This window comes from Ruminococcus sp. SR1/5, from assembly GCF_000209835.1.
GTDB classification, from domain to species: domain Bacteria; phylum Bacillota; class Clostridia; order Lachnospirales; family Lachnospiraceae; genus Blautia_A; species Blautia_A fusiformis.
The window spans coordinates 361,910-405,158 of record NC_021014.1 but is presented as its reverse complement, the minus strand read 5'-3'; the positions used below and the strand labels follow the sequence as shown (position 1 = coordinate 405,158).

Annotated in this window: 46 protein-coding genes and 3 pseudogenes; 8 read left to right on the top strand and 41 right to left on the bottom strand. The window is 42.7% G+C overall.

Translation table 11 applies throughout. The annotated features are described in order from the left end of the window. Nucleotides 1–112 precede the first annotated feature (112 nt). From ptsP to CK1_RS02000, 12 genes are all read right to left on the bottom strand, one after another. Entirely contained in the window at nucleotides 113–1,729 is a 1,617-nt protein-coding gene (gene ptsP / locus CK1_RS02045) for a phosphoenolpyruvate--protein phosphotransferase (protein ID WP_015524657.1), read from the bottom strand. A gap of 269 nt (nucleotides 1,730–1,998) precedes the next feature. Continuing rightward, nucleotides 1,999–2,244 carry an ABC transporter permease gene (locus CK1_RS17850; RefSeq protein WP_353611101.1) on the bottom strand — a complete coding sequence of 82 codons (246 nt, stop codon included), beginning with the start codon at nucleotides 2,242–2,244 and terminating at the stop codon, nucleotides 1,999–2,001. After that, on the bottom strand, nucleotides 2,241–2,420 hold the full coding sequence (locus CK1_RS17845) for an ABC transporter permease (RefSeq protein ID WP_015524656.1): 180 nt from the start codon (nucleotides 2,418–2,420) through the stop codon (nucleotides 2,241–2,243). The genes CK1_RS17850 and CK1_RS17845 overlap by 4 nt, the downstream gene beginning before the upstream one ends. After that, on the bottom strand, nucleotides 2,366–3,259 hold the full coding sequence (locus CK1_RS02040; protein WP_015524655.1) for an ABC transporter permease: 894 nt from the start codon (nucleotides 3,257–3,259) through the stop codon (nucleotides 2,366–2,368). Before CK1_RS02040 ends, CK1_RS17845 begins: the two co-directional genes overlap by 55 nt. Nucleotides 3,260–3,280: 21 nt before the next feature. Then, on the bottom strand, nucleotides 3,281–5,362 hold the full coding sequence (locus CK1_RS02035) for a hypothetical protein (RefSeq protein WP_015524654.1): 2,082 nt from the start codon (nucleotides 5,360–5,362) through the stop codon (nucleotides 3,281–3,283). Between the two features lie 4 nt (nucleotides 5,363–5,366). Next, nucleotides 5,367–6,035 carry an ABC transporter ATP-binding protein gene (locus CK1_RS02030; RefSeq protein WP_502685118.1) on the bottom strand — a complete coding sequence of 223 codons (669 nt, stop codon included), beginning with the start codon at nucleotides 6,033–6,035 and terminating at the stop codon, nucleotides 5,367–5,369. Then, nucleotides 6,035–7,477 (bottom strand): efflux RND transporter periplasmic adaptor subunit, encoded by a 1,443-nt coding sequence (locus tag CK1_RS02025; RefSeq protein ID WP_015524652.1) that lies wholly within the window; start codon nucleotides 7,475–7,477, stop codon nucleotides 6,035–6,037. Before CK1_RS02025 ends, CK1_RS02030 begins: the two co-directional genes overlap by 1 nt. 165 nt (nucleotides 7,478–7,642) lie before the next feature. Next, nucleotides 7,643–8,236 carry a hypothetical protein gene (locus CK1_RS02020; RefSeq protein ID WP_015524651.1) on the bottom strand — a complete coding sequence of 198 codons (594 nt, stop codon included), beginning with the start codon at nucleotides 8,234–8,236 and terminating at the stop codon, nucleotides 7,643–7,645. A gap of 111 nt (nucleotides 8,237–8,347) precedes the next feature. Beyond that, nucleotides 8,348–9,076, bottom strand: a complete 729-nt coding sequence (locus tag CK1_RS02015) for a CpsD/CapB family tyrosine-protein kinase (protein WP_015524650.1) — start codon at nucleotides 9,074–9,076, stop codon at nucleotides 8,348–8,350. Further along, entirely contained in the window at nucleotides 9,069–9,818 is a 750-nt protein-coding gene (locus CK1_RS02010; RefSeq protein ID WP_015524649.1) for a YveK family protein, read from the bottom strand. The genes CK1_RS02015 and CK1_RS02010 overlap by 8 nt, the downstream gene beginning before the upstream one ends. A gap of 156 nt (nucleotides 9,819–9,974) precedes the next feature. Then, a complete protein-coding gene (locus CK1_RS02005; protein ID WP_015524648.1) occupies nucleotides 9,975–10,235 on the bottom strand; it encodes an LCP family protein in 261 nt (86 codons plus the stop codon). Continuing rightward, complete coding sequence (locus tag CK1_RS02000; protein ID WP_306288690.1) at nucleotides 10,235–10,837, bottom strand: LCP family glycopolymer transferase; 603 nt, start codon at nucleotides 10,835–10,837, stop codon at nucleotides 10,235–10,237. Before CK1_RS02000 ends, CK1_RS02005 begins: the two co-directional genes overlap by 1 nt. Nucleotides 10,838–11,278: 441 nt before the next feature. Between CK1_RS02000 and CK1_RS01995 the strand changes: the two genes are divergently transcribed. Beyond that, nucleotides 11,279–12,412, top strand: a complete 1,134-nt coding sequence (locus tag CK1_RS01995; RefSeq protein WP_015524646.1) for a hypothetical protein — start codon at nucleotides 11,279–11,281, stop codon at nucleotides 12,410–12,412. An 84-nt stretch (nucleotides 12,413–12,496) separates the two neighbouring features. On the opposite strand, the pseudogene CK1_RS01990 reads toward CK1_RS01995, so the two are convergent. The 18 genes and pseudogenes from CK1_RS01990 to CK1_RS17835 form a co-directional block, all read right to left on the bottom strand. Then, nucleotides 12,497–13,251, bottom strand: a pseudogene (locus CK1_RS01990) (sulfite exporter TauE/SafE family protein). 6 nt (nucleotides 13,252–13,257) lie between these two features. After that, the gene (gene aspS, locus CK1_RS01985; RefSeq protein WP_015524642.1) at nucleotides 13,258–15,057 is read right to left on the bottom strand and encodes an aspartate--tRNA ligase; all 1,800 of its coding nucleotides are present in this window, start codon (nucleotides 15,055–15,057) and stop codon (nucleotides 13,258–13,260) included. Between the two features lie 76 nt (nucleotides 15,058–15,133). Then, entirely contained in the window at nucleotides 15,134–16,387 is a 1,254-nt protein-coding gene (gene hisS, locus CK1_RS01980) for a histidine--tRNA ligase (protein ID WP_015524641.1), read from the bottom strand. Beyond that, on the bottom strand, nucleotides 16,320–16,955 hold the full coding sequence (locus tag CK1_RS01975) for an HD-GYP domain-containing protein (protein ID WP_021650382.1): 636 nt from the start codon (nucleotides 16,953–16,955) through the stop codon (nucleotides 16,320–16,322). The genes hisS and CK1_RS01975 overlap by 68 nt, the downstream gene beginning before the upstream one ends. Nucleotides 16,956–16,976: 21 nt before the next feature. Beyond that, nucleotides 16,977–18,485: a coproporphyrinogen dehydrogenase HemZ gene (hemZ, locus tag CK1_RS01970; protein WP_353611100.1), complete on the bottom strand. Its 1,509-nt coding sequence runs from the start codon at nucleotides 18,483–18,485 to the stop codon at nucleotides 16,977–16,979. Continuing rightward, nucleotides 18,478–19,107 carry an MBL fold metallo-hydrolase gene (locus tag CK1_RS01965; protein ID WP_015524640.1) on the bottom strand — a complete coding sequence of 210 codons (630 nt, stop codon included), beginning with the start codon at nucleotides 19,105–19,107 and terminating at the stop codon, nucleotides 18,478–18,480. Before CK1_RS01965 ends, hemZ begins: the two co-directional genes overlap by 8 nt. A gap of 22 nt (nucleotides 19,108–19,129) precedes the next feature. After that, nucleotides 19,130–21,355: a RelA/SpoT family protein gene (locus CK1_RS01960; RefSeq protein WP_353611209.1), complete on the bottom strand. Its 2,226-nt coding sequence runs from the start codon at nucleotides 21,353–21,355 to the stop codon at nucleotides 19,130–19,132. Between the two features lie 177 nt (nucleotides 21,356–21,532). After that, nucleotides 21,533–22,069, bottom strand: a complete 537-nt coding sequence (locus CK1_RS01955) for an adenine phosphoribosyltransferase (protein WP_306289055.1) — start codon at nucleotides 22,067–22,069, stop codon at nucleotides 21,533–21,535. Between the two features lie 189 nt (nucleotides 22,070–22,258). Then, entirely contained in the window at nucleotides 22,259–23,695 is a 1,437-nt protein-coding gene (gene recJ, locus CK1_RS01950; RefSeq protein WP_502685117.1) for a single-stranded-DNA-specific exonuclease RecJ, read from the bottom strand. Between the two features lie 38 nt (nucleotides 23,696–23,733). Beyond that, nucleotides 23,734–23,976 carry a hypothetical protein gene (locus tag CK1_RS18740; protein ID WP_015524637.1) on the bottom strand — a complete coding sequence of 81 codons (243 nt, stop codon included), beginning with the start codon at nucleotides 23,974–23,976 and terminating at the stop codon, nucleotides 23,734–23,736. 166 nt (nucleotides 23,977–24,142) lie between these two features. Further along, entirely contained in the window at nucleotides 24,143–26,569 is a 2,427-nt protein-coding gene (locus CK1_RS01945; RefSeq protein ID WP_015524636.1) for a protein translocase subunit SecDF, read from the bottom strand. A 15-nt stretch (nucleotides 26,570–26,584) separates the two neighbouring features. Further along, a pseudogene (scfB, locus tag CK1_RS01940) lies at nucleotides 26,585–27,941 on the bottom strand (thioether cross-link-forming SCIFF peptide maturase). Nucleotides 27,942–28,090: 149 nt separating this feature from the next. Beyond that, a complete protein-coding gene (gene scfA, locus CK1_RS01935; protein WP_015524633.1) occupies nucleotides 28,091–28,231 on the bottom strand; it encodes a six-cysteine ranthipeptide SCIFF in 141 nt (46 codons plus the stop codon). A gap of 82 nt (nucleotides 28,232–28,313) precedes the next feature. Continuing rightward, complete coding sequence (locus CK1_RS01930; protein ID WP_015524632.1) at nucleotides 28,314–28,664, bottom strand: TIGR04086 family membrane protein; 351 nt, start codon at nucleotides 28,662–28,664, stop codon at nucleotides 28,314–28,316. 50 nt (nucleotides 28,665–28,714) lie between these two features. Next, entirely contained in the window at nucleotides 28,715–30,439 is a 1,725-nt protein-coding gene (locus CK1_RS01925; protein ID WP_015524631.1) for a hypothetical protein, read from the bottom strand. Nucleotides 30,440–30,640: 201 nt separating this feature from the next. Then, entirely contained in the window at nucleotides 30,641–31,237 is a 597-nt protein-coding gene (locus CK1_RS01920) for a YdcF family protein (protein WP_015524630.1), read from the bottom strand. Nucleotides 31,238–31,381: 144 nt separating this feature from the next. Next, complete coding sequence (locus tag CK1_RS17840; protein WP_353611208.1) at nucleotides 31,382–31,543, bottom strand: SPOR domain-containing protein; 162 nt, start codon at nucleotides 31,541–31,543, stop codon at nucleotides 31,382–31,384. Between the two features lie 150 nt (nucleotides 31,544–31,693). Next, nucleotides 31,694–32,145: pseudogene (locus CK1_RS17835) on the bottom strand (N-acetylmuramoyl-L-alanine amidase family protein); the annotation flags it as partial. Nucleotides 32,146–32,371: 226 nt separating this feature from the next. On the opposite strand from CK1_RS17835, the gene CK1_RS01910 reads away from it, so the two are divergent. The 3 genes from CK1_RS01910 to CK1_RS01900 all read left to right on the top strand — a co-directional run bounded on the left by CK1_RS01910 (nucleotide 32,372) and on the right by CK1_RS01900 (nucleotide 35,150). Further along, a complete protein-coding gene (locus CK1_RS01910; RefSeq protein WP_015524627.1) occupies nucleotides 32,372–33,349 on the top strand; it encodes an ABC transporter substrate-binding protein in 978 nt (325 codons plus the stop codon). A gap of 89 nt (nucleotides 33,350–33,438) precedes the next feature. Further along, a complete protein-coding gene (locus tag CK1_RS01905; RefSeq protein WP_015524626.1) occupies nucleotides 33,439–34,353 on the top strand; it encodes an ABC transporter permease in 915 nt (304 codons plus the stop codon). A gap of 2 nt (nucleotides 34,354–34,355) precedes the next feature. After that, on the top strand, nucleotides 34,356–35,150 hold the full coding sequence (locus CK1_RS01900) for an ABC transporter ATP-binding protein (protein ID WP_021977269.1): 795 nt from the start codon (nucleotides 34,356–34,358) through the stop codon (nucleotides 35,148–35,150). Between the two features lie 161 nt (nucleotides 35,151–35,311). Here the strand turns inward: CK1_RS01900 and CK1_RS01895 are convergent, their stop codons facing one another. The 9 genes from CK1_RS01895 to CK1_RS01870 form a co-directional block, all read right to left on the bottom strand. Beyond that, nucleotides 35,312–36,244, bottom strand: coding sequence for a DUF5688 family protein (locus CK1_RS01895; protein WP_015524624.1), 933 nt, complete (start codon nucleotides 36,242–36,244; stop codon nucleotides 35,312–35,314). Nucleotides 36,245–36,550: 306 nt separating this feature from the next. After that, on the bottom strand, nucleotides 36,551–37,021 hold the full coding sequence (locus tag CK1_RS01890; RefSeq protein ID WP_015524623.1) for a low molecular weight protein-tyrosine-phosphatase: 471 nt from the start codon (nucleotides 37,019–37,021) through the stop codon (nucleotides 36,551–36,553). Nucleotides 37,022–37,236: 215 nt separating this feature from the next. Further along, nucleotides 37,237–37,425, bottom strand: a complete 189-nt coding sequence (locus CK1_RS17830) for a tyrosine-type recombinase/integrase (RefSeq protein WP_015524622.1) — start codon at nucleotides 37,423–37,425, stop codon at nucleotides 37,237–37,239. Between the two features lie 65 nt (nucleotides 37,426–37,490). After that, the gene (locus CK1_RS17825) at nucleotides 37,491–38,054 is read right to left on the bottom strand and encodes a tyrosine-type recombinase/integrase (RefSeq protein ID WP_353611099.1); all 564 of its coding nucleotides are present in this window, start codon (nucleotides 38,052–38,054) and stop codon (nucleotides 37,491–37,493) included. Between the two features lie 11 nt (nucleotides 38,055–38,065). Next, entirely contained in the window at nucleotides 38,066–38,311 is a 246-nt protein-coding gene (locus tag CK1_RS17820; protein WP_353611271.1) for a hypothetical protein, read from the bottom strand. Further along, entirely contained in the window at nucleotides 38,209–38,484 is a 276-nt protein-coding gene (locus CK1_RS17815; RefSeq protein WP_353611098.1) for an integrase DNA-binding domain-containing protein, read from the bottom strand. Before CK1_RS17815 ends, CK1_RS17820 begins: the two co-directional genes overlap by 103 nt. 68 nt (nucleotides 38,485–38,552) lie before the next feature. Further along, nucleotides 38,553–38,774, bottom strand: a complete 222-nt coding sequence (locus tag CK1_RS01880) for an excisionase (protein ID WP_021650362.1) — start codon at nucleotides 38,772–38,774, stop codon at nucleotides 38,553–38,555. Between the two features lie 424 nt (nucleotides 38,775–39,198). Next, nucleotides 39,199–39,375, bottom strand: coding sequence for a helix-turn-helix domain-containing protein (locus CK1_RS01875; protein WP_502685089.1), 177 nt, complete (start codon nucleotides 39,373–39,375; stop codon nucleotides 39,199–39,201). Next, on the bottom strand, nucleotides 39,369–39,893 hold the full coding sequence (locus CK1_RS01870; RefSeq protein ID WP_015524621.1) for an RNA polymerase sigma factor: 525 nt from the start codon (nucleotides 39,891–39,893) through the stop codon (nucleotides 39,369–39,371). The genes CK1_RS01875 and CK1_RS01870 overlap by 7 nt, the downstream gene beginning before the upstream one ends. 504 nt (nucleotides 39,894–40,397) lie before the next feature. Between CK1_RS01870 and CK1_RS01865 the strand changes: the two genes are divergently transcribed. Beyond that, the gene (locus tag CK1_RS01865) at nucleotides 40,398–40,757 is read left to right on the top strand and encodes a helix-turn-helix domain-containing protein (protein WP_015524620.1); all 360 of its coding nucleotides are present in this window, start codon (nucleotides 40,398–40,400) and stop codon (nucleotides 40,755–40,757) included. Between the two features lie 63 nt (nucleotides 40,758–40,820). Here CK1_RS01865 and CK1_RS01860 read toward each other — a convergent pair whose 3' ends face one another. Further along, nucleotides 40,821–41,156: a hypothetical protein gene (locus CK1_RS01860; protein ID WP_005426510.1), complete on the bottom strand. Its 336-nt coding sequence runs from the start codon at nucleotides 41,154–41,156 to the stop codon at nucleotides 40,821–40,823. Nucleotides 41,157–41,366: 210 nt separating this feature from the next. Here CK1_RS01860 and CK1_RS01855 point away from each other — a divergent pair, with 210 nt between their 5' ends. Then, nucleotides 41,367–41,588 (top strand): helix-turn-helix domain-containing protein, encoded by a 222-nt coding sequence (locus tag CK1_RS01855; RefSeq protein WP_161276825.1) that lies wholly within the window; start codon nucleotides 41,367–41,369, stop codon nucleotides 41,586–41,588. A 253-nt stretch (nucleotides 41,589–41,841) separates the two neighbouring features. Then, nucleotides 41,842–42,180, top strand: coding sequence for a type II toxin-antitoxin system RelE/ParE family toxin (locus CK1_RS01850; protein WP_015524619.1), 339 nt, complete (start codon nucleotides 41,842–41,844; stop codon nucleotides 42,178–42,180). A gap of 53 nt (nucleotides 42,181–42,233) precedes the next feature. Here the strand turns inward: CK1_RS01850 and CK1_RS01845 are convergent, their stop codons facing one another. Next, nucleotides 42,234–42,593: an MmcQ/YjbR family DNA-binding protein gene (locus tag CK1_RS01845; protein ID WP_306288688.1), complete on the bottom strand. Its 360-nt coding sequence runs from the start codon at nucleotides 42,591–42,593 to the stop codon at nucleotides 42,234–42,236. Nucleotides 42,594–42,990: 397 nt separating this feature from the next. On the opposite strand from CK1_RS01845, the gene CK1_RS01840 reads away from it, so the two are divergent. Then, nucleotides 42,991–43,249, top strand: a 259-nt coding sequence (locus CK1_RS01840; RefSeq protein ID WP_306288687.1) for a plasmid mobilization protein, incomplete at its 3' end; no start/stop codon positions are given.

Here is a 43,249-nt window from a genome sequence, read left to right as displayed (position 1 = left end):
TGGAATATTACCAGTGAACAGTAACTAAAAAACAGCTGCCATACAAATATTTATGCACAGCAGCTGTCACACTATTTATCAAAAATATCCTTATCTATTTATGATCTGTGTTTTATTTCATTTCTCTTACGATCTTTCGAACCGGAAGAACAAATGTCGGAGATACGGACAACTCATCCAGTCCCATCTCTACAAATCTCTCAGTAAGTGTAGTGTCCGCACCAAGCTCACCACAGATTCCGGCCCAGATACCTTCTTTGTGTGCATTATCCACAACCATCTGGATCATACGGAGAACTGCCTCATGATGGGAATCATAAATGTTGTCAAGCTTTGCATTCTGACGGTCAATAGCCAGTGTATACTGGGTCAGATCATTGGTTCCGATACTGAAGAAATCAACCTCTTTTGCAAGAAGATCACTGATCATAACAGCTGCCGGAGTCTCGATCATGATACCCTGCTCCACGTCATCACGGAACGGGATCCCCTGTTCCTTAAGCTCTGCTTTTACTTCTGCTACAATAGCCTTGATCTGCTTCACCTCTGTTACAGAGATGATCATCGGATACATGATGGAAATATTTCCGAACATGCTTGCACGGAAAAGCGCTCTCAGCTGTGTCTTAAATACTTCCGGACGGTCCAGACAGATACGGATCGCACGATATCCCATTGCAGGGTTCTCCTCATGCGCCATATTAAAATAATCGATCTGCTTGTCCGCTCCGATATCCAGAGTACGAATGATAACTTTTTTGCCGGCCATATTCTGAGCTACGGTCTTGTAAACCTGGAACTGCTCTTCCTCTGTAGGATAGTCTTCTTTTTCCAGGTATACGAACTCACTTCGGAAAAGTCCGATGCCTTCCGCATCATTGGCAAGTACATTCGCAACATCACCTGTACTTCCGATGTTGGCATAAAGGTGGAGCTTACGACCGCTCTTGGTAACAGTTTCTTTACCTTTCAGCTCTTTGAGCATTGCACGCTGTGCAAGTTCATCGGCACGCATATCCTCATATTTTTTAAGGGTCTCTGCATCCGGCTCAACGATCAGATTTCCGCTCTTTCCGTCTACGACTGCCATCTTACCGTCCATGGACTCATCGTATTCAATATTGATCAGCGCCGGAATATTCATGGTTCTCGCAAGAATCGCAGTATGTGAGTTAGAAGAACCTTTTCTTGTGACAAAAGCAAGAACCTTACTCTTATCCATCTGTACAGTCTCACTTGGTGCAAGATCCTCTGCAACTACGATCACCGGCTCGGATGCTTCAAGCTCTCCATCTCCATGGCCGGAAAGCACACGTACCAGACGGTCTGAGATATCCTTTACATCAGCTGCTCTTGCTTTCATATAATCATCGTCCATCTGTGCGAACATTGATGAGAAGTTATCACCAGTTGTTGCAACCGCATATTCTGCATTTACAGACTCTGTACGGATAATGTTGTGGATGGAATCCAGATAGTCATCATCATCCAGCATCATCTGATGAACCTCAAAGATTGCCGCTCCGGACTCTCCAACTTCCTGAAGAGCCTTGTCATAAAGCTTCTGAAGCTGTGCCACAGCCTGCTCTCTGGCTGCCTCCACACGCTTTACCTCTTCTTCCGGATCCTCCACGTGAACACGTTTAACACTGGCGTCAACTTTCTGGAGGATTGAGATCTTACCGATCGCAATACCGGAAAATACAGATTTACCTTCCAAAACCTTCATGAAATTATCTCCTTCTGTTTTTATATTTGCCCACTTATGATGTATTATATCACACTATCCAAAGATTCTGCCACGATTTTTTTATGATCTCTAAAAAACCTGTAAAAACTCTATTTATACTTTCTTTTTTTGTCATATATACAGCAAAAGTGACAAAATAAAGACCGCAGAGCTTCATAAAACCTGAACAATACTTTCAGATATAAAAATAAGCATCTGCCGCCGGAATCCTTCCGGCAATTGCAGATGCTATATGTATGTATATCTTTTTATTCACTGCGAAGGGCATCAATCGGATTAAGATTAGCTGCCTTTACAGATGGGAGAAGTCCGAAGATCAGACCGATCAGCATGGAAAATACCACCGAACCGATAATTGCCGGAACGCTGATGGCTGTTGGTGCTCCTGACACCTGAGACACCATTTTTGACAGGATGATCCCAAGGACCACACCAATGATTCCTCCGATACTGGTCAGCACCGAAGCTTCCGTCAGAAACTGTCCCAGGATCACTTTTTTTCTTGCTCCGATAGCTTTTTCAGTCCGATCTCGCTGGTACGTTCTGTGACAGATACAAGCATGATATTCATAACACCGATACCACCAACAAGCAGGGAGATACTTGCGATCCAAATCAGCTGCTGATTGGTACTTTCGCTGAGCTTCTGGAGATTCTTGACCTTCTCCATAATGTCTTCCGCTTTATATTTAAAGTTCGATTTGTTTTTTCATTCTGGATTCCTGTATTCAGAATATCCTCTGCTGCTTTTCCTACAGAACTCATATTATCTGTGCTGTCTGCACGGACTGTCACATTTTGCGGCTGATCAAATTTAAATGCAACAGGCCAGGTAGTATCTGGGATCATCACGCTTCCCATGATCGTCTGCGAATATTCCTCGTACTCAGAAATCGTATTGATCTTCGGCATGCTGTCCTCACTCTGAGTGATCACACCTACAATAATATACGGTTCTGATCCCACCTCAATGGTTTTCCCTACAGGGCTCTCACTTCCGAAAATATTCTGTGCAGCATTGGAATCCACAAGAGCAACCTTTCGGTAGCTGTCATAATCTTTTTGTACAAATCCCCGCCCGGACTGGACCAGGTATCCCATCGTTTTCAGATAATTGCTGTCGATCCCGTACACGGTTCCGCCCTGAAAGCTTGTGTTTTTATAATAAACACTGGCAGACTGGCTGCTGTAATAAAATGTAGAACTGATCACATGATCCAAGTCTCCGATCGCCGTTTTCTGGGAATCAGAAATAACCGGCGGTGTGGCCGAGCTTCCGTAAGAACCATAATCCATATCGTATGTACTGTCTCCGTCATAGAGCATAACCTGTACGGTATTGTTTCCGGACCCGATCAGATCTTCCTTGATCTGCTCACTGGTACCTTTGATCGTAGATACAATTGCAATAATAGATGCAATACCAATAATAATACCCAGCATGGTCAGAAAGGATCTCATCTTATGTGACCATATTCCCTGAAAAGCCAGGCGTATATTTTCAAACATGAAATTTCTCCTTCCTGTTATTTATTCATTGTACATATCATCCAAAGTCACTTCTTTTGTCTTGGCTCCCTCCTTCACGGCATCACCATATGGGAAAGCAAGAAGATCATCGGATTTCAGACCTGAAGTTACAACTGCATAATATCCGCTGTTCACAATGCTGCCCACTGTGATCTGCTGCTTTTTCAGTGTTCCCTTCACGTCTTTGTATACATAGCTGGTTCCATTTTCCGTACGGATAAATGCCTTCATCACAACCATACTGCCTTCGGCAAGTTTATTTGACTTCAGAGATACCGTCACATAATCCTGGTCGGTAAACTGCAATGAACGATCTGTGATCTCTGCATTAAAGGTGTAATACGATACATTGGGATTAGAATCTCCACCATAATAAGCATTTGAAGAATCCACCGGGTAATCGGATACATTCAGTACCTTCGCCTCAAAGCTGCCGGAATTATAACTGGTACACTGAAGAAGTGTTCCCTCCTTCATCTGATCCAGCATCAGTTCGCTGACCGTTCCGGTAACATAAAAACCATCTTTGCTTTTTACTTTCAGAAAAGCATCTCCATTATAAGAACCTGTGACTTCATCTCCGATGTAAGCAACCGTTCCATCCAGTTTGCTTGTTATCAGCTTGTTTTTTATTTTGTTCTCCAGCTTAGTGATTTTCAGATTATTTTCCTCAATATCCAGTTTCAAACTTGCGATCTTGTTTTTCTGGATCTTGATCGCATCCTCTCTTGACATGGTTGTGCCATCAGTACCGTCATCTCCATCACCGCTGTCATCCGGTATCTCATCATCATTTTTGTCATATTTGGAAGCCTCGTCCAGTGTAAATTCTGTTTCCGCATACATATATACCGGATTTTCAAGAAGACTTCCATCGATCAGATAATATCCTGTACAGGAAAGTGTTCTGTCCTGAAAATCAGCAATGGTATCATTCTCATGAAACTCCAGCTGGAACCAGCTGCCGCCTTTCTGGACCACTTTGGTTCCATCCTCACTGTATCCCGCCATTCTGTTAAAGAAGGATCCCATCACCGTAACTTTGCCTTTGGCACTGCTTACAAGAAAAACATAGGGATCTTCTTCCGTACCGGTTCCTGTAAACGGCTGAGAAGTATAATCCAGCTTCTGATAAAATTCCGGTTCACCATCTGTGATCCCCGGAATTTCCGGTTCTGTTATATTGGGATCAGGAAGCTCATTGGGTCCCAGTGTGGGAGTTGGTGTCGGAGATACCGTTGGGGTGTCATCTTCTCCGGAACCCCAGTCCGTAGTCTCTCCGTCTGTAATATCATTGGCAGTAGGATCCTGGTAGGTCGGATCCATGATCAGATCCTCATCGGATGCAGTTGTATCCTCTTCCATATCCGCTGTGTCATCTCCGGTCATCTGCTCTGTTTCACTGTCCGTCGTTTCTCCGGACGGCATTTCTTCGGTAACTTTCTCTGCAGAATCTTCAAGATCTCCTTCTGTATCTGTAAAGGCACTGAGAAGTAATGGCCTGGAGGAAGCCGCTGCAAGATAGCTGCCATCTGCAGTAGCCGCGGAACCGGTAGTTGACTGCATATCCTCGTCTCCGTCACTTCCGGAAGGTGTATCCGTATTTGTCATTTCTCCGTCATTTCCTGTATCACCACCTGTAAGATTCAGGTCCGTACCATCAGTACTGTCTGTACTGTCTTCGATGGGACCTCCATTCTGAAGACTTGTCAGACGGTTCTGTGCTTTGGTCAGATCCTGCTCCTGCTTCTGCTGTTTCAGCTTTGCAATATTCAGCTCCATCTCTACAAGTGTCATATCAAAGGAGATCAGATTATCGCCTTTTTTTACATCATCACCCTGGGATACATATATTTTCTCGATGATCATATCTTTATCCATATTTACATTCTGAGAAACATTCGTGGTGATGGTTCCATCCAGTGTTGTCTCCGAATACCAGTCCGTCTGAAGATTGCTGACGCTGGTTACCGGCACCTCTGTTACCTTGGATTCTTTCACATGCATAAGCCCTGTGTAGATTCCTCCGGCTGCCAATGCCGCAACCAGTACACCAACGATCACTCTCTTCACCACTTTCATTCTATCACCTCTTTTCCTGCAGCTCACCGTCACGGATCATAACAACCCGTTTGGCATGTGCCGCGATCTCCGGGTCATGTGTGATCATCAGCACAGAAACTCCCTCATCGTTCAGCTTCTGAAACAGTTCCATAACCTGTGCTCCCGATTTCGTATCCAGTGCCCCGGTAGGCTCATCTGCCAGCAAAAGCTTGGGATTGTTTACGATCGCTCTTGCAATAGCCACTCTCTGCATCTGTCCTCCGGAAAGCTGGTTGGGCTTAAAATCCACCCTGTCGGCAAGGCCTACACGCTCCAGAGCTTTTCGTGCACGTTCCCGGCGCTCCTTTTTGGGAACCCTTGCATAATTCAGCGGCAGTTCCACATTTGTCAGCGCGCTCTGCCTTGGAAGGAGATGAAAGCTCTGAAATACAAATCCGATCGTTTTCAGACGGATATCTGACATCTCATTTTCTGTACATTTGGCAATATCTTCTCCATTCAGGAGAAAAGTTCCCTTGGTAGGTTTATCCAGACATCCGATAATATTCATCAGTGTAGTCTTTCCGGAACCGGAAGGTCCCATGATCGCCACATATTCTCCCTCCTCCATGGAAAAATCTACATCTTTCAATACAGGTACCGTCATTTTCCCCTGTTGATAATCCTTATATATTCCTTTTAAATCCAAAATCATTCTGTCGGCGCTCCTTCCATCGGAACAAGGTCATCTCCCGAAGAAATATCGTCTGTCGCATCCATCATATCACTGTCTACAGCTCCATCTTCGATCATTTCAGGCTCTGAGCCATCACTTTCCGTGTACGCAGAATCATCAATACTTTCATCATCCTCGGAATCATCCCACATCGCCGCTGTAGTCTGATCTGCAGTACCTTCTGTGACAGACATACCTTCTTTCAGCTCATCTGTCGGAAATGCGATCTTATCTTTTTCAGAAAGTCCGTCTGCGATCTCATATTCCCCAAGATCTTCATCATACTGTCCTAATATGACATCTCTCTTCTCCAGCTTGTTCTGACCGTTTGCGATCCAGACATATGGGCTGTCTGTATCCGCATCCACGATAAAATAATCGTTCAGCCAGATACCGGACTTCTTCTCATCCTGTCCTTCGTCCGGTTCAATATACACATGCTGCCCCAGCATCAGACCCTCAGATGAATCCAGATTCACATAAAACGGATAGGTACTGGATGATGTCTGATCATCACTGGCACTGGACATTCCGAACATTGCCATATCCGAACTGCTGTTGCTGGTAGAATTATCCATGTCAACAGAGCCCATGGTGCCCTTCCAGGTTTTTGAAGAATCCACCCTGGAACGAATGATCACAGGAGTTCCCTCTATGATCGAATCACGGTTTATTTCATTTACCGTTCCCTTTACACGATAAGCACCTGTACTCAGGATCGTGATAAATGCATTGCCGGAGCTGTTTCCGGAACTGGAATCTGTGGAATCCGTCGTGCCTTCTGTCAGCGTATCCTCCACGCCCTCAGAATCATCACCGCCCATCTTGGAGGTATCGATCTTCTGGATCACTCCATCGATCTCACTGCGCACCTCGGTATTCTGCGTTGCCTGGGAAAGCTTATCGATCTCTGCCTGTTTGCTTTTCTGATCATATTCATTCTTCTTGAGATTCATTTTCTGTGTTTCGATCTCTATTGTATAGGAAAGCTGATTATCTGCTGTAGCTTTCTTTTTCTCAGCTTCCAGTGTAGTGATCTGATCAGATATACTTAACTGTTCGTTTTTCAGGCGGTCCAAGGCCAGCTGTGCTTCCTGAAGACTTTGCTGGATACTTCCAAGATCATACTGAAAAAGAAGCTGCCCTTTCTTGACTTCCTGACCGGTCTTTACCTGAACTTCTTTTACCTTTCGGCCGCTTTCGATCTTTACCTGAACCGTTTCCTGCGGTTCCACAACACCTGCATATCGGTTTTCCACTCCGGAATCCATTTCCGAAAGCTTGCTTATCTTTGTTACATATACAATATCGCTGCCTCCTGCGGACCCTGCATGATGTGTATAATAATACCATCCACCGGCTCCGATACCGGCTGCAAGTACAAGGACCCCAAGTGCGATCAAAATACGTTTTTTCATATCTGTCCCCTTTTCTCAGCATCGTACTGAAACTATCTGTTGCTTCAAACATCATAGCAGATTCACTCTAAAAAGAAAAGTCCCTGAAGAAAACGATGCAGATTTCACAGATTTTTCATAAAAAAAATCCCCTTCGTGGCCAGGAGATTTTTTATGTAATAATGATTATTTAACTGTTACTTTAACTGTCCTTGTTACAGTCTTGTGATTAGCCAGCTTAACAGTAACTTTTACAGTATATTTGCCTTTTTTAGCATTTTTTGCTACTATGATCTTACCTGTTTTACTTACTTTTACAGCTTTGGAGTTGCTGGAAGTCCATGTTGCTTTTGCAGCTTTTGCCTTTGTAAGCTTGATGGTTGTAGCTTTTCCTCTTTTAACTGCAACACTGCTCCTGGAAACTTTTACATTTTTCTGAACAGCAGGGTTGATCGTATATGCTACAGTTTTATAGAAACCTGCATAACGGCCGATACCGTTGATATAAACTATTTTTTTACCGGCGGTTTTCATACTCTGTCCATACTTGTATGTTATAACATAATCTTTACCATTTTTCAGAGTTTTTTTACCAGCTTTTACAGTTAATACCGGATGCTGGGTTTTTCCATTGTAAGTTGTAGTTTTCTTTTTCAGTGACACAGTGTTGAAAGTCTGCTTTGTTGGTGATTTTGCAGCTGCCATTGTCGGAACGGTCATTGTTCCGAACAGAACCATAGCTGAAAGCATAATAACTGCAAGTTTTTTGATAGACTTCATTTTGATTCACCTCTCCCTTAAATTATCACAGGTATACGCCTGTTATTTTTGATTTATTTATAAACGATCCCGCCACGTCTGATCCTTTATAACGATATAAAAAGATAACAATCATTTCTCTGAGTGCTTCTTATGTTTCGTATCCGGCTCATAACCGTATCCATATCCATAGTTTCCGTATTTTCCATATTTACCATAGCCTCTGGTAGAAACTTCCGCGCGGTTCAGCACTGTGCCAAGAAGCTTACATCCGGACTGTTCGATCTCATATAAAGACTGTTTTATCATTGCCTTCGGTGTTTGACCGGCTCTGACCACCAATATCGCGCCATCACACAGGGAAGCGATCAGTGCTCCGTCTGACACACTTCCAAGGGGAGGTGTATCTACGATCACAAAACGATATTCTCCGGCAAGTCTGTCAAGCAGTTCTCTGAATCTGGCATCCTCAAGAAGAGGGGACGGATTCTCAAGAAGCTGTGTACACGGAACTATGTATGCATTTTCAATATTTGTTTTATAGACTACATCTTCATATTCTGCCATGCCGGAGAGATAATGGTTCAAGCCCTTTGTTTCTGACGCATTTTCCACCTGCATTCTCTGCATCTGAACAGATTTACGCAGATCCACATCCACCATAACAGTAGAAAAACCTGCTTCTGCAAGCATCTTCCAGAGATATGAGGAAACAGTACTTTTACCTTCATTTGGCATGCAGCTTGTAAGAAGGATCTTTTTTGTGTTTTTGCCACAGAATTTAACATTGATCCTGAGACGGTTCATTGCCTCTTCTACTGCATAGGGAAGATCCGGAAACACTACTTTCAGTTTATTCATTTCTCTTTCTCCTTTTTCTGCTGCTATACTCTTCCTCTCCGTCATAGCTTTTCACCTTACTGCTTTCAGGAATCGTAGTCAGCGGCACAAGGCCAAAATATTTTTCCATTTCTTCTGCCGTATGGATCGTATCATCCATCAAATATCTGACGATCAGGATACCTGCGCAGATGAGAAGCCCCAGAAGTCCTCCTATCACCGTAAACTTGAAATAGCTTGGTGCGGCCTTGTGTTCAGGTAGTTTTGCATGCTGTGCAATATTCGGAGCCTTGGTACTCATTGTATCCGGCAGATAGGAAACAGCTTCCTCTGCCATTGTCTCTGCAAGGTCCATAGACAGCTGAGGATCTGTTGTTGTTGCTGTGATCTGGAGCACACGCGTATCGGACGGATTGTTCAGTGTATACAGCTTCGCAAGATCTTCGTAATCCATATCGAGTTTCAGTTTTTCAATTACGCGGTTCAGCACCGGGTAACTGAACATCAGCTCTTCGTAATCGGATGTCAGCGAAGTTCCCAGATTCAGATCATTCAGATTGACAACTGAATCATCAGATGTTGAAACCACATAAAGTTTTGCCGTTGATTCATAGGTTGGCTCAATGAAAAAGAATGCAAATGCATTCAAAGCCAGTGCCCCGGCAAGAAGACAGAGAAGCAAATGGTGCCAGTGATCCATAAGCATATACGCAAGATCCAAAAGATCTATTTCCATCTCGTCATTCATATCTTTCTGATTCATAGCTTTTCTCCTTGTTTTATATTTCCCGCAGGTGGCCTGCACCTGGATTTTCTTTTAATCCTTTTTTATAAAACAGCTCCAGGACAACCTGCTGCAGACTGTCCTCATCAGGCGTAAACGTCTGCCAGCCTTCCTCGTCCGAACCGTAAGTTCCACTTATGGAAACTCTGTCATCTTTTTGTTATCTGACAGAAGAAGTGCCAGACGGCAGAACTTCTTTGCGCCGATATTGGTAGTCATATAGTCCTCAAGTGCATGATATACCTGCAATGGAAATTTACTGTCTGAATCACATTTGGATCTGAAAGCAGGTTTAAATGCCTCTTCATAATCATTCTGACGCTGCATGCGGTTCTGGTTAGTACCATCCGCAACATCCATTCTGCCTCTGACATAATTTTCAGCATGCGCTCCCATCAGCTTAACTGTTTCACCTTTTTTAGAGAAGGATCTCTCTCCGAAAAATCATCCTCGATGGTAACAGTCACACCTCCGACCATATCATTCACTACCTGGATCGCACTCATGTTGATCATTGCATAGCCATCGATCTTCTGTCCCTTCAGAAGAGTGGACACTGCATCCACCGTGTTTTCAGCCCTTATATTCTGATCAAGCCCCATGGAATGCGCAAGGGACAGCTGGATATCTGTTGTTGCCAAATAGGTTCCGTCATCAGCAAGGCTTCTGACAGGTGTGACAGTATTCCGGTCAACAGAAAGAAGCTTGCACGTGTCTGTACTTCTGTCTCTCACAATAACAACCAGAACATCACACTGGCCGGTACCGTCATATTCGGTTACTTCCTGTACTTTGCCAGGATCATCAACTCCGGCTATCAGATATGTTTCCAGATTTCCCTTCGGAACATATATCTGATCTTTATATGTAACTGTTTCCTCTGCTTCAATACTGCTGTTCTGATCTACAGTATGATGATCTGCCATTCCCAGTATAATATTGACAAAAACAGTTCCTGCTGCGAGAACCACCGCTGCGATCGCTATACCTTTGTACAATCTTTTTTGTCCTGTTTTTTCTGTATTGGGACATAAATCTCACTCCAGTTTTTTAATACTTTATGTTCAGCAGGATGTATCTTCTTATCAGAAAATCTTCCTTAAAAGTGCTGGTCCGCCTGCAGGATTCATTACTTCACAGATCATCAACACTATCAGAAGCACAAATATCACACAACTAAGCACTACTGCTGTTTTCTTTGACATCCTGTCCCCTCCTATATTTCATTCGTTATAAGCTCTGCTTTGAATCAAGCGGATAAAAAAGTTCCGCAAAAACGGGTTTTATTATAGCACCATAATAATCCGATTTCAACCTGTGTAACATATTTGTAATTATATTGCATTTTTCTTAATTTCTCCTTTTTTGCGATATTTTGACTTTCAGTGCTTTATCTGCTAGAATGTTATAATATAACTTTTTTGAAAGGAAAGAACAATATGAAGACAGTGAAACATCTGCTGGCTTTCTTGATGATCATTCTTCTCTCAGTTTTTTTATGTAGCTGCTCCCAGTCGGCCAAAGCTCATGCGGAGAAGGCGATCAAAAAAGATCTGGATCTTCTTAAAAATCTGGACTCTGAAACAACCATGCAGTACATATCCTATCAGGAACTGTTTCCGGATTCTGATGACAGCACAAAGCTTTCTGCTGACATAAAAGAAGTATTTTCTCTCTTCTTTCAGAATTTCGATTACAAAATCCTAGGTATATCCGTTGATAGCGACGAAAAAAATGCTTCTGCACAGCTTAAGCTCACTACTCTGGATGCTGAGGCTCTTGCCAGTGATTTTGTTTCTGCAAGCCTTCAGGAAGAAATACTGGAAACCGCCTCCGGTAAAGAAAATGATAACGGAAATTCCCTGGAGCAGCGTTATCTGCTCCTGTACAAGCTCCTCAAGAATAACACGTACAGTTCTGCAGAACGCACTACTTCCATCCAACTAAACAATGTTGGATCTTCTTCAGAACCTGACTGGGAGATTACGCACAGTTCCTCTCTCGAAAATGATCTGGTCGGTGGCCTTATCACCTATCTGTCCGATCCTGATCTTGTGCCGCCTGCCGAAACGCTTACCGTCTATCTGAAAACGCTTCAGGAAATGGATGTAAAGCAGATGGCTAATTATTTGGGGCTGGATTCCATTCTGAACACTTCAGATTCGGCAAAAAACGCCATTGCCTCTGCCCTTATGGAACAGTTTCACTCCTGTTTTAACTACAAAATATCAAGCACCTCTGTTTCCGGATATCTTGCTGAAGTGGACGCAGAGCTTACCATATTTGACAGTAATTCCATTCTTACACAGTACGAAAAAGAATTGAATACTTATCTGGCTTCTGCTGATGCAGTGATCGACGGTTCCCAGAAGCGTTACAACAAATCACATGAACTGCTTCTGGACAGTATCAGGAATAATCAGGCAACCATAACTGCCACTGCTACCTTCCATCTCACAAACGATGGTGCATCCTGGAAGCTTGAGAATGCAGGTACCGAACTGGGCAATGCCATCTTCGGAACTCTTACCGCTTCACCGGTTCCTGAAGATTCTACCGAAGATAACGAATAAAGAATAAAAGCTAGAAAACCCGTGAATATCTGCTTTCTCTGACAGGAAAGCGTGATCTTCACGGGTTTTTTATATTCTTCTTTTTTATATTCCGGATATGATCTTTATAAAAAGCAATGCAAGGACTATAAGAATAATAGGCCGTATGATCCGGCTTCCGTTTTTCATAACCATACCTGCACCGGTATAATGTCCTGCGATCGAGAACACTGACGCTGCAATTCCAAGCATGATCACAATCTTTCCGCTGAGCAGAAATACAACAAGAGCCGCTACATTAGAAGAGAGGTTGGTAACCTTCATGGTACCGGATGCTTTTGCCACACTCATTTTTCCCAATCCTGTAAACAAAAGCAGGAGAAAAGTTCCTGTTCCTGGTCCATAAAATCCATCGTAGCATCCTACAGCAAGAGAGCATACGGCACAGAGCAGGATCTGTTTTTTCTGGCGATCTCGCCACCCTTCTCATCCATATTTTTCTTGCGCAGCACATAAAAAGCAACCACCGGAAGAACCGGGATCAGCATATAACGCAGGAGCTTATCACTGGCTATAAGAGCAAGGTGAGCTCCTATGGAAGATCCCAGAAGCGCCATTGGAATACATGGAAGCACCAGGATCCAGTCCACAAATTTATTTTTACACAGACGGACAGTTGAGATCAATGTTCCTGTTGCTGATGACAGCTTGTTGGTGGCAACAGCATTATGTACAGGAACTCCGGCCAAAAGATAAGCAGGCAGGGAGATCAGTCCTCCCCCGCCTGCTACAGCATCTACAAATCCGGCAAGAAATACAAGTGGACAAACGATCAGAAATGTATAGATTGTCGGCTGCATGATCTTTTATTCTTCCTCTTCTTTCTGCGGCTCAAGGTCAAGTCCCAGCTCATGAAGCTGTGCCTCACTTACCTGGCTAGGAGACTGAGTCATCAGACAGGAGGCATCCTTAACCTTCGGGAATGCAATAACATCACGGATCGTATCTGCCTTTGCCATAAGCATAACAAGTCTATCAAGGCCATATGCAAGTCCTGCGTGTGGCGGAACTCCATATTTGAAGGCATCCAGAAGGAATCCGAACTGCTCATGTGCAGCTTCTTTTGTGAAGCCAAGTGCCTCAAACATTCTTTCCTGAATATCATCCTGATGGATACGCACGCTGCCGCCGCCGATCTCATTTCCGTTAAGAACGATGTCGTATGCTTTTGCACGAACCTTTCCCGGATCTGTATCAAGAAGCGGAAGATCCTCCTCCATAAGCATGGTGAACGGATGGTGCATTGCTGTAAAACGGTTCTCCTCCTCGCTCCACTCAAGAAGCGGGAACTCTGTTACCCATACGAAACGATACTCATTTTTATCTAAAAGATCCATCTGTTTTGCAAGCTCAAGACGGAGTGCTCCCAGTACATCGTATACCAATTTTGTCTTATCTGCTGCAAAAAGAAGAAGATCTCCCGGCTTGCCGTCCATAGCTTTTACAAGAGCATCCATCTCTTCATCTGTCATAAACTTGGCGAAAGAAGACTTTCTGGTTCCGTCCTCTGCAATGGCAATGTATGCAAGACCTTTTGCACCATAACCTTTTACGAACTCAACAAGCTTATCGATTTTCTTTCTCGGCATTGCGCCCTGACCTTCTGCATTGATACCACGAACACTTCCGCCGTTCTCAAGCGCACCTGTGAACACACCAAATCCGCAGTCTTTTACGATATCACTGACATCATGAAGTTCCATACCGAAACGCATATCCGGCTTGTCGGAACCAAAACGATCCATAGCTTCCTGCCAGGTAATTCTCTGGATTGGGAGTTTTACATCGATATCCAGAACTTCTTTGAACAGGAATGCAAGATATCTCTCGTTAACATCGATAACATCGTCTACATCAACAAAGGAAAGCTCCATATCGATCTGTGTGAACTCCGGCTGACGGTCAGCACGAAGATCCTCATCACGGAAGCATCTTGCTATCTGGATATAACGATCAAATCCGGAGCACATCAGAAGCTGCTTGTACAGCTGCGGAGACTGTGGAAGGCCATAGAAGCTTCCCGGATGAACACGTGATGGTACCAGATAGTCTCTGGCTCCCTCAGGAGTACTCTTTCCAAGCATCGGTGTCTCAATCTCAAGAAATCCCTCTTCTGTAAAGAACTGTCTTGTAAGCTGGGCAACCTTGCTCTTCATCATGATATTTCTCTGAAGATCCGGTCTTCTTAAATCAAGATAACGATATTTAAGTCGGATCTCATCTTTTGTCTTGCTATTCTCCTCGATCGGGAATGGAGGAACATCTGCCTCAGCAAGAACACGGAGGGATTTTACACGAAGCTCGATCTCGCCAGTTGCAAGATTCTCGTTTACTGCTCCTCCACGTTTCTCTACGGTACCGGTTACGGCAATAACAAACTCACTACGCAGTTTACCTGCTTTTGTAAAGCCTTCCTCGTCAATGCTACCATTCTCAAAAATCAGCTGCATGATCCCGGAACGGTCACGAAGATCCACAAATACAAGACCTCCTTTATTTCTGGCTTTTGCCACCCATCCCATTAATGTTACTTCTTTTCCGACCATCTCTGTGGTCACTTCTGCACATCGGCAAGTTCTGTGCAGTCCCTGCATGCTTTCAGCCATCTCTTTATCCTCCTCTGACTATTTTTTCATAGTCATTTTAATTTACTCTGCTATCTCCGTTTTCAGACGGGCAGTTTCAGTCTCTGTTGAAAAATTCTACATACTCTGTATAACCATCTGCTGCCAGCTGGTCTTTCTGGAATTTTTTGTTCTTTTTCATGATAGAGATATTGATCTGTGTACCTGCACTTCTTTCCTCAGTTGCCTGTTTCAGGATGTTCAGAAGCTTGTCTGCCGGCATGTTCTTCTCGATCAGATATGCTTTCTTGCCATTCTTGGTTGGAATCTCATAGCCTCTCTCAAGAAGCAGCATAACGATTCTCTCAAATCCAATGGAGAAACCACAAGCACAGGTATTATTTCCTGTAAATTTACCGATCATCTCATCGTAACGTCCGCCTCCACCGACGCTTCCGCCGAACTCATCCATAGAAATCTCAAAGATCGGACCTGTGTAATAGGACATTCCACGTACCAGTGTAGGGTCAAAGGACATTTTGAAGTCTGCTGTTTTTACAGATTCTACAGTGTTGATGATCGTTTCAAGATCCTCTGCAATACCTGCTTCCAGAACATCAGAAAGTTTTTCTTTAATATAACGGACACCCTCAACATCGTTGGTGATCTCACGGAAAAGTCCAAGATAAGTGTCAATGCTCTCTTTCTCAAAGCCCTCTTTCTCAAGTTCCTCTGCAACTCCCTCGATGCCGATCTTATCCATCTTATCAAGAATAATAAAGACAGTATCAAAGCTCTCTGCCGGGAATCCACTGTACTGAGCCATTGCCTTCAGGATCCTTCTGTCATTGATACGGATCGTAAAGTTATGGAAATCCAGTTTTCCAAGAAGTGTTGTAGTTGCAAGTACAAGCTCGATCTCAGCAAGATAGGTCGGCTCACCCAGGATATCGATATCACACTGCATAAACTGACGGAAACGACCTCTCTGCGGACGGTCAGCTCTCCATACATTTCCCATCTGAAGTGCCTTAAACGGAGCCGGAAGCTCGTTTGCATTATTGGAATAATATCTGGAAAGCGGTACGGTCAGGTCATAGCGAAGTCCGGAATCTGTCAGATCATTCTCTGTTTTTGCAGTATCCAGTTTCAGTTTCTCGCCTCTCTTCATGATCTTGAAGATCAGCTTTTCATTTTCACCGCCCTGCTTGCTACAGAGATTCTCAATATGTTCTACACAGGGAGTCTCAATTGCGGAAAAACCAAAGGTTCCGTACGTCTCTCTGATCATATTCATCACATAGTTACGGATTTCCATTTCCTTCGGTAAAATGTCCTTCATTCCTGTAACCGGTTTCTTTTTTAATGCCATAGTTTCCTCCTTTATGAATCACCCTCTGAAATGCAAGAAACACCTGCATGTCAAAGTTTTTAATCTCATCGATCATCAGTCTTAAAACTTCATCATTTTCCAGAGCTTTCCGATATGGTCTGTCCATACTCAAAGCCGCATATACATCACATACTCTCAGGATCCTTGCACCCATAGGGATATCCTTTCCGCTTCTGTTGCTGGGATAACCGCTGCCGTCAAAATTCTCATGATGATAAAGAATACTTTCCAGAACATAATCGGAATATCCCTGGTCTTTCAGGATCTCATAACCTAATGTGGAGTGCATGCGAACATATTTCAGTTCTTCAATGACCATCGGATTCTGCTCTTGGCCATTAATGTATCCTTCCAGTTTCAGCTTGCCTATATCATGGAGCATTCCGGCAATAGCCAGCTGATAACATTCTTTCTCACCAAGACCAAGCTCCTTTGCCACATCATAGGCAAGGTTACTGACAACAACCCCATGTTTCAGCTCTGCGGAAAGATCCATTTCCAGGATCCGGTCCTGCGTAGTTTCACTTATCTTCTGTACGCTTTTCAAGGATCCGTCTCTCCTTTCCGTCTACAGCCATTTTGCAATGCCCTCGCGTTTTCTCTCGATCATTTCATCGATACGTGTGATATAATTGACAACATCCTTCACATTCTCCACACGCTCAATGCGCTGTCCGTGATCAAACACAAGCTTGGAGGAACCACCTGCACCCAGTGCGATGATCGGCTGCTTTTCCTCCATAATCAGTATATTGTAAATCCCTGCTTTGTCAACCTCAGAATACCCAACGTTCTCAAAATTCCCCTTCATATTCTTCTGTCTGTACAGATAATAAGGACCCATTCCCATCTCGTAGGCAGTTTTCATAGTCAGATCCATGATCTCCTGATTGTTTTCAAAGGTCATCTCCTGGTATTTATCACGGAAAATATTCAGTCTTGCCGCACGCTTCACAGCAAGAGAATGTACGGTCAGGCTGTCCGGCCCGAGAGCTTTTACCTCGTCCAGTGTATGCTGCACTTTTGTGATATCTTCGCCGGGAAGACCCACGATCAGATCCATATTGATATTGTCGAATCCGGCTTTTCTTGCCAGATGAAACGCATTCTTTGTCTGTTCTACTGTATGACGTCTGCCAATGATATCCAGGGTTTCCTGATTCATGGTCTGTGGATTTACAGAAATCCTGGTAACCGGAAACTCCCGGATCGCCTGAAGCTTTTCCAAGGTTATACTGTCCGGTCTTCCTGCCTCAACCGTAAATTCTTCCAGCTCCTCACAGGGAAAATATTCCGTGATCGCGCCAAGAAGTCTCCGAAGCTGATCCGGCTCCAGTGTGGTAGGTGTTCCCCCACCGATATAGACCGTATCCAGCTTCCGGTTTTTCATCATCCCGGAAACAGCCCGGATTTCCTTTACCAGCGCATCCAGATACGCCTCCACATATTTACGCCATCTCTCCAGCGGATAGGAACTGAATGAACAGTACAGACAGATACTCGGACAGAAAGGAATGCCAACATAAAGGCTGTAGCCGTTTTCATAATCAATGTTTTTCAGGATATCCCGCTCACGATTTGCGATGGTAACTGCAAGAGCTGTTTTCTCCGGACTTACCAGATACTGATCTCTCATATATCTGGCGATCTCCGTATTTTTCATTCCGGACTCCAGCATTCCCATAGCCATTTTCACAGGACGGATGCCTGTAAGATTTCCCCAGGGAAGTGTCTTTCCTGTAGCTTTGGAAAGCATCTGATACAGGGCGTATTTGATCGCGTCTTTATTTTTTCTGCGGATATCATGGGCATCATTGCAAGAAATAAGGGCATCCGAAGCTTCTCCACTGGATTGCCCTTCTATCACAGCCGCATGAGCTGTTTTTTTCTCTATTCCGTTGTTGTAACTGATGGTATAACCTTCTTCATCACGTAAGATCCGGAAGCGGATATCATAATCCGCATCATCCTCTTCATAAAGAGAAACGATCTCATTTCCGGGATAAAACGCTTTGATCAGTTCATACACATCATGCTCAAAATCTCTGTTCTGAAACAAAATGCCAATCTTATACAAATGGATTATACCTCTTTTCATAACCAATGGTTGTGGATGCGTCATGCCCCGGAAATACTTCTGTATCCTCCGGCAAAGTATCCACAAGCTTATGAAGGCTTCTTACGATCTCAGCAGAACTTCCGCCAGGAAAATCGGTTCTTCCCACAGAGCCGCAAAACAATGTATCTCCGCTGAAAAGCACACCTTCGTCTTTGATATAATAGCAGCAGCTTCCTTTGGTATGTCCCGGTGTGTGGAACATCTGGATGGAAAATCCTGCCGCTTCGAAAATCTGCCCGTCATCCAGAAGAACATCCGGCTTAATTGAACAGGCACTTCCATAAACAGCAGTCATATTTATCGTGGGCTCTGCCAGCATTGCTTCTTCCTGCCTGCATGCATAAACCGGGATCTGATATTTTTCCTTCACTTCCTTTACAGCCATGATGTGATCAAAATGACCATGTGTCAGAAGAATCCCCACCGGTTTTCCCTGCATAAGAGATACTTTCTGAAAAACTTTTTCTGCATAGTCTCCCGGGTCTACGATCAGCAGTTCTCCGGTCTCTTTATTTTTCAGAAAATAGCAGTTGGTAAACACCTGGCCCAGCACACACTGCTGCATTTCAAGTTTACTCATAAAAATTCCTCCGTTTATCGGGTCAGCCCGTTGTTCGCTCTACATCAAGAACACTTTCAACCTGACGGATCTTTTCGATCAGAGAATTCAGTTCCTGTTTGCTGCATACATTAAAGGACATGGAAATCGTGGCGCGTTCCTGCTTGTTGGTACGGCTGTTAATGGAACGAAGATCGATCTTCCTCTCTGTAAAGATCTTGGAAATATCCACCAGAAGTCCGGTACGGTTATTTGCATAAACCTGGATCTCCGCTTCGTATTTCTCGGAATCCGCTCTGTCCGGCATCTGCCACTCTGCTTCAATGAGACGTTTCCGGTCAATCTCAGGCATGTTGAGCACATTCACACAGTCTGTACGATGAATGGTGATCCCTCTTCCTCTTGTTACAAAGCCTACGATCTCATCTCCCGGGATCGGACTACAGCATTTGGAAAAACGAACTGCCACATCATGAATGCCTTTTACTACAATGCCACTCTTACTCTTGGCAATGTGAAGCTTCTCCTGTGATTCAGAAGCTGCCTCCAGGACCTGTTCATCTGTAAGATTCTTCTTATGCTCCCTCTCATAGGCTTCTACCAGCTTGTTAAACACCTGACCTTCTTTCAGGCCGCCATGTCCGATCGCTGCCAATACAGAATCCCAGTCTCGGAAACCATATTTATGCATTACCGATTCCATATACTGTGGCTTGGTATATATGCCTGGTTTAAAGCCCTTGGTCTTGGCATACTGATTCAGCATGTCCTTACCCTTCAGGATATTATCTTCCTTCAGTTCTTTCTTAAACCACTGGTTGATCTTATTCTTAGCCTGTGTGCTCTTTACGATCTTCAGCCAGTCACGGCTGGGGCCCTGAGAATTCTGGGATGTTATGATCTCAATACGATCACCGTTTTTGATCTTATATTCAATAGGAACAAGTTTGCCATTGACCCTGGCACCTACCATCTTGTTTCCTACTGCACTGTGCACGCTGTATGCAAAATCAATAGGCGTAGAACCATTTGGGAGTGTTTTTACATCTCCCTGGGGAGTGAAACAGTAAACACTGTCTGCAAAAAGATCCAGATCATTTTTCAGAAGGCTCATGAACTCCCGGTTATCGGACATGTCACGCTGCCACTCCAGGATCTGGCGCAGCCAGTTCAGCTTCTCTTCCTCACTCTTTCCAGGTTTCTTACCGTCGGAAGTTTCCTTATATTTCCAATGAGCCGCAATACCGTATTCTGCGGTTTTATGCATTTCAAATGTACGGATCTGGATTTCGAAAGGCTGTCCGTTAGGACCGATCAGTGTTGTATGCAGAGACTGATACATATTGGCTTTCGGCATTGCGATATAATCTTTGAATCTGCCGGGGATCGGCTTGTACATCTCATGGATAACACCAAGAGCTGCATAACAGTCCTTCACAGTATCTACAATGATACGTACAGCAAACAGGTCATAAATCTGATCAATGGTTTTATCCTGATTGACCATCTTCTTATAGATGCTGAAGAAATGCTTCACACGGCCATCCACCTGTGCCCTGATATTGGCATCCTCCATATGCTGCTTTACCTGTTTCACGATAGAATTAACAAATTCCTCACGGGCACTTTTGCGAAGAGCAACCTTTTCTACCAGATCATAGTAAACATCCGGCTTCAGATACTTAAGAGAAAGATCATCCAGTTCCACCTTGATCTTGGAAATACCAAGCCGCATCGCGATGGGAGCATAGATATCCATGGTTTCTCTTGCTTTCTCCTGCTGTTTCTCTGGTCTCATATATTGCAGGGTACGCATATTATGAAGACGGTCCGCAAGCTTGATCAGGATGACGCGGATATCCTTAGCCATTGCAAGGAACATCTTTCTTAAATTCTCAGCCTGAACCTCTACCTTGTCCTTGGAATAGGACAGCTGTCCCAGCTTGGTAACACCATCTACCAGAAGCGCTACTTCAGAACCAAATTCCTTTTCTACTTCTTCATACGTCATCCAAGTATCTTCTACCGCATCATGAAGAAGACCTGCCACTATGGTCTCCTTATCCAGCTCAAGATCCGCAAGGATGATTGCAACACAGAGAGGATGAATGATATAAGGTTCACCGGATTTACGTTTCTGATCCTTATGTGCCTCACTGGCCACTTTATAGGCCTTTTCAATCATGGAAATATCTGTAGACGGATGATATTTCTTCACACTTTTTATCAGCTCCTGATAAAGAACCTCAGGGCTTGTAAAATCATGCATGGATTTCACCGCCGCATCTGCCTTCCGGACAGACTCTCTTTTTTCTTCTTCCTTCTGTATCTCAATGTTTTGTTTTTCCGTATTTTTTGTCTCTGCCATTAAATCCCACCTGCCTGTGCACAATTTCATACTGCCGTATGACTACAACAGTTCACATCCCCTTCCACCGACAAAAAATCATTTTCCGTCGTAACAGATCACAGATGCCACATTATAACCTTTGAGACGCTCACGTCCCTTCAGACCTGCAAGCTCCATAAGGAAAACCACCTTGACAACCTCGCCGCCAAGCTCCTCCACAAGCTTGATGGCTGCTTCCACGCTTCCGCCCGTAGCGATCAGGTCATCCACAATAACAACCTTCTGTCCCGGCTTGATGGAATCCTTATGCATCTCGATAGTTGCACTTCCATACTCCAGATCATAGGTTCTGGAAACGGTCTCACATGGAAGTTTTCCTGCTTTGCGGACCAGAACAAAGGGTTTGTGAAGATTATATGCGATCGGCATACCAAAGATAAAGCCTCTGGATTCAAGACCTGTGATCACATCGAACTCCTCACCCTCCAGACAATCCTGCATAGAATCAATGGCAAGCTGTAATCCATCCGCATCCTGAAGGACGCTGGTAACGTCACGGAAAATAATCCCTGGCTCTGGAAAGTCCGGGATACTTCTTACATATTCTTCTATTTTTTCATAATAACCTCCAATGGTTTAATTTGTCAATCAGATGTTAGATAGTATAGCACTTTTTCTGTAGGGAATCAATGTGCAACCCGACAGAACTCGTGGAATTACGACAGGTCCTGGACTGCATATTGCCCAGTACAGAGCTTCCTTTCCTGTTTTACAGTCAATTACTCGCTGTCAGGATCTGCATTTTAGTGATACCTTCTCCTGTTATTCTGTAATATAATTTCGGATTACGATCTGTAAGGTCTCTCTTCCCTGATAACGGTTGATCTCAGGATAATATGTGACCGCAATACTTCCACATTTTTTTATTCTATCAACAAATTCATCTGCTTCTCCAAAATATACTGCTTCCACTACACAGCCGGTACTGTCTGATAGCTGAAGCTTTGCCACATTCCTATTTTTGCCAAGAATACGGCTGCTTAAAACCCGAAGTCCCTTCTGTGCAAAAATCGGTTTGGTATTTCCCTTTCCAAAAGGCTCCAGCAGGGATATCTCTTCCACAAGTTCCTTATTTATATAGGAAACCGGCATTGGCACATCGATCAGGATCTTTGGAGCCAGATCCTTTTCTGTCAGAGTACAGTTTTCGTTTAACCGTCTGCGGAACTCTTCCACATTTTCTTCTTTAATGGATAATCCTGCCGCCATAGGATGACCGCCATACTGTTCCATTAGATCTCCGCATTTTACCAGTTCCTCAAACATGGAATAGCTTTCTATGGAACGTCCGCTGCCTTTCACCTTTGTTTCACCTTTTGTCAGAACAAAGACCGGTTTATTGTACTTTTCCCGGATACGTCCCGCAATAATTCCGGCCAGGCTTTCGTGACAGTCCGGTAAATAGATCACAAGAACCCTGTCCTGTCCAATTTCTGTCTCTTCCACAATACGGATCGCTGCTTCCTTTCCCTCTTCTGTGAGAGCTTTTCTGCTTTGATTCAGTGCAGTCAGATCACCGGCAAGTTTTGCTGCTTCATCTTCCGTCTCCGCACAGAGCAGTTTCAGGGAACGTGCAGCGGTATCCAGTCTTCCACTGGCATTGATACATGGTCCCAGCACAAACCCTACATGATAGGCAGTGATCGGCCCATCCTCCAGGCCATTGGCACGGATCAGTTCACGGAGACCCTTGTTAGAAGTGTGGGAAAGTCGTTTCAGGCCTTCCTTTACAAGGATGCGGTTTTCACCCTGAAGATCCATCACGTCTCCCACCGTGGCAATGGCTCCTAATTCCAGAAAATCTTCCAGCTCTTTTTCCGGAATCCCGCATGCCTCATAGAGAGCTGTCACCAGCTTCAACGTAACAACTGCTCCGCACAATCTTTTCTCCGGATAATTACAGTCCGGCTGTTTTGGATTTACAATGGCATCAGCCGGCGGAAGGATCAGTTCTCTTCCATCTTCCGTTTCTTTATAGGGAATTTCATGATGATCGGTTATTATCACCGTCATTCCCTTCTCTTTAGCCATAGTGATTTCATTGTACGCCGCAATTCCATTATCACAGGTAACAATTACGTCAATCCCATCATTCACTGCTCTTTCGATCAGGTGCTCATGGATTCCATATCCGTCCGCCACACGGTCCGGAATATATGTATCTGCCAAAGCTCCTGCACGCTTCAGTCCTTTGATCAGAATGAAGGTCGATACTACCCCATCAATGTCATAATCGCCTATAATACGGATGCGTTTTTTTCCTTTATTTTATTCCGCAGGATCTCCACTGCCTTATCCACATCTTTCATCAAATGCGGAGAAGCCAGTTCGTCCACCTTTCCATAAAGATATCTGCGAATTTCATCCCTGTCCTGTACATCCCGGTTTCGGATCAGTCTGGCGATCACCGGATCAATTCCGAACTCTTTTCCAATTGCCGCAAAATCCGCCCGTTTTGCAGCAACAACCCATCGTTCCATGTTGTTTCCTCCTTGATGCTTTGCCGCTTTCTTTCTTCAAAGCAACACAATAACCGTATTGTAACTCATACTCCTGCATAGCTGCAAGTTTTTTATGCCACACAAAAAAACGTTCCGCCAGGAAATATTCTTTCCCGGTACGGAACGTTTCTGTTATTCAGCAATTTTATTCAGATTTCTCCTCATCATTCTGCTGCTTTGTTGCCTCCTGCGCTGCAAGGCGCTCGGCAACTCTTTTACGGTTTTTCTTCTTCGGCTGCTGCTGAGCTGTCTGCTGTCCGGATGGCTGTTTTACCTTTTTCTCAGATTTCTCGGAAGAAATCTTTGCGGAAGCTGCTGCAGCTGCTGGTGCTGCAACACGATTTTTTCTGAATGTTTTCATGGTGTACCACAGAGCACCAGTGATGCATACAGAAGAATATGCTCCACCAATGATACCTACCATCAGCGGTGCTGCAAATTCTTTAATTGAGGAAACACCCATTACATAAAGAATTGCAACCATTACAAATGTTGTCAGGGATGTGTAAATGCTTCGTGTCAGAGTTTCTGTAACACTGGTATTTACGATCTCTTTCAGTTTCTCATCCTCAACTTTCTTTCTGCCTCTCATATTCTCACGGATACGGTCGAAGATGACAATAGTAGCATTGATGGAATAACCTACGATCGTCAGCATACACGCAATAAATGTATTTCCCACAGATGTTCTGGAAATAACATAAAACGCAAGTACAACCAGGACATCATGAAGAAGTGCAAGTACTGCACTGCTTGCAAAACGGATATCCTTAAAACGGAACCAGATGTAAAGAAGCATGAAGATCGCAGCTACGATAACCGCTACGATAGCGTCTCTTCTCATCTCATTGCTGACAGTAGCGGAAATATTCTCCGATGTGATCAGACTTGTATCTACATCAAAATTTTCCTCCAATGCCTTATTCAGTGCTTCTCGTTCCTTAAGATCCAGAGAACGTGTTTTGATCACTACCTGATTGGTTCCCTGCACCTTGGTCGGCTGTACATTCTTATCACCTGTCACTGCCTCAACAACCGGTGTTACCTCGGAATCGATCTCCTTGATATCCATCTCTTTATTGAAGGTTACATTGGTAGAAGTACCGCCGGAAAACTCCAGACTGTAATTCATGGCTTTGTCACCGATCACATTACTGTGGACCAGCATTCCTACAGGTCCGCAAAGGATCAGGATAATGGAAACAGCAAAGAAGATTTTTCTCTTTCCAACGAAATCTACAACCTTACGTTCCTTGGCAATGCCATAGAATTTCGGGTCACGAACACCAATTGCGTATACCGCATTAATAACAAGCCTGGATATAACCAGTGCTGTAAACATGGAGATCACGATACCCATTGCCAGCGTGTAGGCAAACCCCTTAACAGAACCGGAGCCAAGCCACATCAGCACACAAGCCGCGATCAGTGTTGTGATGTTTCCATCAAAAATAGCGGAAAACGCTTTGCCGAATCCACTTTTGATCGCTGCATGGACAGAAAGGCCTGCCGCGATCTCCTCACGGATTCTGGCGTAGATGATAACATTGGCATCCACTGCCATACCAATGCCCAAGATGATACCTGCAATACCCGGAAGCGTAAGGGTGATATCAAAGGCATTCAGTGTGATCAGCATTAAGGTTGTATAAAGAACCAGTGCAACAGATGCAACCAGACCTGGGATACGGTATGCGATGATCATGATCAGCATAACGATCACAAGACCGATTGCTCCGGCTTTTACACTTGTTGCAATGGCTTCTTCACCAAGCTGTGCAGCAACTACGCTGGAACGAAGCTCGGTAAGCTCAAGACTTAAGGAACCGATTCTTATGTAAGAAGCAAGATTCTGTGCCTCTTCTGTACTTGCCATTCCGGTGATCTGAGCTTTTCCGCCGGAAATCTCCTCATTTACATTCGGAGCGCTTAAAACCTGATCGTCATATACGATTGCGATCTGCTTTCCAACATTTGCCTTGGTAGCTTCCGCAAATTTGGTTTTTCCATTCTTTGTAAGAGTCAGACTGACTGCATATTTCTGGGAGCTTGTGGATGAATCCTGATAAGCACCTCCCTCAGCGTCTGCAACGTCTGTACCTTCCAGTACAACAGATCCGGCTTTCTGGATATCCTCAATACTTCTTGCAAGAACATATCCGCTCTCACTGTTTCCTGTTGTAAAATTCTGGTTTCCGTCTGCATCTGTCTGATCGATAAAATACAAAGAACCTGGCTTTCCAAGTTCTTCCAGGATCGCATTTGCATCTGATACTCCTGGAATCTCAATGGTGATACGGTTGGAACCTTCCTGATATGCCTGTGCCTCAGTACTGTACTGAGAAACACGCTGCTGCATCTTGTAAACAGTATCGGACATGTCTTCCTTGCTCGGATTGCTGTCCTTAGCCTGGTATGTGATGCTGACACCGCCGGCAAGATCAAGTCCGGTGTTGATATTCTTAGCCGAACCTGTTCCTGTAGGACCAATGCCTACCGCAGCCACATAGCAGAAGAATACTGTGACAATTGCTGTCAGAAGCAGCACTGCAATTCCTCTACTTTTCTTCATTTTCTTTTTCCTCTCTTATTCCGCCAAAGCGGCTTTTATCATGATAGCGCACTCCACACGCTTCCTCTGGAGTTCGCATCCGATCTTATAATTCCCCCGGATATCTCCGCCGAAATGGTAACCATTTGCCGCACAGCCGCCGCTGCAGTAGAACCTGGCAAAACAGTCTTTACAGTCCGGTTTCGTATAGACGTTACATCTTCCAAAGTCTTTTACGATTTCAGGCTTTGTGATTCCCTCGTCTACATTACCCATAAGGTACTGTTCCTCACCCACAAACTGGTGACATGGATAAAAATCTCCCCACGGAGTAACAGCCAGGTACTCGGTTCCTGAGCCGCATCCGGAAAGTCGTTTGTATACACACGGACCACCGGTAAGGTCTATCATAAAGTGGAAGAAGTTGAATCCTTTTCCCTCTTTTTCTCTTTTGATCATTTCTTTTGCAAGAATATCATACTGTTCCAGGATCTGTGGGATATCCTCCTCACGGATCGCATACTCTTCTGTATCTGCTGCCACGACCGGCTCAACAGAAATCTGCTTGAAGCCAAGATCTGCCAGATGCAGAACATCCTGAGAGAAATCAAGATTATGATGAGTAAAGGTTCCTCTTACATAATACTTGTCCTGATTTCTGGATTCCGCAAATTTCTCAAATTTCGGCATGATCAGATCATAGCTTCCTGCACCCTTACGGAACGGGCGCATGTAGTCATGAACTTCTTTTCTACCGTCCACGCTTAAGACAACATTTCCCATTTCCTTATTGCAGAATTCCATCACCTCATCATTTAAAAGAACGCCGTTGGTTGTCAGTGTGAAGCGGAATTTTTGTTATGAAGTTTCTCCTGTTCTCTTCCATATTTCACAAGATCCTTTACAACCTGCCAGTTCATAAGAGGCTCGCCGCCAAAGAAATCCACTTCCAGATTCTTTCTGGAGCCGGAATTAGCGATCAGGAAATCCAACGCTTTTTTCCTACCTCAAAAGACATCAGCGCACGTCTTCCGTGATACTCTCCTTCTTCTGCAAAACAATATCTGCATGCCAGATTACAGTCATGAGCAATATGAAGGCAAAGAGCCTTTACAACGGTCTGGCGGTTTTTGGTAAATTCATCAATGATATTCTCATAAATATCTTTTGTAAAAAGCATTCCCTGTTCCTGAAGCTTCTTACATTCAGTTACAGAGGTTTCCACATCCTCTTTCTTAAAACGGTCGCTAAGCTTCTCAGCAATGGCAGCCGCTTCCATGCCTTCTTCAAGATACGGCAGCACCTCATAGGTTACTTCATCTACTAGGTGGATACAGCCGCTGTTGATATCCAGCACAATATTATATCCATTACTTTGATAACGGTGAATCAGACTCATCTTCCCGCAATCCTTTCTAAAATTCTTTTATAACCCGACAAAACGCGCCCTCCGGCGCGTTTTGCTGGATACCTGTTACTTTCAGATAAAACAAGTGAAGCAGCGGATCTCCCGCTGCTTTCCACTCATTCAACGGCTGCTTCTTATTTATGCTCGCAGCTCTGGTTTCCTACTGTACAGGAAGTCTTGCAAGCAGACTGACAGGATGTCTGACATTCGCCACATCCACCCTTCTTAACCGTGTTCTGAAGGTTCTTTGTATTTAATGTCTTGATATGTTCCATGATATATCCTCCTTTATGTATTCTATTCTTCGCCTAGTATAGCATAAAATCATCGATTTTCAAAGCATTTTTTTGTAAGCTTTTACGACAGCATCCCACCAATGGCTCCGCCACCAAGACACATGAAAAAAGTAGTCAACGCATGGGCAAAGGTCATATCCCATTTCCCCTGTGCCAGAAAAGATACCAGAAGCAGCAGAACATAATAGGAAAGCCCGGTAACGATTCCCCATATATATCGGTCTTTCCGTATGATCTTTCCCGCCATAAAACCTCCGACCAGGCAGGATACTACATAAATAATAATGATCCCCACCGCCGCCGTCCCTCCTCCAAATTCAAACTGAAAGAGCAGAAACGCCAGTGTCAGAAGAAAAAGTCCTGTCACTCCATAGGCTAGCAGCAATGATCGTAATATTGCTTTTCCCTTCATAAAAAAGCCCTCCCACAGTCATTATATGGGAGAGCTTTTTCTCTTATTCATTACTTCTTTCTTTTCTTAAAAAACACTGCTACACCAGCTACAACTGCCGCTGCCACAAACAAGATCACAAACGGAAGGATCTGAGTGTTATCTCCGGTATTTACCTGTTTTTTGGATGTTGTTGCAGAAGACTGTTCTTCAGCCTCATTCTCCGCCGTATCAGTGTTCTGAGAAGAAGACTGTTCCTGATCTGTGCTATCTGAAGTCAGATTCTGAGATGTCTCTGCCGTATTGGTGTCTGTACTGTCTGTTTCTGCAGAATCTGCAGTACCTGAAGATGCAGTATCCGAAGATGAAGCATCAGCTGCAGGTGTAACCGTTGCACCGGTATTGCTTTCAGCATCTGGCCCTACCAGAGATTTACTTCCAGCGATGCCAAATGGGCTGAATGAATGTGTACTGAAAGTCATTGTGGCACCATCCATGCTTGGAATGATGGTCTCCATTGCGCCATTATCAAGAAGGTGTTCAATCGAATATGTATAGCCTGCCTTTACAGGTACAGTCACACTGATATACTCCCCATCCGGAATTTTATACTCTGTATTATTCTGTGTATCCCAGAGTTCAAACTCATAGGATTTAAAGATTGTTGCATCTTCTTCATTGGTAAACTGATAGTCCTCACCACCAGAAACACGAAACTGTACATACCACGGAAGATCGATTCCTGATACAGTTATTCCATCACAGGTATGATTTTGAGACGCAATTTCCTCTTTTTCTGTTTCTGTCAGATCGGTAGCTGCATTCTGAGGGCGTTTATCCTCTGTATCATCTTTCCTGTCAAAAATATTATCCTTGTTTTCTTCAGTATCAGGAGTCTCCGTAATTTCCGGGATCGCGGTAATTTCAGCATCGTTATCTTTTTCATGATTCTCATCGTCTCTATTCTCAGATGCTGCATCAGGATCCATACCATCTTCTGCCGCCGGAGTTATCGTTACAGCAGGAGTTTCCACAGCTTCTGCTTCTTCCCCATCCTGAGTTTTATTATCCTCAGATGGTGCAACTGTTACCTCCGGAGCTTCTGTTATCTCCGGATCCCTTTTTTCCTCTCCACTGGCATCTGCTGCATCTGTTGTATCTGAAGAATCTGAAGAAGACTGCTCCGTTTTTCCTGTTGTCTCCAGATCTTCTTTATTTTCCTGGGCACTGTCATCCTGCAGACCTTCGTTCTTCTCCTCATTCTCTGCAGTGCTGTCCTCTGTTTCTTTTACAGAAGTATCTGCATCACTCTCATTGACGTCGGTTCCATTTTCCTCTTTATCATCGGTTCCATAGGATTCTCCTGAATCTGAATCAGAAGAATCGGAACTTTCCTCACTTCCGGAATTTTCCTCTGTACTGTCAATGCTGCTGACCACAACTGTCACGGAACCTGTAAGTGTTCCTGAATTACTGTCCCACCCCGGAAGGCCTGAAAGGTCAGCACCTGCAGCAGGTTTGAACACTACCCCACAGGATTGCACACGTTTGTCCGGAACATAAGAACTATCTGCCCAGGAAAGAGTTCCATACGCATTAGATGGGAGCGCAATGTTAGCAAGAGCTGTAGGGCTGTCAATAGTTATATTATCCGGGATCACAGCACCGGATTCTATACCTGAAGAGTTCTCCGCATATGCCGGAAAGGTCTGTCCTCCGATCAGTGTCATGGACAATGCCGCTGCTGCCAGTATTGAAAAGCTTCTGCTAAATGTAATCTTTGTGTTCTTTTTCATAATAATCTGCACCTCTATATTCAAAATCTAAGATTCATATTTGCCTTTTGTCAAAAAATTCAGTTATATAAAATATCGAACGCATGTAACATGCGCTCGAACCAATATTTCTCCAAAAATTAATATCTTGTTAATCTTTCGTAACAGATATTTCTTTTTTCGTCAAATGCATTATAACACAATTCTTTTTTTACGACACCCCTAAATTAATTTTTTGAGCATCAATGAAAATTGTTTAATTATTCTAGTTATTTCCCCCATTACCTCATCAATTCCATCATTTGTCATAATCCACGTATTTTTATCTATAGAATCCACACAACACGAACTCACAAAGAATTCCGTATCCGGATAAAGCAACTTGTAATACATCAACGCACGTCTTGCATGACAGGTTTTACAGCAGAGAATCGCCTTTTTGATATCCAGGTATTCTCTGTCTGTTACCTGCCGGGAATAAATTGCGTTCTCATAAGTGTAGGTTGCCTGATCTTCTTTCAGAATTGCTTCTTCCGGTACACCATTCTGCATCAGAACATCTTTCAAAAAATCCCATTCCGTTTTGTATGTCCCACAATAACATTCTTTCTTGTCAAGAACTCCTGTAAATCTCCCTGCTGTGATACTGTATCTTCCACTGGGCAGGATCTTTGGTGCAAACCCATTCCTGTAAAGCTCCGCTGCTTTTTCCGCCATTTGAGGATATCCGTTTCCCGGAACAAAGATCACATCCGCTTTTTCCGGCTTATCTTCTATAAACATGAAATCTTCTATCTGTTTCAGAAACTCTTCGTACATTATTTTCTATGTCCTTTCTTTACCATCTGCAGCTAAATCCCGGATCAAAAGATATTTATCTGACAGGTATCCCTTATCCAGCTTTCTGTATTGCCTAATCATATCACTCTTTCGTGGCAGATGCACTAACAGATCATCTGTTTTCTATTTTGTAACGATCACTGTGCTATATCCACTGTCCCTCAGCCTTTGTTCCATATTGACCGCATTTCCAAGCTGCATATATGCTCCTACCTGAACTTTGTAAAGATCATTCTCTCTCAGGATAAACGCCGGAAATCCCTGATCTGTCAGCTGATACAACATCCTGTCTGCATTTTCCCGATTTCGAAATGCTCCTGTCTGTACCCGATAATACAATGGCTCTTCCACCGTTTCCTCATTCAATGTTCCCAGAATGGCATCTGCGATGCTTCTGGCAATCTCTTCGAATTTTTTTTCAAAAAGCTGATTATCCTTTTCCGAGTTTATAAATCCGGTCTCGATCAAAAGTGCCGGCATTTTTGTGCGCCGGAGCACTACCAGCCCCGGACGTTCTTTTACGCCCAGTTCCCGAAACCCCAGTTCTCCCAATGCTCCCAGGATATTCTGTGCCATCTGATATTTAATGCCTTTCTTATCATAGATCAGTACTTCAACTCCATTGTATTGTTCCGGCTTGGAACTGCTGTTGCGATGAAAAGAAATAAAAAATCTGCTCCAGCTTCATTTGCAGCTTTCGCTTTTTCAAAAGGAGTCTGATAAATATCTGTAGTCCTGGTATAAACCACATCCACGCCATTCTCTTCCAGGATCTTTCCTACTGCAAGGGTCAGTTTCAGATTGTCATCCTTTTCCTTGCGATCTTTATAAACAGCACCCGGATCTTCTCCACCATGTCCGGCATCCAGAACGATTTTATATGCCATGTTTTTTCTCCTTGAGAATTTCATTCACAATATGATATGACTGTATGTTTTTTCCTGTGCCTGCATTTCATTTCATGCTTTATTTTGTTTTCCGGATCTGTTTACTCAACATATTTTCACGTTAATTCTTCTTGACTTTTAAGCGTTAAAGTGTTATATTAACACAATCAGCGTTGTATTTTTAAATAATCCAAAAATGCAGCAACATCGTGAGGAGGAAAACAATATGAAAAAGCGTATTTTAACAGCTGTACTCGCAGCAGCTCTTGTAACAGGAACCTGTGCTGCCACAGTAAGCGCCAAAGAAGAAAAGACTTACACAATAGGTATCTGCCAGCTTGTCCAGCATGACGCACTGGATGCCGCAACCAAGGGTTTTGAGGATGCCATCACCGAAAAGATGGGTGATTCCGTAAAATTTGACGAGCAAAATGCACAGGGTGATTCTAATACCTGTTCTACCATTATCAACAGCTTTGTTTCAGAAGGGGCAGACCTGATCCTTGCAAACGCAACCGCATCTCTTCAGGCTGCAGCTGCCGGAACTTCCGATATCCCGATCCTTGGAACAGCCGTTACCGAATATGGTGTCGCTCTTGGAATCGATGACTTTGACGGAACAGTAGGCGGGAACATTTCCGGTACTTCCGATCTTGCTCCTCTTGATGAGCAGGCCGATATGCTCCATGAGCTTTTCCCGGATGCAAAAAATGTCGGACTTCTCTACTGCTCAGCAGAGCCAAACTCCCAGTATCAGGTAGATACAGTAAAAGATGCTCTTGAGAAGCTTGGTTATACCTGTGAAGATTATGCATTCTCTGATTCCAACGATCTTTCATCCGTTGTTACCACAGCTGCCAATGACAGTGATGTGATCTATGCACCTACAGATAATACTGTAGCATCCAATACTGAGATCATCAACAACATCTGTCTTCCGGCAAAGGTCCCGGTAATCGCTGGTGAAGAAGGTATCTGCCAGGCATGTGGTGTTGCAACACTTTCCATCAGCTACTATGATCTTGGATACAAAACCGGCGAAATGGCAGTCAGCATCCTTCAGGATGGTAAAGATATCTCCAAAATGTCGATTGAATATGCACCAAAATTCACAAAAGAATACAACAAAGACATCTGTGACGAGCTTGGTATTAAAATTCCGGATGGATATGAAGCAATCGAAACAGATAAAACAGCTGAATAATCGGTAAAAAACCTATTATACACTGATACAGCGAGAAGGGAGTTCCCCTTCTCGCTGTTCGTGCATAAAAAAGAGGAGGATAATTTAACATGCAGATTATGAGTTTAATAACCGCACTTCCAGGAGCTGCCGCACAGGGGCTTATCTGGGGAATCATGGCGATCGGTGTGTACATTACATTCCGCATTCTTGATATTGCGGATCTTACCGTTGACGGAACTTTATGTACAGGCGGCGCTGTTTGTATCATGATGATGCTCAGCGGACACAATGTATGGGTGTCCATGCTGGTTGCAACAGGAGCCGGACTTCTGGCCGGTCTTGCCACCGGTATTTTTCATACCTTTATGGGCATCCCGGCTATCCTTGCCGGAATCCTGACACAGCTTTCCCTTTACTCTGTCAACCTGAAGATCATGGGAAAAGCAAACCAGGCGATCAATGTTGATAAATTTAATCTTCTGGTATCCCTTCGACGTGTCAAGGGTGTTGCTCTAACACAGAATACGCTTTTTATCGTAGCAATTATGATCATCATTCTGATTGCAGTCCTTTACTGGTTCTTCGGAACTGAACTCGGATGTTCCCTGCGTGCGACCGGATGTAATCCAAGCATGTCCCGTGCACAGGGTATCAACACAGACCGCAATAAGGTTCTGGGACTGATGCTTTCCAACGGACTTGTTGCTCTTTCCGGCGCTCTTCTCACACAGTACCAGGGATTTGCAGATATCAACATGGGACGTGGTTCCATCGTTATCGGTCTTGCTGCAGTAATTATCGGTGAAGCGATCTTCAGCCGTATTTTCCGCAACTTTGCACTGAAGCTGTTAAGCGTTGTATTTGGTTCTATTCTTTATTATCTGGTACTTCAGATTGTTATCTGGATGGGAATTGATACAGACCTTCTGAAAATGCTTTCCGCACTCGTCGTCGCATTGTTCCTTGCTTTCCCATACTGGAAGGGCAAATACTTTACAAAAGCCAAACAGGGAGGTAAATGATCATGCTGAAACTGATCGATATACATAAAACATTTAATCCGGGCACTATCAATGAAAAGGTTGCTTTAAACGGCGTGGATCTTCATCTGAACGAAGGTGATTTTGTTACAGTCATCGGAGGAAACGGCGCCGGAAAATCCACTATGCTGAATGCAGTTGCAGGTGCCTGGCCTGTAGATTCCGGAAAGATTATTATCGGTGGAACCGATGTCACAAAACTTTCCGAATATAAAAGAGCCGCGTATCTTGGCCGTGTATTCCAGGATCCTATGACCGGAACTGCTGCAACTATGGGAATTGAAGAAAATCTCGCTCTTGCCAAACGCCGCGGAAAATCCCGCCTTCTCCGTCCGGGCATTACCCGCCAGGAACGGGAAGAATACCACGAACTCCTGAAGATTCTCGGTCTTGGTCTTGAGGACCGGCTCACTTCCAAAGTCGGACTCCTCTCCGGTGGCCAGCGTCAGGCATTGACACTTCTGATGGCAACTTTAAAGAAGCCTCAGCTTCTTCTTCTGGATGAGCACACTGCTGCTCTTGATCCGAAGACTGCAGCCAAGGTTCTCGAGATCACAGACATGATCGTAAACCGCGATCATCTGACAACCATGATGATCACCCATAACATGCGTGATGCAATCACTCACGGCAATCGTCTGATCATGATGTGGGAGGGAAAGATCATTCTGGATATCCAGGGCGAAGAAAAGAAAAAGCTTACAGTCAAAGATCTCCTGGACAAATTCGAAGAAGCCAGCGGTGAAGAATTTTCCAACGATTCCGCACTTCTCAGCTAAACCACAAAAAAGAACTCTTATAATAGTTAGACAAACAGCATAACACATGGAAAGAACCTGGCCGGAATTTCATTCTTTATGATGGATTCCGGCCTTAATTTCTGTTCTAATGCCAAATAACGATAAACTCAAAGCACTTCCATATGTCACCTCTCTTTAGCTCATTTCAATTCCACAGAGAATTCACCACTCCTTCTGCTGTATCGATAAATGGAAGATGTCAGATAATCCTCTTCCGGAGTTGCTTTCTCGAGCGTATCACTTAGAACTTCTTTCAAATCTTCCGGATAAACCACATCCGCATTATGGACCATTACTTCATGAACACTGGTAAAAACCAGATACAGGTCTGACCCCAGAAGTTCAGAAAGACGTCTGGCTACCCCGGGCAAAAAGATTGCTGCCGCTCCATTAGTACGCTTTTCTGTACTCAGGCAATTCCCGGCAATCCCTTTATTTGGATGGTATGTTCCAAGGATATCCATGAAATTATCTCCTTCATATGTCTTATCAAACAGCATTTTTTCCCAATGATAGATTCTTGGTGGACTGATAAAATATGTATTTATTAAAGCAGCTTCGAAAACAGTATCCGCATCTTTTCCCCATTTCTCCACAAAGCTTTTCTTGATCTTTGCACTCAGAACATATCCTTCTTTTTCTCCTGCAAGATAATAAACCACTAAAGCAATATCTCCGATTTTGTGATGAACCAACTCCTTCAGTATAGTCCTGTTTTTATCTGCATTCAGAAGTCGAATAAAAAGTCTGCTTTTTACCTTCTCATAATCTTTCAGATCGTCCAAATCACATAGCACACAATTTTCACTGACTTTTTTTATCTCCCTAATACAATCATGAACGATATTTTCAAAAGAATGTTCCTGACAGTACCTTTTATAAAGCTCTTCTGTATGCAACCCGCAGACTGTTTTTGCCTTTTCCATATGACCACTCTCTACAAATAGCCTATCTCCCAAACAGCCATATTTTTCTCCATCGTTTGAAAAATAAATTTCTTCTTCCTTCAGATCCATAGCCGCAAGAAGGAGCTTTCTCAGGTCCGTGACAAAAGTTTCATAACTTTTTTCCATATTTAATTTCCTTTCTGTGAAACAAAGCGGACGAATGTCCTGACAAAATCCTGTGCGCTCTCACAACGACGCACAAAATGATTCTGATCTGATAACATGATTAGATATTTCTGTGGAAAGAACTTCCACTGTAGAATTGCAGAGAGCAGATTTCTCTGCTGAATCTGAGTTGCTTGCTGTATGGACAAGTATAATAGAAGTTTTCAGATTTGTAAAGAAGTTTTCATCGACAGAAAAAGCAACTTCCGCTGCCTTTTGCTGTCATACCTTTTGTATTGTTTCAGATTTGTGTCTCATTCCGAAATATCAGTAATGGATTTCTCCATGTTTCTCCAGATAATCCAGAAATCCCTCACAACCTTCCTGTATATCTTCATAAGTTTCATCAAAATTTCCTGTATACCAAGGATCCGCAATATCCCGTCCTGATCCGGCAAAAGTCAGAAACTTATAAAGCTTCTCTTCCGGGTCATTCTTCAGCATCCTGTTAAGATTACGCATATTAGCAGAATCCATACCAATAATATAATCGGATTTTTCATAATCCGCCCACGTAATCTGCTTCGCTCTGTGCGGAACCAGTGGTATTCCCACTTCTCTCAGCTTGTTCACTGTTCCTCTGTGAGGCGGATTCCCAATCTCCTCTGTACTTGTTGCAAAACTGTCGATCAAAAACTGATCTGAAAGGCCGAGCGTTTTTACTTTGTGCGTAAAAACACTCTCGGCCATGGTTGATCTGCAGATATTGCCGTGGCAGACAAATAACACACTTATCATTGCTTAAAACTCCTTGAAATGCTGTATTTACGCTGTTTACAGGCATTTTCCGATAATCTTCAATCCTGTCATTTTCCTGTATATCACAGCATAAATTCGTATATTTTCTTATCCAAATTTAGTAACTTCTTAGTAATAACCAGCCTGGAAAACAGGCTTTCTAAGAACCTTATAATCAGATTATTTTTAATTCTTTTTTCTATTATTTTATCATACTATGCCAGTTTTGCAATCCTATTCATCTCTTCTTTTGCATCAATTAATCCCAGATGCGTATATACGTTTAACGTAACCCCTATATCAGAATGTCCCATTAAATATTGGAGTGCCTTCGGATTCATTCCAGCTTTCGCCATATTGGAACAATATGTATGCCTACATACATGAGGTGTGATCTTTGGCATTTGTTCCTCATGAGTACGATTATACTTTCCTAACGCCCACTGAAAATGTTTTTCCCAATGGAGTGCTACCTCAGGCATATCTTTTTATCCAGGAATAAAAATCGACTATATCCATCTACAATCGGCTCAACCCTTACTTTTTTACGATTTTTCACAATCTGTTCAAAACATTCATAAACTTCATCTGTCATCGGCAACATTCGTGTTCCACTTGAAGTTTTGGTATCTTCAATGACGTACTGCATTCCTCTGGTTCTCTGAAGCTGATGATTCACATTGATTTTTCTCTCCTGAAGATCAATATCTTTCACTGTCAATCCACAAAACTCAGAAATACGAAGTCCAGTCTTAAACAAAATAAACATTCCATTATAGTATTTTGAGTAATGGTCATCATTTCGGATAAACTCCAGAAATAACTCTTCCTGTTCTTTTGTAATTGCCTGTCTTGTAACACTGTCATTTACGACAACTGTACATAATTGAAATTCAAAAGGATTCTTGCGCAGTAAATCATCTTCAACTGCCATCTGAAATGCAGGTCTTACAATTCCACGCACACTGTGAATGGAACTGTATCCTCTTCCATCTGCTTGCAGCTTAATAAACCATGCTTTTGCATCCGACAATTTTATTTTATCTATTCTTCTGGTTCCGAATTCTTCTTTTTTATTATATTGATCACAAAATCATAGTTCGCCTGAGTATTATGACGAACCCCCTTTTTTGTTCCAATATATTTTTGAACCAAATCCAAAACTGTTAAATTTCCTCCGTAAGGTACTATACCATCATGTAAATCTCTTTGGATATTTTTTCTTTTTCCCTTAGAGCTAAGCATGGTCTGCATCCAGTTGGCAGAGAATCTGTTGGCTCTAATTTCCAACTATACAAAAACTTCTGCTTTCCATAACAATCTGTATATACAAACGCATATCTTCCATCTTTTCTTTGACTTTCTCCGTTTCGTAAAATTCGACCTTTTTTATCTCGTCGTTTTTGGTCACGTTTTGTTTTACCCAAACGTCTTCGCCCCTTTCTACGAAGAAGCCCTAGCACGATATAGGTATTATATCATACCAGGGCTAACATTTCCACTTTAAAGCGCTAAATTGTTCGTATATTTTTTACAAAGACGTAGTCTGATCCAGAAAGGCCTCAAATTTCTTACGGTTAATCAATGACTTACACCCCACCTGGACTGTAAAGCAACATTCTGAATTTAGATGTTCCGAAATAAGCATCCTTATTTTCTTTTCACCTATTCCGAAATATTGCACTGCTTCATCCACCGTAAGCATATATTTTTCCCAAATTGGAATCTTACCTTTTTCAATTTTAATCGCCACTCTTCTCTCCTCCTTTTCTCTTTGGACAAAACATTTTTATCTGCCCATGACAATTTACAATTTTATACACTGTCATCGGCAGATAAAATTACAATACAGGTGGCAGTTCAGTACTCTGCCCACATCGGTTTTGCACCGTCATTAAATATGACCAGATTTTTTCTGGAAGTATCATTATCACAGATATGCTTCGTCGCCCTGTGCAGCTGCTACACATTTTGTCAAATTCTTCTCGCTCCATACCTTTACTTCAATGTTATATTTCAGCATTTCCTCGTATTTACTCCATTAACAGAGCAGATATATCATGGCGGATTTACCTAGTGGCTCTACATATCTTCACGTCCTGTATGTAAAACAATATACAATTTTCAAGGTACAAAAATTCCTGAAGGGGAAAAGGAATCTATATTAAATACTCCCTTTACTGATTACTTTTCCTTACATATGATTTCGTATCAAATCCCAAGGTCTTAGTAATCAGTTTTGCTTCCAGGCGTTGACGCAGAGTTTCATCTACACAGTAATGCACCTGTCCAAATTCGTCAAACATTTTTCTGGTAGCCAAAACTGTTATGTACCCTTCATAATGCTTCAACACTGCCTGGATTGCCTCAGTATCACCAGTTGATGCTGCCTCAATAACATGGAATGGCAGCAAATCAAATGCGCATTTCTGTTTTTACTTTTTTCATTTGCAGATTCCTCCATATTTTTTCTCATCAGTTCCAGTGATCGTCTACGATGCTCATTAATTGTGCTGCGTACAAGATTCATTTCTCTGGCAATGTCTGCATCACTCATATCCATAAAATATGATAATAACACAACATTCCTTTTCTTTTCAGTAAGTGTCTGCAGTGCTTCAGCAATCAATGCATCTTTGACTTCTATGTCGTAACCCAGGACCTGAAAACGATGTGTTTCCATTTCATGCTCATCCATTATAAAAAGTCTGCTCAACTCCTTTTCTGATAATTCTGACAACATCACTTCATACTTCTGGCGATATGCCATATGCTTTTCATAATTAATAACTTCACTTTTCAATGCCAGCTTGCACAGAGAATCAAACTGATGTCTGACTGTCTGCTCATCTTGAAAAGAGGATTGCTCCATAAGAGTTCACCTCCTTCCCCGCCGGTAGGCAATAAGCAAAGTTCTTGCTTCCCCTTCACACATATCCCAAACGAATGAGTGCATTTGTCGGGGTGTGGGAAGAAATTTTTAAAAAATTTCTTAATAAATACGAGAAAATTGTTTTTCCTGTATTTTGAGGTATATAAAAAACGTCCTAATGGGTAGTTTTTAGCCCATCGGACGCTATTTATATCAAAAGATAATATTTTGCCATCATTTTTTGTGGCATATAATTCACTTTTTGAGGTAAAGAAATTTATTTGCTTTTTTGAACTATTTATCTATTTCATCCGTCACGTAATGACGGATATGATACCAGACAATAAAATTCTTAATCTTTCCTATACCTCCGGATCTGTTTTACGGAAATTCAGAATTTTATATGTCTTTTAAAAAGTGAAATATCACCCTCTTTTTTAGTGAAATATTAGTTCATTTTCTTTCAAGAAAGGGAACTATACACTAAACATGGAGGTGTATCATATGCCAAAACAAACAGATAAAGAACTGGGATTGTTTTTTAAGAACGCCCGACACGAGCAAAAATTGACTTATGAAGAATTAGCTGAAAAAGCAGAAATGTCCAGCCGATATTTAAAGGAAATTGAAAATGGGGGCCGAGTTCCCAGTTTTCATAAAATCAGAAAACTGGTACGCGCTTTAAATGTTCCTCCTGAACCATTGTTTTATCCAAACAATCATACAGATAATCTTGATTATCAACGCCTGCTCATGTACCTGTCAAAATGCAACGATGAGCAAATTACCGCTATCCTTGCCATCGTAGAAGCATACCTGCGCACATACAAAATTCCTACAGACCACGATAAACAAGATCCCTGAAATTCATTTGAATTCTATCTGAATTATTCTGAAGAAGCGGTATGGTTTCCCATACCGCCACTCTTAACGTGCATATTTTTCTATCATTCTCTTAACATTCGTGGATTTCTTTATTGCCCCTATATTAATAAGAAACTCAACTACATCCATCATTCCCTGGTAATAAGCCCGCTGCTCCTCTTCATAATGGAAATGTTCTAACTGATCCAGATATTTATTCCAGAAATTCTGCTCACGCTCTGGGATTTTTTCCAGATGTAGTGGCAGCTTCTTTTGTATTTGTTTCAAATTCTTCTCTGCTTCTTTCCATTCTTCCGGCTGTACTGTATATTCTCTTTCTCCGGAGTCACAGCGCAATTCCTCAAATAAATTCGATACTGCTTCATAAAATTCATTCATCTTCTTTCCACCTCTCACTAGAATTATTTCTCATTACAGGCAGCATTATCATTTTCTTATTTCAAAAATCAAATAAACTTTCCAAAACTTCATCTTTAGAAGTATAGTAACAATATTTTTCCTTAAAATCAATAATAATACTTCATCTTTAGAAACTTTTGAGGATCAGAATGATTATTTATTGGGATAAAAAACGAACAGTAAAACAGAATAGGACAACGGGTAAAAGAATTACGAAAGGCTCATAATCTTACTCAGAAAACACTCGCTGCCAAATTACAACTTGCAGGATATGATTTTAATGATCTGGCAATCCTGCGAATTGAACAAGGCACACGTTTCGTTCCCGACTACGAAGTTGTCGCACTGGCCGAAGTATTTAATGTTTCCTGCGAATATCTTCTTGGTCTGACGGACGCTCCTGCAAAATAATTCAATTGTATTGCTGCCCATTCTATGCTAAACTATGGATAGATACTTCTGAACAACATACACTATTTATAAACCGTATGATTGGAGTGATTTCATGGAATTAACAAAAAAGTCCCTACAACCGATAAAAACCAGGAAAACAATCATCTTCTCCGCATGTTAGACCGGGGAATTGATGATATGGAAGCTGGTCGTGAATTGCCACTGGAAGATGCTTTTCGCAAAATCACAGAATTAAGGGATGCACGAAGAAATGCAAGAATATAAAATTATTTTAACCTGGGAAGCAATTTACGATGTCACAGACATTGCAGATTATATTGAAGAAGAATTCGGCCAGCAACGTGCTGACCGTTTTCAATCTGATCTGAAAGAACAAATGCAGAATTTAGGCCAGTTCAGTACTGCCTTTCCCCGAACTCAAATTCTGTACAGAGGATATTCCATACATAAAAGAGCTTTTCCGCCATCTATTATTTTTTATATTATAATGGAAGAAACAAAAGAGATTCATATTCTCCGAGTGTTGCGCCATGAACGAGATTGGGAAAATATCCTGTTGCAAAGATCAACTTATACATATCCAGAATGAATACCTGGGAGCCGATCAGAGATTTTTCTGAAAGGCTTCCTTTTAAATTTTAATTACTTCCCACTGTCAATTAAATCATAACTCATATCCAGAAAATCTAGCGTCTTAGCTTCACTGACAGATTCATCCAGAAGAATCGTAATCCAGTGCCGCTTGTTCATATGATACCCCGATAAAAATCCATACGTTTGAATTAACATCCCAACCAGATCAGGGTCACATTTTACATTCAGGATATCAATGTTTCCATCTTCTTCTAATCCCAGTGTTTTCTTTTCCACTGCCATAATTATAGCATACCATTTTCCATTTTTATGTCGAAGCACCGCAGAATCAGGATCTTTTTTCCATAAATATTCCGGTTCAGTTCCATATTGCTCTTTCACATATTGAAAAATTTCCTCACGTTTCAAATTTATCCCTCACTTACGATTTCTTGCTCTGATTATACGCTATCAGGATTATATTCTCAAGCACTTCTCACAGTTCCATTTATGTTTTATAGCTTTTGCATAGCCTGCTTTGCAGGCTACACCCCAAAAGAAGCAAGCACTGCCAGTGTCATGACACCTGGCTCATTTTACAAAATTCCCCTTCGGTTTATTTTGTAAAAATGTATCAGGGAGTATCCCTGTCCCTCTCATATTTTATAATTTCTTAATTTGACGCTTCCGCCTACTCCTGTTAAAATAAACTGTAGACACATCTATCCAAAACATCATACAGTCAAGTAATATAACTGTCATAACCGAACTGGTTAGACAGTTTTTTGTACTCTTTTTATAGAAAAAAACGAATTGGAGGATTTCAATGAGCAAACGTACCAGAATTCATCCCGTACAATTTTATTTGAATGATGACGAACAATACATTTTAGAAGAAAAATATCGTCTTTCCAGAATGAAAAGCAAATCTGCCTTTTTACGGAAAATGATTTTGTATGGATTTGTATATGAAGTAGACTACTCTCATATTCGAAAAATGAATACCCTGCTGGGCAATATCAGCAGCAATTTAAATCAGATCACCCATCGTATAAACAGTACCAATACATTTTACCAAAAGGATC

Excerpts from the sequence above, each read along its gene's own strand:
- CK1_RS02020 (WP_015524651.1), bottom strand. The coding sequence starts at position 8,236 with ATGAAGTCTATCAAAAAACTTGCAGTTATTATGCTTTCAGCTATGGTT.
- ptsP (WP_015524657.1), bottom strand. The coding sequence starts at position 1,729 with ATGAAGGTTTTGGAAGGTAAATCTGTATTTTCCGGTATTGCGATCGGT.
- hisS (WP_015524641.1), bottom strand. The coding sequence starts at position 16,387 with ATGGCATTAAAAAAGAAACCGGTTACAGGAATGAAGGACATTTTACCG.
- CK1_RS01910 (WP_015524627.1), top strand. The coding sequence starts at position 32,372 with ATGAAAAAGCGTATTTTAACAGCTGTACTCGCAGCAGCTCTTGTAACA.
- CK1_RS01995 (WP_015524646.1), top strand. The coding sequence starts at position 11,279 with ATGAAGACAGTGAAACATCTGCTGGCTTTCTTGATGATCATTCTTCTC.
- CK1_RS01920 (WP_015524630.1), bottom strand. The coding sequence starts at position 31,237 with ATGTACGAAGAGTTTCTGAAACAGATAGAAGATTTCATGTTTATAGAA.
- CK1_RS01895 (WP_015524624.1), bottom strand. The coding sequence starts at position 36,244 with ATGGAAAAAAGTTATGAAACTTTTGTCACGGACCTGAGAAAGCTCCTT.
- CK1_RS01945 (WP_015524636.1), bottom strand. The coding sequence starts at position 26,569 with ATGAAGAAAAGTAGAGGAATTGCAGTGCTGCTTCTGACAGCAATTGTC.
- CK1_RS17840 (WP_353611208.1), bottom strand. The coding sequence starts at position 31,543 with ATGTTGTATCAGCTGACAGATCAGGGATTTCCGGCGTTTATCCTGAGA.
- CK1_RS02035 (WP_015524654.1), bottom strand. The coding sequence starts at position 5,362 with ATGAAAGTGGTGAAGAGAGTGATCGTTGGTGTACTGGTTGCGGCATTG.
- CK1_RS01850 (WP_015524619.1), top strand. The coding sequence starts at position 41,842 with ATGCAAGAATATAAAATTATTTTAACCTGGGAAGCAATTTACGATGTC.
- CK1_RS17830 (WP_015524622.1), bottom strand. The coding sequence starts at position 37,425 with ATGCCAAAGATCACACCTCATGTATGTAGGCATACATATTGTTCCAAT.
- CK1_RS17845 (WP_015524656.1), bottom strand. The coding sequence starts at position 2,420 with ATGGAGAAGGTCAAGAATCTCCAGAAGCTCAGCGAAAGTACCAATCAG.
- CK1_RS18740 (WP_015524637.1), bottom strand. The coding sequence starts at position 23,976 with ATGGAACGATGGGTTGTTGCTGCAAAACGGGCGGATTTTGCGGCAATT.
- CK1_RS02015 (WP_015524650.1), bottom strand. The coding sequence starts at position 9,076 with ATGAATAAACTGAAAGTAGTGTTTCCGGATCTTCCCTATGCAGTAGAA.
- CK1_RS01965 (WP_015524640.1), bottom strand. The coding sequence starts at position 19,107 with ATGAGTAAACTTGAAATGCAGCAGTGTGTGCTGGGCCAGGTGTTTACC.
- CK1_RS02040 (WP_015524655.1), bottom strand. The coding sequence starts at position 3,259 with ATGTTTGAAAATATACGCCTGGCTTTTCAGGGAATATGGTCACATAAG.
- CK1_RS01870 (WP_015524621.1), bottom strand. The coding sequence starts at position 39,893 with ATGGAGCAATCCTCTTTTCAAGATGAGCAGACAGTCAGACATCAGTTT.
- CK1_RS02025 (WP_015524652.1), bottom strand. The coding sequence starts at position 7,477 with ATGAAAAAACGTATTTTGATCGCACTTGGGGTCCTTGTACTTGCAGCC.
- aspS (WP_015524642.1), bottom strand. The coding sequence starts at position 15,057 with ATGGCTGAAAGCATGCAGGGACTGCACAGAACTTGCCGATGTGCAGAA.
- CK1_RS01900 (WP_021977269.1), top strand. The coding sequence starts at position 34,356 with ATGCTGAAACTGATCGATATACATAAAACATTTAATCCGGGCACTATC.
- CK1_RS01925 (WP_015524631.1), bottom strand. The coding sequence starts at position 30,439 with ATGAAAAAGAACACAAAGATTACATTTAGCAGAAGCTTTTCAATACTG.
- scfA (WP_015524633.1), bottom strand. The coding sequence starts at position 28,231 with ATGGAACATATCAAGACATTAAATACAAAGAACCTTCAGAACACGGTT.
- CK1_RS01930 (WP_015524632.1), bottom strand. The coding sequence starts at position 28,664 with ATGAAGGGAAAAGCAATATTACGATCATTGCTGCTAGCCTATGGAGTG.
- CK1_RS01865 (WP_015524620.1), top strand. The coding sequence starts at position 40,398 with ATGCCAAAACAAACAGATAAAGAACTGGGATTGTTTTTTAAGAACGCC.
- CK1_RS01905 (WP_015524626.1), top strand. The coding sequence starts at position 33,439 with ATGCAGATTATGAGTTTAATAACCGCACTTCCAGGAGCTGCCGCACAG.
- CK1_RS02005 (WP_015524648.1), bottom strand. The coding sequence starts at position 10,235 with ATGGGAGCGCATGCTGAAAATTATGTCAGAGGCAGAATGGATGTTGCG.
- CK1_RS01860 (WP_005426510.1), bottom strand. The coding sequence starts at position 41,156 with ATGAATGAATTTTATGAAGCAGTATCGAATTTATTTGAGGAATTGCGC.
- CK1_RS02010 (WP_015524649.1), bottom strand. The coding sequence starts at position 9,818 with ATGAATCAGAAAGATATGAATGACGAGATGGAAATAGATCTTTTGGAT.
- CK1_RS01890 (WP_015524623.1), bottom strand. The coding sequence starts at position 37,021 with ATGATAAGTGTGTTATTTGTCTGCCACGGCAATATCTGCAGATCAACC.
- CK1_RS01960 (WP_353611209.1), bottom strand. The coding sequence starts at position 21,355 with ATGCATGATTTTACAAGCCCTGAGGTTCTTTATCAGGAGCTGATAAAA.